Source organism: Stenotrophomonas sp. SORGH_AS_0321 (genome assembly GCF_031453215.1).
GTDB lineage: Bacteria > Pseudomonadota > Gammaproteobacteria > Xanthomonadales > Xanthomonadaceae > Stenotrophomonas > Stenotrophomonas chelatiphaga.
Genome location: NZ_JAVIZG010000001.1, coordinates 40,001 through 97,671, shown reverse-complemented (window position 1 = coordinate 97,671; position 57,671 = coordinate 40,001). Strand labels below are relative to the sequence as shown.

Genomic DNA, 57,671 nt, shown 5'->3' with positions numbered 1-57,671 from the left:
AAGCAGCGCACCGAGCACGGCAGCAGGCAGGGGGGCAAGGGCGCCCATGACCAGGGCCGTTGACCCGCCCAGTACTGCGCCGAGCACCATCGCGACGGGACGCGCCGCCGGCGCCTCCATCGGCAGGTTGCGCAGCGCCTGCAGCCGGGCCCACGGGCCGGCGCGGCTGTCGCCGAAGCCGTTGCAGGAGGCGGCCACCGCGAAAGAGGGCGCGCCAGATTGAATCGACTGCATGGAGAGGGCTCCCAGTGATGAAGGAGCCCTTTGATAACCTGCCTGCCAAGGCAACTACATGGGCAGAATCCGAAAGACGTGATGTTCGCGCTGCGTGCTCATCCGCGCAGCGTTGAATACGCTGCCAGGAACGCACGCAGCGATGCGGGCTTGATCGGCTTGGTCAGCAGGCGATAACCGCGGTCGCGGGCCATGCGTTTCAGTTCGTCGCGACCATCGGCGGTCAGCAGCGCGCCCGGCAGGTCGCTGCCGGCCGCCTCGCGCAGGGCGACCAGCGTATCCAGTCCGTCCAGCCGGTCGTGCAGGTGGTAATCCACCAGCATCACGTCCGGGTGCTCGGCCATTTTCTGCAGCGCCTGGTCGACCGTGCTGGCGGTGATCACCTGCACCTGCCAGCGCCCCAGCAGGGCGCGCATGCCATCCAGGATCTCTTCGTCGTTGTCCACGCACAGCACGCGCATGCCGGCCAGCGAGTCGGCGCGTACCGCAGCCGGGGCCGCCGCCATCAGCTCCTGCTCGCTGGCACCCGGCGTGGCCGCCACGCGTGGCAGTGCGATGGAGAACATCGACCCGCTGCCGACCCGGCTGCGGGCATTCAGGCGATGGTCGAGCAGGCGCGAGATGCGCTGGCAGATCGACAGCCCCAGCCCCAGTCCCTGTTCGCCCCAGTCGAACGGCTGCTGGTAGCGGTGGAACTCATCGAAGATCTGCTGCATGTGGTGTTCGGGAATGCCCGGCCCGGTATCCCAGACCTGCAGCTCCACTTCGTTGCCACGCAGGCGCACGGCCAGCACGATGCGGCCCTGGCGGGTGTAACGCAGCGCATTGGCCAGGAAGTTCTGCATCACCCGGCGCAGCAGGCGGCGGTCACTGCGTACCCAGGCCGGGCGTGCGAACAGGTCCAGGCGCAGGCCGCGGCCCGCGGCGACCGGCGAGTACTGCGCCGCCAGCTCGCGCATCAGGGCGCTGGCATCGAACTCGCCGATCACCGGGTGCAGTCCGCCGGCATCCAGGCGGGAGACATCCAGCAGGCCATCCAGCAGCTCTTCGGCGGCACGCAGCGAGGCGTCCACGCGCTCGGCCAGGTGGCGCTGCTCTTCATTGTTGTGGTGGCTTTCGCGCAGCGCCGAAGCGAACAAGCGGGCCGCGTTGAGCGGCTGCAGCACGTCATGGCTGATCGCCGCCAGGAAGCGCGTCTTGGACTGCTGCGCGGCCTCGGCGGCGTTGGAACGCTCGGCCACGCGCTGTTCCAGTGTTTCGTTGGCTTCCAGCAGGGCCTTTTCCGCGTGCTTGTAATCGGTGATGTCGTTGTAGCTGGTGACATAGCCACCGCCCGGCAGCGCCTGGCCGCGCATCTCGATCACCTTGCCATCGCTGCGCGTGCGTTCGAACACATGCGGCGAACCGGCGCGCATGTACCGGATGCGCCGGCTGATCTGGCGTTCGATGTCCCCTTCGCCGAGTTCACCGCGCTCGGCGTTGTAGCGGATCAGGTCGGCCACCGGCCGGCCCACGTACAGCATGCCGTCGGGATAGCCGAACATGTCCTGGTAGCGACGGTTCCACGCAGTCAGGCGCATGTCCGGGTCGACCACGCTGACCCCGGCGCTGATGTTTTCCAGCGTGGTGGACAGGATCTCGCGGTTGAATCGCAGCTCCTGGCCCGCTTCGTCGAGCACCGCCACCACTTCGCCCAGGTCCATGCCGGAACCGCGCAGCAGGCTGGTCAGCAGCAGGCGCGCCGATGCCGCGCCGATGGAGGCGGCCAGCAGGCGTTCGGTGAACTGCACCCACGGCCGGTCGGCCGGCACCTGGGTCTGCAGTTCGCGCCCCAGCGACTGTGCCTGTTCGAAGAACGAACGCCGTGCATGGCGCTCGCCCACCACCCGCGATGCCAGCGCCAGCAGGTCACCGACGTGCACGTGGCCGGGCCAGCCGCTGGCCACCGAGGGCCGCTGCGCATACGGGTCCAGGAAAGGCGCCGCGCGCAGGCGCTCGTCCACGCTGGGCCGCCAGCGCGCCGACACCAGCATCATCGTCGCCGCATTGACCAGCAGCGACCAGAACGTACCGTGGGTCAACGGGTCCCAGCCGCTCATGCCGAACAGCTGCTGCGGGCGCAGCCACGCCACCCCGAACGGCCCCTCGTTCAACCAGCCCGCATCGAGCAGCCCGGACTGGGTGAGCGCAGGCAGCAGCAGGGTGTAGATCCAGGTGGCGAAGCCGAGCACGATGCCGGTTTCCACGCCGCGACGGCTGGCGCCGCGCCAGTACAGCCCGCCGATCAGCCCGGGCGCGAACTGCGCGACCGCGGCGAAGGCCATCAGCCCGTAAGACGCCAGCGAGTTGTCGTTGCCACTGCTGCGGTAGTACGTATAGGCGATCAACGCCAGAAACAGGATCGCCAGGCGGCGGATCCACAACACCCGCGATGCCACGTCCGCGGCTTCACCGGTGCCGCCACTGCGGCGCAGCAGCACCGGCATCACCAGGTCGTTGCTGATCATGGTGGCCAGCGCGATGGACGACACGATCACCATGCCGGTGGCGGCCGAGAAGCCGCCCACGTAGGCGATCAGCGCCAGCGCATTGCGGCCTTCATGCAGCGGCAGCGCCAGCACCATGGCATCGTCGGCCACCGTGCCGCCGGTGCCGAACAGGGTGACGCCGGCGGTGGCGATGGGGATCACCATGGCCGAGATCACCACCAGGTAGCCGCCGAACATCCAGCGCGCGCGGCGCACGTCACGCACATCACCGCATTCCACCACCGCCACGTGGAACTGCCGTGGCAGGCACACGATGGCCAGGAAGCTGAGCAGCGTCTGCGAGATGAATCCCACCGGCGGCAGCGAGGTGAACAGCGTATGCGCCGACTGCACCACCGCATCGGTGCGCTCGCTCAGCCACAGGTAGGCGAACACGCCCACCGCCACCATCGCCAGCAGCTTGATCACCGACTCCAGCGCGATGGCCAGCATCATGCCGTGGTGGTGTTCGGTGGCGTCCACCTGGCGGGTACCGAACAGGGTGGCGAACAGCGCCATCAGCAGCGCCACATACAGCGCCGGATCACTGAAGTAGCCGGTCGGGCCGCTGTCGCCGGTCAGTACCTGCAGGCTCATGGCCACGGCTTTGTACTGCAGCGCCAGGTAGGGCACCACGCCGATCAGCGCGATGATCGCCACCAGCGCGGCCAGCCGCCGTGAGCGGCCGAAGCGCGAGGAAATGAAATCGGCGATGGAGACCACGTTCTGGCTGCGCGCCACCAGCGCCAGGCGCTCGATGATGCGCCAGCCGAACAGCATCATCAGCAGCGGGCCGACGTAGATCGACAGGTAGCCGATGCCGCTGCGCACGGCGGTGCCGACCGCGCCGTAGAAGGTCCACGACGAGCAGTACACCGCCAGTGCCAGGCTGTAGACCACCGGGCGCAGCCAGGGCCGGTCCGGGTACAGCGGTCGTCGGTCACCCCACCACGCCACGCCGAACAGCAGCGCAGCATAGGCAACGGACACCAGCAGCAGGATCCAGCTCGACACTCAGGCCAGTTTCCGTGATCAGCAGATGGCGACAGTGTAGAGGGTTCTGTCGCCAGCACCCCCTACCGTCGGCTTATTCGGCCGGCACGCCCATTTCCTGCAGCAGTGCGGGCGCCGGATAGACCTTGGCCAGCAGCCAGCGCAGGTAGCGCATGTCCACGTGGACGGCGCGCTTGAAGCGCGGATCGAACCACCAGCTGGCGCTGACCGACTCCCAGTTGCTGTCGAAGTTGAGGCCGATCAGCTCGCCCCTGGCATTCAGCACGGGGGAGCCGGAGTTGCCGCCGGTGGTGTCCAGGTTGGTCAGGAAGTTGACCGTCTGGGTGTTCAGCGCCGGGTCGGCGGTGCTGCCGAAGTCAGCCTTGGCGATCGCCTGCAGCAGCGGGCGTGGCGCATCGAACGGGTAGGCATTGGTGTTCTTTTCGACGATGCCGGCCACGGTGGTCACCGGATCGAAATGCACGCCATCGCGCGGGCTCAGCGCTTCCACCTTGCCATAGCTGATACGCAGGCTGCGGTTGGCATCCGGGTACACCGCACGTCCCTGCTTTGCGCGCCACGCGAACAGGGCCTGCATGTAGGCCGGCCGCAGGCGCAGGCCCTCACCGTCGCGGGTCTTCTTCTCGTCTTCGATGCGCAGCTGCGCGGCTACCAAGGGGCCGGCCAGGGCCAGCAACGGGTCCGGCGCCAGCGCCTTGCCTTCGCGTGCCGCCGCAAACCGCGACAGCCGCTGCGCTTCCTCGCCAAGCATGGTGCGCGCGTACAGCCCATCCAGTGCCGTCGCCAGCGCCTGCGGAGTGCGCCCGAAGGCAGTATCGAATTCGGGCAGGCGCTGGGCGTCGGGCAGCTGCTGGTAGCGCGCCAGCAGCGCGCTCAACAAGGCCTTCTCGACGGCCGGGTCGTAGCGACGCTGGGCCTGCTTCAACACCCCTTCGATCAGCGCCTGGTCGCGCTGCTGGAAGCCGGGTTCGCGCTGCGCGTCCGGCTTGGCCGATTCGATGCGCAGCCGCTCCAGCAGCAGCGCCGAACGCAGCAACTGGGTCTGGTTGGCGACCTGGTCCAGCAGCAGGTCACGCTCGCCCACCGCCGCGCCCTGCGACAGGGTGCCCAGCAGGGCCTGGATATCGCCGCGATAGCGCGGATCGGCATCGGCCAGCATCGCCTGCTCGTCGGCGGCGCGCCGGGTCTTCGCATCGCTGCGCAGCAGGCCCTCCAGTTCACCGGCGGCGCGCTTGCGGTTGTTCTTCAGCGACTGCAACTGCGAGGCGTAGCGCGTGCGTGCCTGCGTGTCGTCCCTGGTCGCCGCTTCGATGGTGTCGATCATCTGCTGGAACAGCGCGACGCGGCGCGGCAGCACGGCGTCGATCTGGCTGGCGAACTCGGCCGCAGTGCGATGGCGGTAAGTGATGCCGGGGTAGCCGGCGAGCATCGCGAAATCGCCCTCCTTCGGTCCCTGCAGCGACATCTGCAGGTGTGCCGGCGGCTGGTACGGCACGTTGTCGGCGCTGTAGGCAGCCGGCTTGCCGTCCTTGCCCACGTAAGCACGCAGCAGGGTGAAGTCACCGGTATGCCGCGGCCACATGAAGTTGTCGATCTCGTCGCCGTAATTGCCGATCGCCCGCGGCGGTGCGTACACCAGGCGCACGTCGCTGAGTTCCAGCTGCGAAATCCGGTAGAAATCGGTGCCGTAGTACATATCGGCCACGCTGCAGCGCACGTTGCCTGCGCGTTCGCAGTCCGCCACGATCTGCTTGCTGGCCGCATCCACCGCATCGAAGTACGCGCGGCCGGTCTTGCCCCTGGCCTGCGCCAGCACCTGATCGGTCACGTTGTCGAAGCCCACCGTGACCAGCACGCGGAAATCCGGATTCGACGGGCGCTCATCGGCCCGGTCACGGGCAATGAAGCCATCGTCGATCAGGTTGTGCCCGGCGCTGCTGTTGTACTGGATGACCCCCATCGCCACGTGATGGTTGGTCAACAGCAGGCCGTCGGGCGAAACGAATGAACCGGTGCCGCCGCCCGCGCGCACCACCGCACTGAGCGGGGGCGCGGTGACGGTCGCCAGCGCGCCCGGATCCCCTTTGAAGCCTGCCGCCTTCAGCGGCCTGGCCAGCTCGGGCAGCTGGGACGGCATCCACATGCCTTCATCGGCATGTGCGCCTGCCGCCATGGTCAGGCCCAGGGCCAGGGAAACGGGAAGGGTTCTGCGGAGGGACATGCGGGGCATCCGGCGGATCAGGTGAGCCAGTGACCTTAGCCTCTGCGTGCCCCACGCGACAACCGCCGGAGGTTGGGCCGCGGGCTGTCAGTCGGGCAGCCCGGACAGCTGCACGATGCACTCGCCATCGCCGTGGTCGGTCAGCTGCAGCGTCCACGCCGCCTCCCGCCACCAGACCAGCGCGCGCAGTCGGCGTACATCGAAGACACCGTCGCCCTCGGGACGGTCCACCTTCAGCACCACCAGGTCCGGCGCCAAGGTCTGGGCATCGGGGGCACACGGGAGCAGCGGCGGCGCCTGCGGATCGGGACCCAGGTAAAGCACCATGCCGTCAACGGCGGCGGTCAGCTGCAGCCAATTGTCGCCCCACTGGCCGCTCGGGTCGATCTGCGCTGCATCGAAGCATGCTGCCGGCGGCGCACTCGTCGAAGCCAGCAGGCCACGCAATTGCGCAATACCGCCGGCGTCGAGCAGCTGGTCGTTTTCCCATTGCGCGATGCAGCTTTCGATGGCGGCGCGATGAGCCGCCAGCGGCCCGGTTTGCATCGGGAGCCGGGCAGGAACGCGTTGCGGCGGTGACGGGGGAGGTATGGAATCGATGGAGGACATGGGATGGGCCGGATGCGGGAGGGGAGAAGCGTAAGGCCGTAGGCCGGTGCCGGAGCGTACCGCCGACGCCGATGAGCGATGCCTGTCATCGCGCAGGTTCAGGCTCATGGCAGCGGAAACAGGCGCGGCGGGTTCCGGTGCGGCCGGATCACCCCGCCATGGCCCGGCGGATCGCCATAGCCCATCTTGATGTCCACACCCGGCAATGTCTCCGCTGCCGCATGCATCAGCAACTGGCAGTTGTTCAGGCAGGGCACCCGGTCCGAGAACAGGGCAACCGTGCCGGTCACGCGATCCAGCATCTGCCTGTTCTGCCACACGCCGGGCAGCTCCGCCTCCACCGCATCGGCGACCTCGTTGAGGAACTGCGATTCGGTGCAGCGCCGCACCGATGAAAGATAGACCGGATCACCCACCTGCAGCGGCTTGCCGCCTACGTTGACGTGGGTGCGCAGCAGGCGTCGCAGTTCAGCCTCGCTGCGGATCCAGTGCAGTTCGATGTCCGGCGCGCCCCGGGGCGCGCTGTCCGGCAGCTGGACACGCGGTTCCACCACATAGCGTCCGAAGGGATGGTCGTTGGTCATGACCCGGTGCAGCAACTCCTGCGGAGCTTCGAAATCGGCCTCTCCCGGCGTGTCGACGCCTTCGTGGCCCGGTCGCCGGCGCGCGGGCACTATCACCTTCAGCACCTTCACTCCCTCCACGTTCGAAAACCCGTGCATGCCCCCCAACTGAGCGTTGGAGACGAATGCCTGCTTGTCCCAGGCAAGGGGTCGTCCGTCGATCTGCAGCGTGACCTCGGCCACCAGGATGTTGGCCGTGGGCAACGCCTCGCGGGCAGCGAATGCCTTCACGAAGTCGGAGAGTTCCTGCGGTGCGGCGGCGGCAGACTTCCAGTGTGCCTTGATGAAATTCCGCAGGCGCTCATCGTCACCGGCATGGCGGCCGGGCGGATGATTTCCCCGCCAGTAGCTGGCTACCGTGCGTGAGGTGTCCTTTGCCAACCAGTCACCCGCTGCGGCACGTGCCTGTGCGAGCGCTTGGTCCAGCGCGGTTGCGGCGTCCAGTCGCAGGCTCACGGCTGTGTCACGAAGCATCGACTGCCGCTCCAGGTCGTGCTGGTCCGGGCGGCGCGCGCTGGCCGGGCAGCTGCCCGCTGCGTTCGGGCAGGCGGGCTGGCCTGCGGCCTCGAGCAGGGCGCGGCGGTACGGTTCGATGCGTGCCGTCGGCGCGTCCGTTCCAAGCGAGCGCAGCCGCTCGGCTACCGCGCTTCCCAGTCCCTTGGCGTTGCGCAGATCCATCGCCGATTCAGTGCCGAGCACCGCACTCACCGCCTGCTGCCATTTCGCGTAGGGCTGCGCGTGACCGCTGACCTGCACGCCATCGGCATGCAGCACGAGCGTATGCGTTCGCGCCCCGTCGGTCAGCGCCATGTGCAACTGCGGGCTGCCATCGGCATGCAGGTCGCTCACCAGTTTCCACTTGGGCAACAGCGCGGCAAGCACGTCCTGCAACAGCGTCAGCGCATCGACCGACAGCACCCGCCCGTCCAGCAGCGCCTGCCGCAGCGTGCGCTCGCCCAGCCGTGCCGATGCGTCGGCGATGGCATCAACCAGCCGCTGCGGCCGTTCGTAGCGCAGGATGGCGTCGGTGAGGTCCGGCTGCCGCTGCAGCACGTCCTCGGCCAGCCCGCGATCAACGCCGAACTGCAGTTGCAGGGCAGCAACCTCCGGCCTCGCCACGTCGATATCGTCGGCCAACGTGCGCAGCGACACCTGTACATCGGCGCGATGGCCCTTCACCGTCTGCTGCAGGCGAGCGGTGACTGGGCCCACCAGGGCCGCTGCCGTGGTACCTGCAGGCAGCTTCAGCGCCGCCGCTACGACGTCCGGATTCAGCAGCACGATCACCTGCTCCAGCGTCGGCAATTCCGACTCGTACTGCAGCCGGAACAACGGCTCCTTACCCTGGCCGATCACGATGCGTCGCTGGCCGGTGACCGCCGAGCCGGTATACAGCTCGATGCGCCGACCCTGTCCCAACAGCGGGTCGCTGGTGAGTGCGCACAGCATGGCCATGCGCCCCGCCGCGCCGAAGTCGGGTCCGTCAAACGCGGCCTTGCCTGCCCCGATGCGCCCCAGCATGGTCTGCTGCGCGCTGTCACGCAGGTCGCGGCGCAGCGTGGCACGGACCTGCCCGCCAACCGGACCATGCACGCTCAGCGCGCGCTGGATGGCCGTGTCATCGAGCAGCCGCGTGGCCGATACCGCACGTTTCAGCACGTCCAGATCGGACGTGTCTGCGGGTACGGGTGCGCCGCCGCGCAATCCTCCGCGCGGCCGCTGCGTCACTTGCCACGCGTCATCCGCGCGGGCCAGCAGCAGATCACTGCGGACGCGGCCACCGGGCGCCACCAGATAACGGCCGCCGCCGAGTTCGGAGCGCACTTCGCTGCGGAACCAGTGTCCGTCGATGCGGACGAACTGCGCACCCTCCAGGTCATACACGCCATTGCCCTGGGTGCTGAGATGGCGAAGCCTGTGCTCATCGAGGTGCTCTGCCAGGTGCGCGTAGTCCGCGCGACGGCTGGGCTGTGCCGGTTCGATCCGCCACTGCAGGGTCGTTCGGTCGTAGCGCGCCACGCCCCCCGCCGGCTGCCCGCTGACGGGATCCAGCAGCACCGCCAGGCCCGACGCACGGATGTCGCCGGCCTCGGGGATGCGGTAATCGCCCTGCCTGGCCTGGATGTATCCCGGGCCGTTCACACCGGGCTGCTGGCGCAACGATCGCGGTACGCCGGCAGCCAGCAGCGGCCGTCTCGGCGCAACCGCCAGCGCCGTGCCCGTGCCGGCGTGGCTGAACACCCGCAGCAGCGCGTTTTCCGCCGCCAGCCGGCCGGCCGGCCCGGAGACGCCGCTGCGGGAAAGCAGGGGCGCCAAGGCCCGGGCCGCCATCGACAACACCTCAAGGCGCAACGGCAGCAGGTTCTCGGCGAACTCGTACACCCCGCTCAGCACGTCGAGGATGTCCTTGCCGAGTTGCTCCCGGTTTGAGACCACCAGATCGTCGGCTTGGCGCTGCAGCTGCTCGACCCAACGACGGTAGCAGGCGTCGAGGGCATCGCCCTGGTCCGGGGCTACCGACAGTTCCGACAAGGCGCCAGGGTGCTCCATGTCGTGGCGGTGGCGGGCGTCCGGCAGATGGGCTTCCAGCCAGTCGCGCATCGCGTCGCCGTCCAACAGGGCGTTGAACTCGGCGTCGTTGTCAGCGGAAAGGAACGGGGTCGGACGCAGGCCGGCCACGTAGGCCTCCACGTGGCCATCTTCGGTTCGTACGGCCAGGCTGCCAGGCAGCGCGGACGTCCTGTCGAACACGTACATGTCATCGATCAGGGCATGGGTGGTCAGCGTGAGCGGTCCGAACCGCACCTGCTGGACCCTGCCCCGGTAGTCCACTGCGCGGGATCCCGGGTGCGCCAGCATCTGCCGCAGCACGGATGGCGCTTGCAGGGTGTGATGGGCGAACGCCAGCTGTTCCTCCAGTGCGATCCGCGCCGGGAACGTGTGGCGGAACGCGCGCAACCGGAGTTCGCCGGGGCTGCCACGCCGGCTGCTGTCGAACTGCTGCTGCAGGTGCCGCCGGTAGGATCCATCCAGATCCAGTCCGCGGATCCATTCGCGCATCAGCGCAGGGGTCAGCGAGGGAAGCAGCTCTCCCTGCGCATCGAAGGCCTGCGCTCCGGCGCCGAACGGGACGTCGACGAATCCGATGTTGCGCGCGGCCAGCTCGGCGAGGCTGAGATCATGCTGGATCGGCGGCAGCTGCGTCGCCCCGGCCGAGTTGTGCGGCAAACCGACCGGCTCCGGGCGGAAGCGGACCTCGCCCCAGCGCACGCGGATATCGGCTGGCGTGGCGTCGATGCCGATGCCGTCCAGGCGTGCGCGCAGGCGTTCACCGATGTGCCGCTGCAGCTGATCGCCGGTGGCATAGTCCTGCGGTGACTGCAGGCGGGGCACCGTCGGTGCATCGACCAGGGCGTTCAGATAATCGATCCACGCCGTGGCCAGGCCGAGCGCGCGCGCGGCGTCCTGCACGGGAGCCTGCAGCAGGCCGTGGTCGCACAGTTGTGCCAGCGCCTGTTCCACTACGCCGGCCGCACCCAGGTAGGGGGCGACCAGCTCCGCCAGCGGCCGCACCGGTTGCGCCCGCCGCGCGCCCGCGCGTCGGATATCGATGCCGCCCTGCAGGACGCGCTCGAGGACCTCCTCGCCCGTCCCGTCCGCGTCCAGCGCGGTGAAGCCGAGCGTGACCTCGCCCCTGCCACCGGGTGCCGGCTGCAGGCGCTCCAGAGGGATCAATCCGTACAACGCCGCACGCAGCACGGGATGGGCGTCCATGTGGCGCACCAGGGTGTCCAGTCCGCCGGCGGCGTACTCCAGCAGGCCGATGCCCGGCAGCATCAGCACGATCGGCCCGCTGGCGCTGCGCGGGGAGGTATCGGTGGCCGAGCCGGTGATCGCCACCGCGCCGGGCACGGGCACGGCCACGCCGCTGCTGCCATCCACCTGCAGCAGCAGGCCGAAACGACCCACCGCCTGCGCTGCGGCGGGCGTGCCCTGGCGGTCCTGTTCCACCAGCTGCGTCACCAGATCGGCCGCAGCCGCGCTCAACGTCTTCCGGGCCCTCCCGGCTTCCGCTTGTTGCTGCAGCTGGTCGCCCCAGGCCCGCGTCAGCTCGGCACGCACCGTGCAGGGCTGCCCACCGCGCGTCACCGCCTGCAGGCCCAGGTAATCCGCTATCGCCGATTCCTGGCCCGCGCCCGCCACGTCCGGCATCAGGCCCAGCCACCGCCCGAGCCGGGTGCGGGGCGACGCCGGCGCCGACTCGGCGGCTGGCAGCGGCGAGAGAACCGTCGGAGGCTGCGGCCCGGCCGCAGCGTCAGCAACGGGAGCCCGGTCGACAGGGGCCAGCATCGGCATCGCGACAGCCGCCATGCCGTTGGAGGAACCGGCCTCGCCAGGGGCCGCCAGCGATGCGATGCCGGGCTCGGTGAGTGCGCCGGCGCGTGCGGTCAACGGCAGGTTGGACACAGCGGCAGCATGATCCGGTCTCACGCCACTTTCCGGATGCAGCGCCGCAGCGCGATTGAGTTCCATCGCCCGGCGCACGTCGCCTGCCCGCGCGCTGGCGATCAGCTCAGCGGGATTCAGCAGGTCGTCCAGCCGCGCACGTGCTGCAGCGATACCTTGTCGGCGCCCCGATCCCGGTGCGGCAGATCGGGCGTGATGCAGGCGCAGGTGGGCCTTGTCGATACGACGTTGCCGCGTGGTCCGTGGGTCATCCGGATCCTTGCCCAGCTGGTCGATCTGCTGCAGCACGCTGGCCTGGTAGGCCATGCGCGCCGTGTGCCCTGCAAGCTGGGCCAGCCCCGCCGAAGCAGGCCACATGGGCACCGCATCGTCAGCATTGAACACCCCGCGGGGACGCGCGAGGCCCACGGGTGCGCTGCCTGCATGCTTCCCAGCGCCCTGCGCCGAAAAGGTAATGAGAAGCCCTGCCAGCGCATCGGCGACGGCCGCCGGCCCGCCCGGGACGGGCGCGTCCATGGTCTGCCGCGAGGCCGCTCTCACCGCCGCCACGGCCGATTCGATGCAACCGTCGGCAGCGACCAGCGCATGCCCCGCCTGCGCGACGGTGGACAGCAGTGAGCGGTCATTCGGCCGTTCCGCCCAGACCGCGTACAAGGCATCGCGTTGCGCACGGTTCCACCGGGGCAGCAGGGTCTGCAACAGTTCATCAGCGCGGCTGCGCAGTGCCGTGGACTGCGCTTGGCCTGCCGGCGTGGCGAGCGCATCGCGTACGGCCACGCCGCCGGCAATACCGAGAAAGCCCGCGCTGCCGGCCAGCAAGGCTGGCACGGCGACCCCGGGCAGGAAGGTGGACGTTACCGCAGCAGCGCCAAGCGCGGCGATCGCCAGCGCGCTCTGTGCCACGCCGTTGCCCTGTACCGCACGCGGGACCAGGGCCGCGCGCAGGGCGTCCCATTGCGCGGCGTCGTCGAGCGGACGCAGGCAGATCGGGCCGTCCCGCTCACCCCGCGGCAATGCCAGGGCGCGCACCCACGTGGCAAGGGGCACCTCCTGCGCGCGCGCGCGGATATCGGCGGTCAACCGCTGGCGCTGCGCATCCTGCAGCGTGGGGAACAGCGCCACGAGCAGTTGATCAAGCACATAAGGCACCAGCACCCGCGATGCGTCACCGTAGGCCGCGGTCACCGCGTCGCCGAATGGTGTGTGCAGCCATTGCAGTGCCTCGCGCAGCTGGTGTTCGTCATGTCCAGGCTGCGCGCCATGCTGCAACCAGGCGCACAGATGCTGCCGCAAGGAGAGGCCGGAAGAGGTCAGCGGCATCGCCAACAATTCCGCCGCCAGGCGCGCGTTGTGCAACGACGTGCGACGGCTCGATTCCGGTGCCGGACCCGACTCTGCATCCCGCGACCGGTTGTTCACCCGCCGCGGCGTGAGGGGACCGCCCGCGCAACCAGGTAATGGGATCGGATCGAGTACCTCGACGCTGTGGCGGACGCTCGGCGAAGAGGAAGGGGCGGGAGGAGAAGCGACAGAGTTCATGGAACGATCCGAGGGGAAAGGCGTAAGGCCGCAGCCGGAGCGCGATTCTTGCCGTCGCCGCTTTTCTCGCCTTTCAATTCCCGCCCATCGAACACGCCGCCCTGTTTGAACCCGGCCGTCCGTTCACATTGAACGCAGCGCCGCTATTTTTCGCGGCGCCAGTTCAACGAACCGCGGTTCTCCACCGTGCTCGATTCCACTTCGATATCGAAGCCACGGCTGAGCAGATACTTCAGCGTCAGCACCGATCCGCTGCCCACCAGTGAAACGCCGTAGCCGACATACAATTTCGGCGAGATGAACTTGCCGACACCCAGTACCGACCCGCCCAGCGCGCGCGACTGGCTGACGCCGGCATCGTCCAGGCCCAGCTTCGCCCCCAACTGCGATGCCAGCAGCCCGCTGCCGGCCGACAACGCGGCGGACGCGGCGTTTACCTGCTGGGTCTGGTCGCTGGTGGCGCCGGTCAGGCTGCGGCCCAGCACCAGGTAACCGAGCGCTTCGGACTGCGACATCGACGGATCCGACCACACCTGGGCACGGGGCTGCATTGCGCGGCCGGTGACATCGATACCCGCGGTGACATCACCGATCCGGCGTTCGGCACGCAGGTTGATGCGCGGGTCGGACACCGGGTTGTAGTTCCAGGTCAGCTGGCCACGGGTGATGGTCAGGTCCTGGCCGTAGGCCTTGTAGCGACCACTCACTTCCAGCCCGCCATTGGCGGTCATTTCGCGGCCCGGCTTTGCCCACACCTGCATCTTGCCGGTCAGGGCGCCCTTCAGGCCGAAGCCGGCCATCTTGACGTTGTCACCAAGGCTCACGGTCAGGTCCATGTCCAGCGGCGAGCTGGCGGTTTCTTCCGGATCCACCGGGTCCAGCACCACCACGTCTTCGGACACCGACGTACCGCGGTCCAGCCGCTCCAGGTCGATGTCCGCCTCCGGCACCAGCACCTCGCCCTTCAGCTGCATCGTGGTGCCGGCCAGGGTGAAGTCCAGGTTCGGGTTGGCCACCACGCGCAGTTCGCTGGTGTTGGACAGCAGCACGTTCTCGCCATGGATATGCAGCTGCAGCGGCTGCGCATCACCGAACCAGGACAGCCCGCCGTCGACATACAGGGTGCCCTTGCCGGAGTTGGCCTGTGCGGTGATCTTCGCCGAGCCATCCGGCTGTGCGGTGAAGTTGCCCTTGCCCTGTTCGAAGGTCAGGCCCAGCGCAGGGAATTCGCCCTTGAAGTCGCTCAGCGTGGCCTCGCCCCCCAGCAGTGGCTGGCTGCGGGTTCCACGCAGGCTCACGTGCCCTTCGATCAGGCCGGTCGGGCGCACGATGTCCGGCGAGAACAGTTCCAGCCAGTACAACCGCGCCATGTTGAGATACAGCTCGCCGTTCAACGGGGCGCTGGCATCCCAGCCGGTCTGCACCTTGGCATTGACGAAGCCATTCCCCTTGAAGCCCATTCCAAGGAACGCCTCGATCCGTGCCGGGGTCATGTCCAGCTTGACCGAGAACTGGTCGTAGGACACCAGCTCACCGCGTGCGTTGTCGCCCAGGCGGATGCCGCCCTCGGGCGAACGCACTTCCACGTTGCCTTCCCAGGCGTTGCCACGCGGACGGATCTGCGCGTCCAGGGTGACCTCGCCGCGCAGGTAGATGCGTCGCCCGGACGTGGGCGGCAACCATGGCTGTACCAGGGTCAGCGGCAGCGCGTCACCGCGCACCACCAGCCCTTCGCGCGGCCAGTTGGCATGCACGCACAGCGCACCGCCGGTGGCCGGCGCCAGGCAGGTTTCGGTCAGGCTGTAATTGCTGCCGTTGACCGCGAAATCAGATGCCCCGCGCAACACCCAGGGATCGCCCTTCTGCGGCGCCAGGCGCAGGGATTCCAGTTTGCCGCGCCACTGCTGGCCCTGCTGGCGCACGCTTCCCTGCAGGTCCAGCGCACCCATCTCGTTGCGGCCCTGCGCGCTCAGCCGCAGGTTGCTGACGCTGCCCTGCGCATCCACGTTCAGGCTTTCCAGCAGCATCCCGGCGTTGACGTTGCGGCCCTGCAGGGCCAGCGTGCCGCTGTCGCCACTCCACGGCAGGCGACCCTTCAGGCTGATCGCTTCGGCGGCGTAATCGCCCCAGCGCAGGCTGCTGCCCACCAGGTCGGCCGTGATGTCCGGCGCATTGCGGCGCCCGGTGACCTGCACCGTGCCGCGCAGCCCGCCGTCGGCGCCGGGCAGCAGGTCGCTGAGCTGCAGGGGTTCGAAGCGTGCATCGATATCCAGGCGGTCGCCCACCTTGCCCGATGCGGTGACCCGGCTCGCGCCGATCGCCAGCTTCAGCTGGCCTTCGCCCTGGCTGCCCTGCAGCGCGAACTTGCCCTGTGCGTCCACCGCCCGCTTGCGCAGGGTGCCCTTCAGTGACGGCAGGTCCACGGTCGCTTCGATGACACCGGTGGTTCCCGGCGCGGCATTGGCCGGCACCGGCAGCTGGCGACCGGTGCTGGCGAAGTTGCCGGACAGTCGACCATCCCAGCCCGGCAGGAAGTAGCCGGGATCGAAGGCGTTGAGCGTTGCCTTCGCATCCCATTGCAGCTGCGGCGCCCACGCCACGTTGCCTTCCACGCCCAGCGTGCCGCCCGGCGTACGCGCCTGCAGCTGCTCGATGCGTGCGGCGCCCTCATTGCCACGCACATCGAACTGCAGCGCAGCCTTCTGGCCCTCGCGCTCGATGTCCGCCGTGCCGATCGCCGCCCAGGCCTGCAGGGTGCCGGCCAGGCCCATGCGGGCTTCCTTCAGGGTCACCGGCACGGCGACGCCGCCGGCGGTGTTGGGATCGGCCGCTGGCGTGTACGTCAGGTCATTGGCGACGATGGAGAAATTGAGTTTCTGCTGGTCCTGCTGGCGGAAGTCGGCGCTCCCCTTCAGCCGAACCTGGCCGCCGAAGGCCTTGACCACCAGCGGCGATACATTCAGTACCTGGTCTTCCAGCTGCACCTTGGACGGTGCCAGTTCGATCGTCTGTCCACCCAGCTGCGCGGTGCCCTGCAGGTCGGCATTGCCGCCCTTGCCGGCGGCACTGAAATCCACCGTCAGCGGTTCCACGGTGGACGCGGCCAGGGCCGGGTTCAGCAGGCGCACGTCCAGCGCGTCGGTACGCACGCTGGCCTTCCAGGTGGGATCGGTGCGCCCGTCGAACACCAGCAGCGCGCGCAGCGGGTTGGGTGCGCGCCCGGCCACCGCCACTTCCATATGGCCCAGGTCACCGCGGGCCACCAGGCCCAGGCTGGCCGGGGTGCGGCCGCGTGGCGCCGGCAGGAGGGCGGTGACACTGAGGTCGGTGTCGTAATCGTTGGCCGGGATGTAATGCCCGTTGATACGGAAATTGCCCATGTCGCTGTCGACAAGCAACTGGTTGGCCTTGAACTCGCCATTGGCGATTTCAAGGCCACCGCCGATGCGGGCGATGTCGATGGTCGGCTCACCGGCGGTGGTGACGCGCAGGCCATTGACCTGGATGAAGTCGGCCTGGATGGCCAACGGCATCTCGATCTGCGGCAACGAACCGGGCCAGGACGGCAGCTCGAACGGCTCCTCGCTCTTGGCCAGGTTCAGCGTGGCATTGTCCAGTTCCAGCCGGTCCAGCAGCAGCTTGCGGCCCAGCAGCGGGCGCAGGTCCGGCTCCAGGTGCGCGCGGTCGGCATGGAAGTGGATGTCGTTGTAGCGGAAATCGACGTTGTGCAGGGTCAGTGGCCCTGCCACCGGGCCTTCAGCCTTGTCCCAGGTGAAACTGGCGCCTGCCGGCAGGCGTGCGATCACCTGCGCCAGCAGCACGTCGCGGCCGGCCACCGTCTGCAGCAGCCAGTACACTGCCAGCAGCGCGACCAGCACCAGGCCGAGCACGCCCACGCCGGACCACGCCCAGAAACGGCGGCGGCGGTAGAAGCGCCGACGCGGCATCGGGGCCTGCGCGTTGGGTGCATTGGGCGGGGTCGGGGTCGGCGTGCTCACAGGTCGGCTCCGATGTTCAGGTAGATCTGGAACTGTGAATCCGGATCGTTCAGGCCATGGGCGATGTCCACCCGCACCGGGCCGACAGGTGACTTCCAACGCACGCCGAAACCGACACCGGTATGCAGATCGATGGTGTTGTCAAAGGCGCTGCCGGTGTCGACGAACACCGCCGCACCCCACGGTCCGTCGTTGAAATAGTGTTCGTATTCCGCCGAGCCGACCACCAGGTGCTTGGCACCCAGGGCGAACTTGTCCGGTTCGGGCGTGCGCGGGCCCACTTCACGCCAGGCATAGCCGCGGATGCTGCGGTCACCACCGGCGAAGTAGCGCAGGCTGGGCGGCATCGCCACCAGGTCGCTGGTCCAGGTGGTGCCGCCTTCACCGCGCAGGATCAGGCGGTTGGTTTCGCCCAGCGGCACGTACCAGCGCAGCACCATGTTGGCCTGCACGAAGCTGGTATCCGACCCGGCCCCTTCCACGCCGCCGCGCATCGTTGCACTGCCGCTGATGCCACTGCGCGGGAACAGGCGGTCATCCACGTTGACGTAGTCGGCCGCGATCTGGGGATAGACCAGGGTGGAATACTGATAGACCGCATCGGTGAATTCGGTACCGGACGCGTAGCCCCAGCGCTCACGCAGCGCGTTCATCGACGCGGTGGCGGTCCAGAATTCGTTGATCTGGCCACTGCGGCTGGCGATCAGCTTCAGGTTGCGCAGATCGATGTAATCGGTCTGCTCATCGTAGGCACTGGCAGCAAACGTATACCAGCCGTCGAGCCAGCGGAATGCGGGGATGCGGTAGCTGGTCGTCAGGCTTTTCCGTTTCTCGGCATAGTCCAGCTGCGTGTTCATCTTGTGGCCGCGGCTGTTGAGCCAGCGCCGCTCCAGCCCGCCGCGCACACCGGCGCCGCTTTCGCTGCCGTAGCTGAGGCCGGTGGTGTAGATGCTGCGCTTGGCCCGCGTCAGGTTGACGTCCACCGGCACATTGCCGTTTTCGTCGGCGTCTTCCGGCTTCGGCTGGATGTCGATGGTGCTGAAGTAGTCCAGCTTGGTCAGCGATTCGCGCAGCCGGTCCAGCTTGCCCTCGTGGAAATAGCTGCCCTCTTCCCAGTACACCAGCGGGTCGAACAGCTTGTCGACGAAATAGTTCTGCTTGAAGGTGATCGGGCCCATGTTGTAGCGGCGGCCGCTGTCCCACGCCAGGTCGATGTCTGCCGCGTTTTCCGCGCGCGTGACCTGCACCTGGTGCTGGGTGTAATCGGCATCGAAATAGCCGCGCTCGGCCAGCCGCCGGGTGACCGTGATCTTGCTGGCTTCATAACGCGTGTGCTCGAAAGGCTGGCCTTTGCGCGGGGTGAACGCGTCAAGGTCGTCCTGCAGGTAGCGGTCGTACATCGCCGGGCCGGTGATCTCGATGTGCTCCTTGCGGACGCGCACCGGCTCGCCTTTCACGACATTGATGACCACGCGCAGGGTATCGCCGTTACGGGGCGCATCGACGGTGATGGTCGGGTTGTAGAAGCCGAAAGGCTCCAGCGCCTCGCGGGTCTGGCGCTCGGCCTGCGACAGCAGATACTCCAGCCGCGATTCGCCCTGCACTTTTCCGATCGTGTCATAAAGTGACAGCGAGACCTCGATGTTCTCGATGATCTCGGCGTCGTCACCTTTATCCAGGCCGTGGATGTCCACCTTTTCAATCGTGCCGCGCGCATGGGCCAGCGGGCTGGCCAGCAGGGCAAGGCAGATCAGCGGAAGGGCGATTTTCGGTAGCTGCATTGCTACAGCATAGCGGGGGGCGATGACATCGGGAATGAAGGAAGCTCGATATCGCCCGATGCCTCCTGGTCTGGTCAGATCAGATCTCGATGCTCAGCACGGGGATCCCGGTTGCTTCCTCGTCTTCGGTCATCATGGTTTCGGTGAACATCTGTCGTGCCCACTCGCTGATCGCGGTCTCCATGTCCGGAACCGGTTGCGGCAGCGGCGTCAGCTCACCGTCCCCCGCTCCGGTGTCGTCAGCGTCGCCGCTGACGGCGGCGTCCCCGCCCTGGGCCAGTACGCGGTCGGCCAGCGACCGCGGGCGCCCCGCGTCCTGCCATGGCGTCGAAGCGGGGGAGACTGCAGCAGTGATGGGGTTCATGGCGATTCCTTGAAGTGAGTGAAACGGCGTGTCTGGTTGGCGGCGTCCAGCGCCAGCAGCACATCGGCGCTGTAGCGGCTGGCGAGGGTGTTCAGGCGGTCCTGCACGCCGGGCAGCGCCTGGCCCAGGGCAAGCTCCACGTCTTCCAGAAGGCTGCCCTGCAGGTCCAGCTCCCAGGCCAGCGCCCCCAGCTCCAGCAGCGGCAGCTGACGGTCGGCCGGGCGGACATCCAGCGCACGCAGGCGCGGGTCGTCGCACAGTGCCTGCAACAGCGCTTCGTGCTGCCGCGGAACATGCAATACGGCCGGAGTGGCGGCCTCGGCCTGCGCCAACCGATGGGTGAACGCAGCGCAGATCGGCTCAATGACGACATCGGGTGCAGCGTTCATCGCCTGCAGGGTGGCGTGGACCTGGTTACGGACGGCCGCAGCGAGCGTCAGCTGTGCCTGCTGCAGTCCCTCGATCACGTGCTGCAGGGCGCCCAGTGCGTGCAGCACACCGTCCCGGTAGCCTTCGAAGGCAGCGGCTGCACGCAGTTCGCGCGCTTCCAGCCGGGCCTGTTCCTGCTCGCGCGTGACCCGCCGACGGGAAAACGCCTGGACGCGGGCAAGATCGATGCCCTGCTGGACGCTGGCGGCCTGGATGACATGGTCGACAGCGCGTTCCAGCAGGTTTTCAGGATAGGTCTTCAGCATGGTTCCAGGCACTCAGAAAGCAGGTCATGTCGAACGGGTGGACGCCGGCGAGGACTTCTTCCGGCAGCGCCGGCAGGCCTTTGAACCACAGGGCGATCCGCGCGTGCAGCCAGTCCGGGAGCTGGCCGCGCAGCCCCCCCTGCAGCTGCTGCCCGCCCCAGGCCAGCAGCATCGCCGGCGGCGGCGGCTGCGACCAACGGACACAGGCCTCGGGAAACCCGAGCCGCAGGAAGGCGTGCAGGGCAGGCGGCTGGGTTGCCAGCCAGCGTGCGCCCAGCACGTGTCGCCGATGACCGGCGCAGGCCAGCAGCCAGGCCGCCGTCGGGATACGCCCCCAGCCGCGTACCAAGCGCTCTACCAGCGGGGCCGGCGTACCGTCGTCGGCGGGCGCGGACGGCAGGCGATGGGCGTGGCACAGCCAGCGGTTCAACGCACTGCGCTGTGATGCCGACAACGCCGCAGGTGCGGCCTGCCACGGCCGGTAGTAGGCGACCGGATCATGCAGGATGCGCAGGCGCTCATGCATGGGGGGCACCGGACGCCTCCTGGCCACGGCGTCGGAGGCGATCGACCACGCCACGGGCACGCGGGTCGCCACGCTTCCACAGCCATCCGCCTGCGGCAGCCACCAGCAGCAGCGCGATCAACGGCACCAGCAACCACGCCCATGTCGGACGTTGCGGTTCGGCCGGCGTCACTGCCAGGCTGCGCGGTTCGGCCGCCGGCGTCAGCACCACCGATACGTTGTCGTAGGCCACATCGACGAAGGCATTGCGCAGGAAGCGCTTGGCCGTGGCCAGCAGCACCGCCTGGTCCATGTCCGCCGAATGCGCCAGCACCGCAGCGACATGCATCGCCGGCGGCCGGCGCTGTTGCAGGCTGCCCTCGACCGGGCCGGCGTCGTAGCTCACGTGCACGCGCGCCCTCTTCACCCCCACCAGCGTGGTCAGCGATTCCTCCAGGCGTTGTTCAATGGCCGACAGCAGCCGTGCGCGCTCGGCCAGCGGCGTGCTGACCATCGCATCGGCAGGAAACAACGCGGCGATCTGGGTGCGCGGCGCGGAAGGCAGGCCCTTCAGCTGGACGAGGTCGATCGCCTCGGCCAGGTCATCCGCACCCACCCGCACCACGAAGCCGGCCTTCCCCTGCAGGCGCTTTTCGGCGGGGATGTTGTGGTGGAGCAGCGCCGCCACCACTTCATTGGCCTGGCGCTCGTCCAGTGCCTGCAGCAGTTCGGAGCGCGCGCAGCCGACCAGCAGCAGGCACAGTAGCAGGCACAGCAGCGGTGGCGCTACGCGACGCGTCGGGAAAGCGGTCATGGCTCAGCTCTTCACCAGCGTTTCAATGCCCTTGGTCGCGTGGCTGACCAGCGATGAACTCAAGGCGATCTGCTTGGTGTACGCATCCAGCTGCAGTTGCAGCGCATGGATCCGGGCCGGGTCGCTGGCGATCGCCGGGTCATTGGCGGCGACCAGGATGGCGTCGCGTTCCCGGCCTGCCCAAACATAGCTTTCGGCAAGGGCCTGGTTGAAGCGGCTGGAAAGCGGAACGGGCACGCCTTCCGCTGCAGCAAGCGGAGAAACCGCCGCCGATACCGGGGCAATACTGATCATGGAAAACTCCTTGTCGCGAAGGACGGCCCACGCAGCGCGCGGGCCGCGGGGCTCAAGCCAGGTTGCGGATGACCGACTTGCTCTGGTCGGACAGGCTCTTGGTCGAATTCGACTGCAGCATCCGGTACATGTTGTATTCGGACAGCGCGGCCTGGTACTTGGCCAGCATGTCCGGTTTGCTGGCATTGCCGTCTTCGCCCAGTTCTCTCAACAGGTCCGACATCCTGGCTTTCAGGTCGTTGACGCCCAGATCGAACATGCCGGAATGATTGGACATCCATCCCTTCCAGTTGTCCGCGTCGCCACCGTCGCCGGGGTCTTCCCATCCCAGCGTGGTGGGGGGAGGGGCAGTGATAGTGCTCATGGGGTTCTCCAATCAGAGGTACAGGATAATCAAGGCGCCGCTTGGGATACGGCAGCGCGGGCGTAGTCCCAGCGACCGCCGCCGACCGACAGCAGCTGGCCCGGGGAATAGCGGTAGGAACGGCCCTGCAGCAGGTCGTCCCACAGCTGGGGCGCCACGCGGATGCGGCGTGCTCCCCAATGCTGGTGGAAGGCATGCGCGGCACCGGCCATGGCATTCAGGCCCGCATCGTCGAGGAACACGTCGTTGACGATGCTGACGCGCTCGCCGCGCGGTTCGGTGCGGGTGCTGATGCCCAGTACGCGCATCTGCTGCCGCGCCAGCGCGATCAGCTGCTGGTCGCTGACGGCCGACACCCGCGCCTGCTTGAGATACGGCGCGAGGGGCGACAGCACGGCACCGACCTGTCGGATGCGTGCGTCGGTCAAGCGACCACTCAGCACCACCTCCGGCCGTGCCGGGTCATCCAGTCGCACCACCACCAGGTCCATGCCGGCGGCGATCAGTGCCTGCTCCAGGCGCAGGGCTTCTTCGCGGCGCAGTAGATGGATGTCGTTGCGCCGCTGCGCGCGGCGACTGGCGCGCTCGCCCCAGCTGCGCGCCGAAGCGCTGTCACTGAAGGCATACAGGTGGCCGTCGTTACCGGCGGCAATCGCATACTCCGCTGGTGCATGGGACAGCACGCTGGCCAGGCCGCGCACACGGGCTTCCGGCTGGTGTTGCCAGTAAAACCAGTTGCCGCCAGCCGCTGCGGCCAGCAGCACGGCGATCCCCAGCAGCAATGCCGGACGCCCGCGTCGCCTGCGCATTCCATCACCTGACGCTGCGGCGACCGGCACCTCCATCGGCAGCACCGGTGGCACGAACGCAAGCACCTGCGCCGACCATTCCGCGTGCTGTTCGCGCACGGCGAAGTGGATGCCGGCCGCCTGGACAGGTTGCTGCAGCGGCAGTGTCCGCCACGTCCATGCCCCGTGTTCGTCGGAGCGCTCACCCAACTGCAGCGTGCCCTCTACATCGGCCGCCTGCAGCGCAAACGCGGCCGCCGGACCGTCCGCCGGGATGTAATAGGCACGATCATCAGCCGCGAGCAGCTGTGCGGCACGGCCATTGGCCAGGTCTTCCTGCGGTCCCACATGAAACACGGTTACCCCGGCGGCGACGGAATATTCGACGCCGCTCAGGCTGCCCGCAAGGATTCTCAGTACATGCAACATGGGATGATCAAAGAGGGTGGCGTGCCGTCGTTGGCGCTGGCTATGCTGCAGGCGCAGGTGCGACAGGGCTATACGCCGAGTTGTAAATGATGATCCTGGTGAGGCGTCGATTCAGCGCGCGTAGTGCTGCCGGACGGCGCGCACATAGGCCTGCGTTTCCGCGAAGGGCGGAACCCGGTTGCCATGCCGGCGCACGCTGCCCTCGCCAGCGTTGTAACCGGCCAGGGCCAGGTCGAGATCCTGGTCGAAGTGCTGCAGCAACCACGCCAGGTAACGTGCCCCGCCGCGCAGGTTCTGCGCGGGATCGAAGCGGTCACGCACGCCAAAACGCCGGGCGGTGGCCGGCATCAGCTGCATCAGGCCCGCCGCGCCGGCAGGCGAGACGGCCAGCGGGTTGAAGCCGGATTCCTGTTGGACTACAGCCTGCAACAGCGCTGATTCGATCCCAACCTCGTCGGCGATCTGACGCAGCAGCGGATGCCAGCGTGATGCGTCCGCGCTGTGCGGCTGCGGACGCCCCCGCGCCTCGCGCAGGGTGGAAGGCTGAAAGGCGAGCAGCCCGCGCGCGGGTTCCTCAGCCACCAGCAGGCGGCCATCGGCGGATACCCCCGCGTAGAAGGCTGCCGCCTGCACGGACGCGGTGCTGGCAGCGAGCACGATGCCCGCTGCCAGCGCCCGTTTGCGGTTCAGCCGGTGACGCATTGCAGCCGGCTCAGGGTCGCTTCCAGTTCCGCCACCGTGCGGGCACCAGCCAGCGTATCGGCGCTGATGACCACCTCGAACTGCTCTTCGATCGCCACCAGCAGATCGGCGATTTCCAGCGAGTCCATGCCCAGGTCCTCCACCAGCCTGTCGCCGCCGCGGATATCCGCCGCGGCGATCGAGCCGGTGACCCGCGCGATCAACGGCCGCAGGTCGTTGGCGGGTGTATCAGACCCGCTCATCGCGCTGCAGCTCAGGCATGTCACGTACGTGCAGCCCCGGCGGAATGGGCCGTCTCAGGTAGTCGTCCGATACGCGTCCTGCCGACGTGGCCGTACGTTCCCGGTGCGTGTGTGTTGTTGCGTCCTCCTCTTCTTCAGTGCGGTCCGGGTGAACCGCGAGGAGATGCCCCAGGTTCGGGTGAGCACCACCCTCGGCGACGCGCTGGTAACGTGCGTTATTGATGAGGTCGCTCATCAAGCTGCCGTGCAGCGGATGGACAGGGGCACCGAAACGCCCGGGGGTGCGAAGTGGCGGATCGTCACGTTCCTGGTCGGGCGGCACTTCCCGGGTCTCGACGTCTTCCTCATTCAACGAGACATTGTCGACCTCGACCTCGACCTCGGCGTCGTCATCGGCGCTCATGTCAATACCCTCGTCAATCGATTCCGCATCCGTATCGTCCACCTCGGACAGTGTCTTGATCGGCAGTGGCATTGTGTCCACGGCCCGCTCCGGGCGCGGATCCCGGTTGCCCTGGAAGTTCCACCCATCCTGGTTGACGACCTGTCGGGCGTTGTTCTCGATGTGGATCGTGGGCGGTTTGATCGCGCCCAGCACGCTGACCAGATGTTTGACGAAATCGTTGACCGGGTCGGCTGCCTTGGCCGCCGGCGGAGGCTTCGCTTCTTCGGCGCTCTCCACGAACTGGGGCAGCAGCGGCGCGTCCTGCAACAGGCCACTCGGCGAGCTGTTGTTCATCCGCTGGCGCAGTGCCGAAAACGCCTGGGTGTTGATGAGGTTCGGCAACTGGCCCCGCAGCGCTTCGGACGACATCCCGGGATTCTTCCGTGCCAGGGCGTGCACCAGCGCGGGGGCCAGGTCGGCCAACAGGCGGTCCTTGACGACGGAATACCCAATGGTGTCGTAGACCGTGTTGTCGATCCCTTTCTTCAGCTTGTCCAACTCCTTGTGCGAATCATAAGAAAATGCCCTATATACGCCGGTGTAGTCGCCGCGTGCCGCACGCAGGTAGACCTTCAGCTGCTTTTCCAGTTTTGCGTGCGCCTTCGGGTCTGCCAACAGTTCCGGCATGCTCAGCAGGCGGCAGGCATCGAGGATGGCCGTGGCGCCTTCGGTGCGGGCGTGGCGCCTCAGCAGGGTTTCCACCACGGCCTCCCCGACACCCAGCCGGGCAAGCACGGTCCGCGCACAGTGTTCACGCGAGTTGGTCGAGGCCTCTGTCTGCTGCCTGCTGAACAGCGCGTCGGGCGGCGTTGGCCCGCGAGGCGCGCCGAGCCCACTGATCGCGGCAGCCTGCTGGTCCCACGCCTGTAACAACGTTGGAAGTTCGTGCGCGAGATCCTGGCCATGTTGACACTGGTAGGTGGGCGACTGGTTTCCCGGATCAAGCGGATGACTTCGGGCGATCTGGTTCGGATAGTCCGCACGCTGCACGCCATCGCCGCCCGCACCGTCGTCCAGGCCCAGGCCGCCGCCTAGGCCCGTATCGTCATGCGTCGGCCCGAATTGGAGACTGTCCAGCGTGTCGACCGAGGGGCTGCGCCGCAGCGCGAAGCCTGCCACGCCCCCTTGGGACTGCGGCGAGCGTGCTGCGGCAGACGCCACGGGCAGCGCGCCATTTCCAATGCTGACGTTGTCGAACCCCTCCGCAGAGTTGCGGCGCGTGTGAGGAGCAACACGGGCCGGCGGCACCGAATTCGAAACGGGACTGAAATTTGGCATATCGAATCTCCTGTCAGCCTGCCAGTGCCTGGATGGAGGCGCGGTCCGCCTCGGTGATCGTGTCGATGCTGCTGCTGAGGATCTTCACCAACGAGTCCCACATCTGCAGCTGCCGCTGGTATTTTTCCGGGATCGCTCGATTGATGAAGTTGAAGCGCTCCATCATCACTTCCTTCTGGGCCATCAACTCATTCAGCGCGCTTGCGCTGATCGGACCGACATCGGCAGGAAACACATGCTGCAGCGAATTGATCAGGTCCGGATCGATACTGACCTGCCAGCCGCCGTCAGGCTTCCGCTCAACCACGGTCAGTCCCTCGATACCCAGCTCCGCGAGATACTGCCTGGCTGCTGCTTCGGTGCCGAACACTTCACCGAATCCCTGGCTCCCCCACTTGGTCCTCAAGTCGTCGAGCTGCGCGCGCAGCGCCGTGAAATCGACGGCGACCATGCCGTCTTTATCCGGCTTTCCCAGCTGGTCTTTGATGGCCGCCAGGATATTGGTCAGTTCCTTGTAGAAAGCCACATACCCCGCCAGCAGCCCGCTGTATTTCTTGATCCAACCTGTCTCCAGCCGGGCGATCATATCGGCGATCTCCTTGAAGAAATCGCTGTGCGAGCCACCTGTGCGCTGTTCGGCGGCCCGCGCCTGTTGCTGCGGAATCAACGCCTGCAGGTCCCGGCGTGCCTGGTGCATCACCTGCTGTGCCTGCTCATCGTCCGGTTCGGCGTCGGCCAGGGCCGGCCAGGGCGAATGGCGCAGCGCATCGCTGATCAGCGCCTGCTTCTTGTCCAGGAACAGGGGCTCCTGGTGGATCGCCAGCTGAAACATGGCCTCGACATCGGCTGCCGGCAAGGGGCTGCCATCGGCGAAGTGGGCGATGTGCGCCAGTAGCGGTGAGGTGGGAATCCGTCGCGTGGGAACAGGCTGTTCGGCGACTGTCGCGGCCATCGCCCCACGCTCGGGACGGATCGGTAGCGGCATCGTACTGCGGGTGAGCGGAAGGCTGGGTTCAATGGACATGGAATGCTCCGTGGCATGCGGGCGTACGGGACGCGGTGCGCCCCGGGCCCGGAAAGGTGGGGGGGATGCGGTCAGCGGCGCATGTTGCCGACAACGTGCTTCACTGCGTCCTGACGGTCCTGTTCCAAGGTGACCAGGGTGTTGAACAAGGCCTGCTGGCTTTCGCTGCTCTTGTTGGCGTCCTGGTTGATCTTGCTGCCAAGCTCGACTTCAATGTCCTTGTTGATACGGTCACGCTCGGAATCAACGGTATGCGCGGTTGCTTCCACCTCCAGCGGGGAGCCCGCCACGGTGCCGACGCTGACGCCAGTCTGGGTTACGGCCTGGCCCGCGTTGGCGAGCACGCCGTACTTGGTGTTGTTGGCGGCGACTTCCGTTTCGCGCACCGCGGACGCCTCCTGATGGGTCTGCGGACGCTGCCGCATCGTCTCCACCTGCGGTGGACGCGCGCTGTGGCCCGCTGGCGCGCTGTTCATGCCTACTACGGTCTGATTGTTGGAATGGTTGCCATCGCCTGCAGCCATTTCGGCCGGTATCTTGTTGTCGCGAAGGTTCTTCACTCCCTTGTAGGCTGCCGCCGCCCCCAGGGCGACACCACCGGCGGCCACCATGCCACCCACCACAGCGGTCACGATCTTCGCGGACTGCGTCGATTTTGCCGATGACACCATGCTGTCGGTCATCGCAGCCAGCGACTGCACGGCCAGTTCGACCATCGCCACCGCCTGTTCGCGCTGACTGGCGCTCATCTTCATCAACAACGCCACCAGCAGCAGTACGTAATCGGTGCGCGCATTGGCGCCCCCCAGTTTCAGTTCCTCGTCGGGACGCTGGGCCAGTTCGTCCAGCACCTCGCGTGCGGCTGGTGCATCGCTCAGCAGGGCGTGCAGCGCTTCGCTGCCCGGCGGCACGCCGTCGGCGGTACCGGCCAGTGCGCGCAGCTCGGCAGACGTTGGCAGCACCAGTTGTCCATCGCCGGCGGCCAGGGTGACAAGCGTCCTCGCCTGTGCGACCAGCAGCGCGGACGGGGTAGTGGCGTTGCCGGCAACCGCGACCGCTGCACTCCTGTGCAGCACGGCAAACGCTTCGGCGGTCGCGCCGGGCACCATCGCCGGATGCTGGCCGGCGATCATCGGCAGCAGCGCACCCAATCCGGCAAACCCGGCCACCGACACCGCCGGCGCGGCAAGTTCGGGGCCGGCGCGGCGTGCAGGATCCTGCCGCGACCGTTCGCTCTTCTGGACGATGCTGTCGGCAGCGCGCCTGGCCTGCGCCTCGTCCTGCGATGCCGGTGCAGGAGTGGTGTTCTGCGCGGGGACGAATCGCTGCAGCACGGGCTGCAGAACAGTGGAAATCTGTGACATGGAAGATAGTCCTGTAGACAGTGAAGGAAAGGGCGCGCTCAGGCGCGATGGCGCATATGGCCGATGACGTGGGCGACGGAGTCCGCGCGGTCCTGTTGGACCTCGCTCATCTGCGCCACCAGTTCAAGCGCGAGACGATGGGTCTCGCTGCCTGCCTCGGCGATCATCCGCATCATGTCCTGCAGCAGCTGATTGTCGAACTGACTCTCCTGGATCTTTTTCAGGAGCTTTTTTACGTCGATCATGATGCCGGCGACATGCACCTGGCCGACGTTGTGCACGGTCTGGCCGATGGCGCCCGCCGCCTGTGCCACGAACTGCATCACCTTTGACGCCTGTTCGACGATCCGCGCCACCGTCATCGCGGTGGTCTCCACGGCGCCCTTGGCGGCGAGCGCTGCCGTCCTGCTTGCGGCGGCCAGGTTGCCGGTGAACACCATCGCCGCAATGATCGCCACCATCACCACCACGGTGGCGAGGATCGACCCGATCTGCCGGGCCAGTGCCTCGGCAACGCCGAATGCGATCAATGCACTGGCTATCACCTTGCCCAGCTGTTCCACCACCTTGCCGACGACGGAGAACCCCGTGGTCATGCCCACGATGCTGTCAATGGTGAGCATCATGCCCATCACGCCGCCCGCGATCAGCGCCACGTTGCCGTGCAACGCACCCACCACGATGGCGCCGATGCTGGCGATCACGCCGACAGCGGCGCCAATCCAGCCAAATATCTTGCCGGCACAGCCGGTCTTCTTCTCGGCATCGCGAGCCCGCTGCAGTTCTTCTTCATGCTGTCGGATGCGTTCCTGCTCTTTGGCCTGTCGCGCCTTGATGGTCTGGATGGTGAACTCACTCATGTTCTTCATGGTGTTGTCGGCGTGCTTGCCCATCAGCTGGCTGATGACCGCCATCAGCATGGCCAGCGTGTCGCTCGCGTTCAGTTTCCGCTCGCTGTCGCCGGCCACCATCGGCTGGTTGTGATTGAACGCACGCAGCGTTGTCTCCAGCGCGTCCAGTTCGCCCAGCGTTGCATCGAGCACTTCAACGGCCTCGTAGAGCGCCCTGGATGCCGCGTCAAAACGCGCCTGCGCCTGCTGCAGCACCTCACGCGCAGCCGCAAGTTCAGCCCGCTTTGCTGCAGCGGCCGGGTCGGACGGATCCAGTGCGTCCAGCTCGCTCTGCAGCCGCTGGACGTGCTCGCGCGCCGCTTGCAGTGCGCCTTCTGCGGCGCCCGCTTCACCCGCTGCCGTATCCGCTGCCTCCTGTGCCGCCATCGCAGCGTCGAGCGCGGCCTGCATCTCGGCCGACAGGTGTTCGGCGCGCTGCGCACGCGCCTGCAACTGGCTCCGGTAGGCCTGCAGCCGCTGCTCGACCCGATCAAGTCGCTGGTCGCCAAGGACCGCCTGCAGCTTGCCCAGCCACAGGGTCAGCAGGCTCTCAGGAGGCATGCGCCGGCCCTCGTCGCCGGCGGCGCGGTACAGACGGGCCAGGTCGGGGCTGCGCAGGGCCACCGCGTCATTGTTGGGTTGGGAAGCACCCGCGTCGCGCGGCGTGCTGGCGGCGAAGGTGGCGAATATCTCGGCGTTGATCCGTTCCAGCTGGGCGGCCGGCAGGCTGGCGCTGAACCCCTGCGCGGCCTGGATGGCGGACTCGTGGCCGCTGCGACGCAGCACCAACGGAAGGTGTGCTGCGGGTACGGGTGACAGGGATAGGGGCATGGGTGATCCTTCTGCGATGACGGCCGGCCAGGCCGGGTTGGGCCGACGCCGTGCAGGACTGCACGGTAGCGGCGGGCAACGGACTCAGTGCGGTGAGTATCCCGATGCGAAAGCGCCACGGCTTTCAGTTTCCGCCCGTGTACGGGCACGCTCCGAGGCGCTGTGACGCCTGTCTGTCAGCCGCCGCTCATGCATCCTCGGTGGCGTCGGTATCGGTGCTGTCAGCGGTGTCCGGGGCCTCCTTCAACACCTTCAGATAGGCCGCCGAGCGCGTCCCCAGGTCGTTGCCCACGGCACGGGCGGCCACCGCTTCAAAGCATTCCCGGGCCTTGCGGGCCCGCCCCAGGGCGAGGTGGCACTGGCCGACATGGAACATCGGACGGTCATCGCTCAGGTTCAGCGCCTGCGCCACCGCGTACATGCCGATGGCCTTCTCGTACTCGCGCTTGAGGTGCAGCACCGCGCCCATGCCCAGCGCATAGTCGGCGTTGTAGAAGTCATACAGGCACAGGAAGCGGAAGAACGCTTCGGCCTCGTCCAGTTGTCCGTTTTCGTAGTAGCGGTGGGCGATGGCATACACCCCTTCCAGGGTGTCGCGGCTCACGCCCTTCAGATCAGCAACCGTGGCGCCCTCGCGCAGCCCTTCCAGGATCAGCCGGGTGATGTCCTGGTCCTCGGCAGGGGACTCCGGGGAGCGGGTCGGATCGATGTCAATGGTCATGCAGTGCTCCAGTGATGGGACAGGGGGTGGTTCAATCGGACGGATCGGGCGGCGCGGCGTCAGAGTCCCCGTCCGGCTTTCCGGCGCGCTCCACGTCGCGCAGCCAGCGGACGATCTGCATCACCGGATCGATGCTGCGGTCGTGCACGAACTGATAGCGGCGGGTGCTGAAGTAGATGTCGCGCGCCAGCTTGATATCGCGTACCACCGGGACCCCGTTGGCTTCGGCCAGCGCGATCACCTTGCGGGCGCGCGCGCCCCGCTCACGCACCGCCACGAACGGCAGAGGCGTGTCATCGTCCATCAGGAAAATGCCGATGGCGATATGGGTGGGATTGGCCAGCACCACGGTGGAGCCGCGGGTGTCGGCCTGGACCTGCGCCGACAACTCTTCGCTGACCTCCTGCCGGCGCTGCTTGATCTCCGGTTTGATTTCGTTGTCCTTGCGCTCGCGCTTGACCTCGTGCTTTTCCATCTTCATCTCCCGGATGAACAGGAAGTGGTCCAGCCAGCCGGCGAGCAGGTAGACCGGCGCCATCGCCAGCAGCAGGCCCAGGCCGAACATCAGCGCCACGTGCCGCCAGACACCGGCCAGCTGCGCGTTGCTGGCCTGGACCTGGCTGAACAGATCACTGCCCCAGATGCCCAGCGCCAGCCAGCCAAACAGGCCGCAGCACACCATGTACAGCACCGTGCGCAGCAGGTCCTTCAGCACGCGGGCGGAGAACAGGTTCTTGAAGCCGTTGATGGGATTGAGCTTGTTCAGGTCAAAGCGGATCGCCTCGGTCGCGATGCGTCCCCTGCTCATCGCCAGCGAACAGAGCACCACGCCCACCCCGGCCGCCAGCAGCACCGGTGCCAACGCCAGCAGCACCCCCTTCAACGCGGCCAATGCCGCAGCGGTGGGCGTCATGGCGAACCCGCCGCGCACGATATCCACGTACAGCTGCGCCAATGGCGCCAGTGAACCGAGCAGCGCGATCGCCGGCAGTCCCAGCCACAACACGCCAGCGGCCACCAGGTCACGGCTGTTGAACGACTTGCCCTTCCTGCCCTCTTTTTCCAGCCGCTGCGCGGTCGGCTTCTCGGTTTTCTCGCTGGCGCCCGAACTCATCCCGGTATCCCGGGAAGCAGGCCGCGCAACGCCGGATACTGCCGCCACAGGGCGGGTACCTGATCGGTCATGACCGCCATGAAATAGACCACCATCGCGGCGAAGGCCAGCATCGACTTGACCGCCAGCGAGACCGAAAATGCGTTGAGCTGCTGCGCGAAACGGGAGATCACGCCCAGCAGGATTTCCACCAGCAGCAACAGCAGCAGCACGGGCGCGGCCATGCGCATCGCGGCCGACAGCACGATATCCACGAACGAATGGATGCTGGACAGCTCCGGCAGGAAGCTGCCCCCCATCGGCACCAGCACATAGCTGCCCTGGATGGCCTCCAGCAACGGCACCAGACCGCCCGCCACCAGGAACACCACCGCGCTCATCATCTGCAGCAGGTTGGCCATCTCGGTGGCCTCCACCCCGGTGAGTGGGTCGAGCATCGCGCCGACGCCGGCACCGCGCTGGGTGTCGATCACCGAACCGATGGCGTGGAAGACGTGGTAAGGCAGCGCGAGCAGCAGCCCCAGCACGGTACCGGCCATGGCCTCACGCAGTGCGGCCAGCGCCAGCGACGGCATGTCCACCGGGCGCTGCAGGGACTCGGTGACCGGCCATAGACCGATCAGCACCGCCAGCGCCAGCACCGTCCTGACCATGCGCGAGGGAACCGCGCCGCTGGACAGGTACGGCAGCCAGGCAAAGCACGCCATCAGCCGGGCCAGGCCCAGCGTCGCAGGCACGGCGTACTCGCCGAGCGCCTGCAGCAACGCACCATCCAGCGGGCTCAGGCCGATCTGCATTACACCCCCAGCGCGCGGCCGAACACCAGGCTGCCGAAGTCGATCAGCGTGCGCGCCATCCACCCCAGCATCACCAGCACGGTCACCACCACGGCCAGCATCTTCGCCCCGAACGGGAGGGTCTGTTCCTGCAGCTGGGTCACGGTCTGGAACAGGCCGATCAGCAGGCCCACCACGGTCGCCACGATCACCGGGCCCGCCGACAGCATCAACACCAGCATCAGGGTCTTGTTGCCGATCGCCATCAGTTCGTTCATGGCCGTGCGCCCTGCCCGCGGGGCACCGATGGGCGATCCCGGTTCATGCGGGCACATCCAGGTACTGCAGCACCAGCCCCTGCGACAGCAGGCTCCACCCGTCCAGCACCACGAACAGGATCAGTTTGATCGGCGCGGAGATGGTGACCGGGCTCATCATCATCATGCCCAGCGCCAGCAGGACGCTGGACACCACCAGATCGACCACGACAAACGGCAGGTAGAGGTAGAACCCCATCAGGAACGCGTCTTTCAGCTCGCTCAACGCATAGGCGGGCAACAGCGCGAACAGCGAGCGATCTTCGGCGGCGAGATCGGCCGGCGGAACGTCCGCTCCGTCGGTGACCTGCGCCCGCTCGAAGAAACGCAGCAGTTCGGGATCGGCATGCCGGGCGAGGTAGGCACGGTATTCGCCCAGGCTGCCGTCCAGGAAATCCGCGGTTTCCTGCACCGTGGTCAGCGGCTGGCCGAGCTCCTGATAGGTCGTGTACATCGAATTGACGATCGGGTGCATGACATAGAAGGCAAGGATCAGCGACAGTGCATTGATGACCATGTTGGACGGCACCTGCTGCAGGCCCAGTGCGTTGCGGATCAGGGTGAACACCACGCTGAACTTGATGTAGCAGGTACCCACCGCGATCAGGAAGGGCAGCAGCGAGGCCGCCGCCAACATCGCGATCAGCGACACATCGTTGTTGATGTGCACGACGCTCATGTCAGCCTCGGGGCCCGTGCAAGCTTCACGGCAAGGCGGTCGCCTACCTGCACCAGTTCACCGGTCACCACGGGGCGGCCATTGTGCAGAAGCTGGACACGCTCGATCGCCTTTTCAGGCAAGGGCACCACGCTGCCTTCCTGCAGGCCGGCCAGGTCGCCCAGCGACAGGTCGATGCGGCACAACAGGACGTGCAGTTCCAATGGCAGATCCTGCAGGTCGGCGGCCTCCAGCATGGGTTCGTCTTCCGGCAGGGGGAGCCGGGGCGCATCGAGTCCGGCAGGGGCAGGGGAATGGACAGTCGTCACGATCAGGGAATCCGGTTGAAGGTGGAAATCGAACAACGGGCGGGGGCCACGCCACGCGCGCGCCATCGGCGCGGCGATCAGCACCATGTCGCCGCCACGCAGGCGCCGCAGCTGCCGCTGCGTCAGCGCAGTCGCGCCCAATTGCAGGCGGATGGGTAACGCCAGCGCGGCGGGCAAGCGCGGCGCCTGCGTCGCCCGCGGAAGCGGTGCAGTCCACGATTCGATCCACACCGCGCCTTCCGCCGCAGGCACGGTCGTCAGGCCAAGGGCTTCGGGCGCTGCGGTAGACGCCGGCAGCCCATGGGCGTGGTCATAGCGAAGCGCGTCATGCGCGAACTGCAGCGGGTGCTGCACGTCGGTCAGGCCCGCCAGGACCAGCGGATCCATCGCGGTCCAGTCCAGCCCGACCAGGCCCGGCAGATGCACGGCCGCCCAGGCGTTTGCATCGACACGGCAGACCATCGCCCCGCCCCCCGATGCCAACTGGAAGCGCAGGCAGGGAGACGGCGGCGGCGTGCTTGTGCGCGCGTCCACACCACAGCCGCGCAACGCCTGCTGCAGCTGCTGCATGTGCAGCGTGTGCGGATCGATGCGGGCCAGCAGGGCAAGTGGCCGGCTCATTCTTCGTCTTCCGGTACATCAGGGGCCTGGCGGCGGCCCGAGGTGCCGTCGTCGGCGCTGTGTGCCATGGTGAGCTGCAGGCCGCCCGCTGCCAGCGGGTCACTGGCGGCCAGCGCGCTGCCGATGGCGCGTTGCGCGGACTCACTGGTGCTGCGCAGGGTCATCGGCTGCAGTAGGCCGGAGACCGCGACCGGCACCCAGCTGGCCGTGACCTGGTGGCCCGGTCCCCAACTGCTGAACGGAACGCTGACCGTGGCGATGCGCGGTGCAGGGACCGCTGCGGGCAGCTCGGCCCGCCCAAGGTCGGGTTTCGCCGTGGGCAAGCTGCCGTCCGGGCGGCGGGCCCCGTCCGCGTGGAGCGGGACGGGCGCGTGACCTGCAGCGTGCAGCGGCGGCGTCTGTTTTTCCGATGCAGCCTGCAGCGTTTGATGCTGCGGCGAAGTGGCGGGTTCTGCGACGCGGTCGTCGGAGAGGGTGCCGAGCGCGGTCGCCGGCAACGGCGTCGCGGCCGCAGGTCCGCGTGCGGGAAGATGGGGGTCCACCCGCGCGGCAAGCGGGTACCTGGCAACCGGTACGAAGGCCGGGGCCACGTCGGGCGACAGCGGTGCCGGTGTCGGTGTCGGTGTCGGGGTGCGCAACGGTGATCCCTGCGCGTGACCCGGGGCGTCGCCGCCGCCAGGCACACCGGTATCCGGCTGCAGCGCCGGGTGTGTCAGCCGCGCGGCCGACGGCAGACGGCGTTGCGCCTGCACCGCCGGCGTGTCCTTCGCGGCCGGCGGCTCTGCCGGCGCCCGCATCGGTAGCACGTACCGACCCGATACGGTACGGCCGGGGCCGCGCGTGTCGGCGGGCAGGAGCAGCGCATTGCCGAGGGGCATCGCCCGCGGCGCGACCACGACACTGCCGGCTACGAACAGATTACCGTCCGCAGCCGGGAGGTCGTCCGGCAGCTCATGTGCCGGGTCGGCGCCCTCCTCCGGCAGCGCCACGCTTTCGAGCGATTCTTCGGCCGGTGCGTCGGTGGACTGTTGCGCACGGCGCGACAACGGCACCACCGCGTCGACCGCGGTGGAATGATCGGGGGAACGCGCCGGGTTCAGCGCAGGGATCGGCGACGACATGTGAGCTCATCCAGTTGTTGGGTGTAAAGACGCAGCTCGCGACGCCGGCTGGCCTCGCGACGCTGGCGGTGGTGCCAGTGCTCGAGCTTCTTCTGCTTGCGGAACTGAAGCGCGGCACGCTGGCGTTGTTCGGCTTCTGCGGTCTCGCACTGCGCAGCGTCAGCGTCCAGGTCGCCGGCGGCGTGTCCGGCTTCCAGCGCATGTGCACGCGCTACCGCCAGGGCGCGCAGGCGATCAAACAGCAGGCTGCGGCTCAGGCCTGTTTCCGGTTGCAGCACCGCGCAGTCCAGGGTCCGCCTGGCCGACGCACGAAGTCCTTCCGCTTCTTCGCGCCGGGCGGCGGCGGCCTGCTGCTGTGCCTGCGCCGACAGCAACGACAACTGCCGTTGCGCCTGCTTCAACTTCACCAGATGCCGTCCACGCAGTTCAGCGGGCGAGTTCATGCAGTGCCTCCAACGTTCCCGGCAACGCGCTGCGTTCCTGCTGCCCCTGGCGCAGGAAGGCCATCAACGCCGCTTCGCTGGCTACCGCCTTGTCATAGACCGCGCTGACCCCCGGGGTGTACTCGCCCAGGTCGCGCATCAGCTGCAGGTCCTCCAGGGTACCCAGCAGGCCACGTACCCGGGCGGCGGCCTGCTGCTGGTCCGGCGCTGCCAGGCTGGCGAACAGCCGGCTTCCGCTGCGCAGCACGTCCAGGGCGGGCAGGTGCCCGCGACCGGCCAGGCGGCTGCTCAAGTAAAAGTGGCCATCCAGCAACGACTTCACCTCTTCGCCGATGGGGTCGGCATCCTGTTCGTCCTCCAGCAGCACGGTGTAGAAGGCGGTGATGCATCCGGTCTCGGTGCGCCCGCTGCGTTCCAGCAGCCGCGGCAGCGCTTCGAATACCGATGCCGGGAAGCCACGGCGGGCGGGGGGCTCGCCTGCGCCGAGCGCCAGTTCGCGCAGCGCGCGCGCGTAGCGGGTCACCGAGTCCATCACCAGCAGCACCCGCAGGCCCTGGTCGCGGAAGTGTTCGGCAATGGTGGTGGCGATCAGCGGTGCCTGGCTGCGCAGCGCGGGCGCGGTATCCGAGGTGGCCTGCACGATCACCGTCCGTGCGGCGCGCGGGGAATGTCGAAGCCGCTCCACCAGCGCGGCCACTTCCCGACCACGCTCGCCGACCAGCGCTACCACGCTGACATCGACGTCGGCGTTTTCCAGCAGCATCTCGGCCAGCGTGGTCTTGCCCGCGCCAGCGCCCGCGAAGATGCCCACCCGCTGCCCTTCGCCGCAGGTGAGCAGGCTGTCCACGGCACGGATGCCGGTACACAACGGCGCGTCGATCGGCCGCCGGCGCCGGTAGTCCACCCCGCGCGCATCGATGCGTCGCGTCACCGCCTGCGATGCAACGGCCGCCGACAACCGCTCGACCTCCGCGCCCTGGCCGTCCAGCACACTGCCCAGCAGCGCGTCGGAAGCGGTGATGGTCGGTCCGTTTCCGGTCGGGATCACCAGGCACTGCGATGACAGGCCCGCGCTGTCACGCAGCAGGCCGATCGACGCAATACCGTGCTCCATCGCCACGACGGTGCCCGAGCCAACAGGCGCATCGTCATGAGCCGCCTGCTGCAGCCGGCATACATCGCCTATCGCCACCTGCGGCAACGGCGCGCGCAGCATCGAGCCGATGATCGCGGCGGGATGCGCGGCAGGTCGCCAGAGAGAGCGCAGCAGGGTCATCGCAGCGCCTGCAGCCGCGCAAGACACTGGTGGAAATCCTGCAGCGCCTCGGCAAGCCGGGCTGGCTGCTGCACGTAGTCCGGGTGCAGCAGTCCGCCGACCCTGCCGTCTTCGCGCAGCACCATCGCACCGGCATCCCAATGCGCTACCGGACGCATGACTTCAGCGAGCAAGGGTTCGGCCAGCACGCCACTGGCACGCGCGCCGATTTCCTCGATCGCGCCCCACAGCCAGACCTGCTCACCTTCCCGTGGGTCGAGATAAATATCTCCCACGTCGTCGAAGGACATGACGATGGTGGAATGATCATCGAACTGATAATCGCCGGAATTCGCACCCAGCTGGTCGAGGGCCTCGCAGAGGGTTTCTTTGAGCGTCATAGGGATCTCACTACATCAAGGGATACGGCATCGGATATTTCCGAAAAGGAGAGCACCGCAAGACCTGGCAATCGGGTTTCGATGAAACGCTTGACGAAGCGGCGGACGTCCGGTGCCACCAGCAGCAGCGCCTCCGGTCGGCTTGCGAGCAGCGGCTCGAAGACGATCACGATGCGATCCAGCAGCTGTTCGGATTGAGCGGGGTCCAGGTTGAGGAACGCGGCCCCTTGGCTCTGGCGTATGCCGGACCGCACCAGCTGCTCGGTGTCCGGCGCCAGCAGCACGGCCGCGATACGATCGTTGCGGGCGTGCTGGGCAGAGATGTAGCGCGCCAGCCCACCACGCACGTGTTCCACCAGCAGGATCACGTCCTTTTCGCGCTGGCCCCACTGCGCCAGCGTTTCAAGGATGATCTTCATGTTGCGGATGGAAACCCCTTCACGCTGCAGGCGCTGCAGCACTTCCGATACGCGTTGTACCGGGATGTGCCGATGGACTTCCTTCAGCAGCTCCGGGAAGCGTTTTTCGGTATCGTCGAGCAGGTGCTTGGTTTCCTGGATGCCGAACAGCTCGCCGATGTTGCGCATCAGCGCTTCGTGCACCAGCTGCCGCAGCTCCTGCTGGTCGCTGCGGGTGCCCATGCCCATCGCATGCAGCTGATCCTGCATGGCGGCGGGCATCCAGTACCGTGATGGCCCGCCATTGACGCCGGGCAGCTTGAGGGCGCCGTCCAGCATGGCCAGCTCGTCGCTGTCAGCGAGCACGCGCACGTGGTCCAGCACGATGTCCGCGTTGGCGGCGTTGATCTCATTGATCATCACCACCACGCGATGCTGGTCGTCGTCATGTTCACGCGTCAGCATGTAAGGCAGCTGCATGCCCATGCGCAGGTGCAGATCTTCACGCAGCTGCCGCTCCAGCCCTGCGTTGCGCCACTTCGCGTAGTGGGCCGGGGGCAGCAGCAACAGCAACGGGACCGTCTCGTTGACCTGCTTGCTTTCATTGCCCAGCTGCCCGGCAGGACCCGGCGGCAGCGGCTTGCCATCATGGGCGATCGCGCGTCCGGCGCTGTCGGTAGCCTGCTGTGATGGCGCATCGTCCGCACGCACGCGCCAGGCCGCCAGCGCGAACAGCGCGGCCGCCAGGGCAAGGAAGATCGGCAGCGGGAAGCCCGGCAGCAGGCCCAGCAGCAGCAGCAGGATGCCGGTGATGAACAGCACTTTCTGGCTGCTGAAGAGTTCCTTGATGATGCTGGAACCCAGGTTGCCTTCTTCGCCGCCTACCCGGGTCACCACGAAGCCTGCGCTGATGCAGATCAGCAGCGCGGGAATCTGCGCCACCAGGCCATCGCCGATGGTGAGCAGGGTAAAGACCCGCATGGCCTCCTGGAAGGACATGCCATGCTGCAGCATGCCCACCGCGATGCCACCAAACAGGTTGACGAAGACAATCACGATGCCGGCGATGGCATCGCCCTTGACGAACTTCATCGCACCGTCATACGAGCCGTACAACTGGCTTTCCTTCTCCACCTCGCGTCGCCGCAGCTTGGCACCGGCGGCGTCGATGGATTCGGCGCGCAGGTCTGCATCGATGCCCATCTGCTTGCCCGGCATGCCGTCCAGCGAGAAGCGTGCCACCACTTCGCCGATGCGTTCGGAACCCTTGGTGATGACGATGAACTGCACGATGGTGACGATCGCGAAGATCACGAACCCGACCACCAGGTTGTCCGCCACGACGAACTCGCCGAACGCCGACACGATATGCCCCGCATCGGCATCCACCAGGATCAACCGGCTGGTGCTCACCGACAACGCAAGCCGCATCAGCGTGGTGAACAGCAGCACCGAAGGGAACGTGGAGAAGTTGAGGATCCGTTCGACGTAGAACGAGCTGAGGAAGATCACGATGGCGATCAGCAGGTTGACGCCGATCAACAGATCCACCAGGAAGGTAGGCAGCGGCACGATCAGCATGCCGATGATCACTGCCATCAGCACCACCAGCGCCAGCTCCGGACGCAGCAGGGTCCGCGCCACCTGGCCGAGGTTGTGTGCGGGCCGGGGCATCGTGGCCATCAGACCGCCGTCCAGTGGCGTGCGCCGGCCTGCTGGCGCTCCACGTCCAAGGCTGCCGAAAGCAGGGCTTCCAGCTCCTGCTGTGCCTCCACCTGCTGTTCAACGGTCTGCCACAGGCCATGGGGCACCGCTTTCAGGAACCGCCGCAGGTTCTGTGCGAAGCGCACTTTGTCGGCCGCATCCAGTGCATAGGTGACCTGCTGGAAGACTGAATCAAACAGGCTCCGCAGGCCGCCGCCTTGCCGTACCAGCGCGAACAGGGCCGACAGCAGGGCCGGCTGGGTGACGCCGATGCGCGGCATCATCACTGCGTCCCAGCAGCAGGCCAGCAGCAGGTGGTCGGCCGAACGGATCGTGGTGAGTTGCCGCACGCGCTGCAGCAGCTGGCCGAACTCGATGCGGCTGCAGGACGGGTCCAGCGCATACATGTCGGCGGCCATGGCATGTTCGATGAAATCGACGACCCGGCTGCGCCGCTCGAAACCATACAGGGCGATCCATTCCTCGTAACTTTCCAGCGGTTCGCCAACATCCAGGAACTCCCGGTAGGACTGCCGCAGCTGGGCTGGACTGGCGGCCAGCCGGTTGGCGTGCAGCCGCGCCTTCAGCGCGACGTTGAGCCCCGCCCGCACCGCCATGCCCTGTGCAGGGCCGCCGTCCATCAGCTCCTGTTCCAGCGCGTCCAGGACCTCGGCAAGTTCTTCCAGTTCGGCACCGGAGCGCAGCGTGCGCAGCACGGCCACCGCATCGCTGGGATCGGGGAACAGCGCACTCAACAGGCCACGCAGGGTGGCCAGGTCGACCGAAGGCAGCTGGTCGAGCTGCAGCCGCAGCGCCGCCAGCTTTTCCGGTCCCTTCGGGTCCAGTACGTGCTCGTGCCAGGCCTGGGTGACAGGGCTGCCTTCGTCCGCACCACGTGCACGGTTACGCCGCATGCTCGACACCAGCCCAGCGAGGTCATCACTCATCGCCAGCGCCTGATGCAGCACGCTCGGCTGATGCAGCCCGGTGCGGCGCATGGCCGCCGTGGACGAGGCGGGCTCGTCTTCCGTGAGCGCGATGCTGGTGGCCGGCGGTGCGGTCCGCTGTGGCGGTAGCGCGGGACGGGCGTGGCTTGGCTCAATGCTTGCCATCGAGCGCCTCCCGGATGCTGTCGCTGACGCGCTGGTACTGTGCCGGCAGCGGCAGCTCCAGGTCGTCGATTGTGTCGAAGCCATCCCGCGGCGACAGCTCTGCCCCGGTGCGTACCCGCGGTTGGATCAGGAACACGCGGACCGTTTCCTTGTGCCGGCCACTGCGGTGGCGAAACGCGTTGCCCAGCAGCGGGATCCTGGCCAGGCCGGGAATGGTGGCGCGGTCGCGTCCTTCTTCGTGTCGGGTGTAGCCGCCCACCAGCAGGCTGAGGCGGTGCGGCACGCGCGCCACGGTATCGATGGTGGTGCGGTTGATCACCGGCAGCCCCTCCACCTCCGCGCCGCTGGTGGTACCGTCTTCGATCTTCAGCTGCATCTCCACTTCTTCGTCCACGGAGACGCGTGGCAGCACGCTGATCATGGTCCCGTAGGTCACTGCCTCCAGCGAGGTGGCACGCTCGGCCTGCAGGCGCGCGTAGAACGTGCTGTTGCTGTCGAAGTGGGCAAGCACGTTTTCCTGGGTCAGCAGCACCGGCCGCGATACCACGCTGGCGTGGCCCTGTTCGGCCAGCGCCGAGATCGAGGCCAGGAAGCGCTCGCCATCCAGGGTGGAGGTCGGCGCGTTCAATCCGATCGCCAGGCGGCCGCTGATGCCGACCTGCCCACTCCATTTGACCCCGAGGCTGTCCAGCTGCTCCTTGTGGACATCGATGATCCACAGTGACAGTTCAACCTGCTTGCGCGGCAGGTCGAGTTCGGCCACCAGCTGCTTCACCTTCTGGATACCCGCCAGCGTGCCGCGCACGATCAGGCTGTTGGTCTCCGGATAGGACACCACGATGGTCGGTGTCTGGGCCTCCGCGGACGCAGCACGGGCCGCGCTGCGCACGTCCTGGCGTTCCACCGCGGTGCCCTGGCGCGCGGCTGCGGCGGTTTCCGAGGCGGGATCTTCGGCGACGGTGTCGGACGCCGGCCGGCGCACGACGATGTCGGTCACGCCGGAGTCCGCCAGCACCCGGGCCAGGATGTCGGCCATGCCGGGCAGAGTGCTGTCCTGCCCACGCATGCCATAGCGCCGTCCCTGCGCGAAACTGTTGCGCAGGGCGATCACTTCCACGTGTTCGGCGCGTGCGTCGGCGTGGCGGTAAAGCTCGTCCAGGTAGCGGGCGGCATCCAGCACGATGCCCACGTAGACCGGCGAACCCGACACGTAGAACGTGCCATCACTGCCGGCACCCCGCAGGGCATGGCGCGCGTCGGCCAGCCGGGTGCGGCGCAGGAAGTCTTCCAGCACCGCGAGCGACGCATGCTGCATGTGCCCGATCGCGCTGCGTGTCTCGCTGGCGTCGTGCACGTACAGCGTCTGCCCGTCGCTGTACCAGATCAGGCCGACATCCCGCGCGACCTGGTCCAGCACCGCGCGCGGATCGCGCAGTGGGAAGCTGCCCTGTACGCGCTTCTTCTGCGCCTTGGTGCTGACGATGACCGGCTGGCCCATCTGTGCGGCAACCGACTGCAGCAGCAGCGACACCCCATCGCCGCGCGACACGAAGGCCGCCTCCGCAGAGACCTCACTGCGGTGACGGATCGCGGTGTTTTCAAGCGGTACGTCATCATTGCTGGCCGACTGGGCGAGCGTCGGCAGGGGTAAAGAGCCGGCGAGCAGCAGTGCGAGCAGGCAGAGAAAAGAGCGCATGGATTTCACAGGGAGTGGACTGATTGATAGATGGAACTGGGCGACCTGCCCAACAGCGATTTGATCTCGCTGCAGAAGTGCGACGGCGACGAGAATCCAAAATCCGACGACAGGCGGGTGAAGGTGTGTCCGGTGTCGGCGTAGCGATGCAGTACACGGCCAGCGCGCAGCAACCTGAGCTGTTCTTTCAGCGAGCGGCCAAAGGCGCGCCGGCCGATACGCCGGAACTGCGCGACGGAAAGGCCGTAGCGATCAGCGAGTTGCTGCACCCCGTGATCGGGGTTTTCCAGTACGAAGCGCACCAGCTGGTAGACCTCGCGCCGCGCCCAGCGTGCGGCGATGGCCTGGAACGCCGGCGTGTCGCCCAGCAGTTCGCCCAGCAGCCAGTGCTGCGGCGCGTGTGGAGCGTCCAGCGCGCCGCGCACCGGCAGCAGGGCGGCACTGCGACGGTCGCCTTCAAGCGTGCGCTGCAGGCCCTTGGCATGGTCGTGGAAGGCAAGCAGGCGCGTGGCGCTGTCCGGCAACGGCAGCACCTGCAGGTTGCGGCCCTGCAGCATCAGCGGACGTTCGCCGGTGGCCAGCAGCAGGCTGCCGCCGGTTTCGATCACCATGCGATGGTGACCATCGGCCGAACCGCGCAGTGCACCGAGTTCGACGTCCGCGGCCTCGCATCCAGCGACCAGCAGCACGGATTCAGCGCGTGGCACCACGTACGAAACGGTGGACGCCTGCGCCTGCGAAAGTGGGGAGAGGCTGGAGTACGACATGACGCACATGGTGTTGCGTCATGCCGCAGACGGCTATGAGCCGAATTGCGATTTTAGCTGGGGGCTGCATGGCGGCCCCCACGTTGGCCCGGATCCGGTTTGTTCCCGGGTTACAGCTGGGCCAGCGATGCCACCGCATCGAAGCGGTCGGCCAGCCGCTTCAGCAGCGCGAGGCGATTGCCGCGCACGGCCAGGTCGTCGGCATTGACCATCACCTGGTCGAAGAACGCGTCCACCTGCGGGCGCAGGCGTGCCAGCCGTTCCAGCACGCTGACGTAGTCCTTCTGCTGCAGGCTGGCACCGGTATCGTCGATGGCCGCGGCGACCGCTTCGGCCAGCGCGCGTTCGGCGTCTTCCTGCAGCAGGGCCGGATCGATCTGCCCGGGGATCTCGATGTCGGCCTTGCGCAGGATGTTGCCGATGCGCTTGTTCGCTGCCGCCAGTGCCGGCGCCTCCGGCAAGGCTGCAAACGTGCCGATTGCGTCAATACGTCGGTCGAAGTCATACAGCGATGCGGGCTTCAGTTCGGCCACCGCGTTGAACTGCGACGCCGGCACGCCCTTGTCGGCGTAATAGCCACGCAGGCGTTCGATGATGAAGTCGTACAGTTCGGCCACCTCGGCCTGCACGCTGCGCGGCGCAAGCGCCGTGTTGGCCTGCGCCAGCAGCGCGCGCAGGTCCAGCTCGAAGCCGCTTTCGATTATCGTGCGGGCCAGGCCCAGCGCATTGCGGCGCAGGGCGAAGGGGTCCTTGTTGCCGGTCGGCTTCAGGCCTGCGGCGAAACCACCGGCCAAGGTATCCAGGCGCTCGGCGATCGCCAGCACCTTGCCCAGCGGCGACAGCGCGATGTCGTCACCGCCGAAACGCGGCTGATAGGACTCATCGATGGCCAGCGCGACGTCCGGCGACTCGCCACCGCTCACCGCGTAATGGCGACCGGCGATCCCCTGCAGTTCGGGGAACTCATTGACCATGCGGGACTGCAGGTCGTTCTTGGCCAGCTGCGCGGCACGCCGGGCCAGCACGGGGTCGGCACCGACCTGCGGGGCGATGGCATCGGCCAGCGCAACCACGCGCGCGACCTTGTCGGCCACGCTGCCCAGCTTGGCCTGGTAGGTCACCGTCTTCAGGCCATCGCCCATCGACTCCAGCCCCTGCTTGAGGTCTTCGTCGAAGAAGAATTTGGCATCGGCGAAGCGCGGACGGATCACCCGCTCGTAGCCCTTGGCGACCTCGGCCACGTCCTTGGATTCGATGTTGGCGATGCCGATGAATTTCTCGGTCAGCTTGCCGGCGTCATCCAGCACCGGGAAGAATTTCTGGTTGATCTCCATCGTCTCGATCAACGCTTCCTGCGGCACCGCCAGGAACGCGCGTTCGAAGCTGCACAGCACTGCCGACGGCCACTCCACCAGGTTGACCACCTGGCCAAGATTGTCCTCGGTGATGCGCGCACTGCCACCGGCGGTGGCGGCAGCGGCTTCCACTTCTGCGACGATACGCTGGCGACGCTCGGCCGGGTCGACCAGCACGAAGGCCGAGCGCAGCGACTCGACGTAATCCAGCGGCTGGGTCAGCCACACGGTCTTGTCGTGGTGGAAACGATGGCCGCGGCTCATGCGGTCGGCCTTCAGGCCGAACAGTTCGGCATCGACGATGTCCGGGCCGTGCAGCAGCACCAGCCAGTGCACCGGGCGCGCGAAGCCCCAGCTGTGGTCGCCCCAGCGCATCGGCTTGGGGATCGGCATCGCCGCGATCGCCTCGCGCAGCACGTCCGGCAGCAGGTCGGCGGTGCGCGCACCCGGCTTCACCGCACGGTGCACGAAGCGCTCGCCCTTGGCGTCGCTGGTCTTTTCCAGCGCGCTCCAGTCGATCCCGGCCTTGGCCGCGAAGCCCTGCAGCGCCTTGGTCGGCTGGCCGTCGGCATCCAGTGCGATGTTCAGGTACGGGCCCAGCACTTCGCTGTGCTGTTCGGGTTGTTCGGTGCCCACGCCCGGCAGCAGCACGGCAAGCCGCCGCGGCGTGGACAGCGGACGCGCATCGCCCAGGTCGACCTCGACGCCGCGCTTGCGCAGGCCGTCGACGATGCCGTCGAAGAAGGCCTGGGACAGGCCCGGCAGGGCCTTGACCGGCAACTCTTCGGTGCCCAGTTCGATCAGCAGGGGAGACAGGTGGCTCATCGGTTCAATCCAGTTGGGGGCGCAGCGCGCGACGCGGCCGGCGCCCGGGTGTTCGGGAAGGTGCGGAACTCAGGCCTGCGTTCTGGCGCCGGGGAAACCCAGCTTCTCGCGCTGTTCGTAATACGCCTGGGCCACGCCCTGGGCCAGCGCGCGCACGCGCAGGATGTAACGCTGGCGCTCGGTCACGCTGATCGCACGGCGCGCATCGAGCAGGTTGAAGGCATGGCTGGCCTTGGTCACCTGCTCATACGCCGGCAGCGGCAGGCCGAGTTCGACCAGCTTCTTCGCTTCGCGTTCGCAGGCATCGAACCGGTGGAACATTTCTTCCACGTCGGCGTGTTCGAAGTTGTAGGTGCTCTGCTCCACTTCGTTCTGGTGGTAGACATCGCCGTAGGTCACCGGCGTGCCGTCCGGACCATAGGTCCACACCAGGTCGTAGACGTTGTCGCAGTTCTGCAGGTACATGCACAGGCGTTCGAGACCGTAGGTGATCTCGCCCAGCACCGGGCGGCACTCCAGGCCACCGGCCTGCTGGAAGTAGGTGAACTGGGTCACTTCCATGCCGTTGAGCCAGACTTCCCAGCCCAGGCCCCAGGCGCCCAGGGTCGGCGATTCCCAGTTGTCTTCGACGAACCGCAGGTCATGCACCAGCGGATCGATGCCCAGCGCCTTCAGCGAATCCAGGTACAGCTGCTGGATGTTGTCCGGCGCCGGCTTCATCGCCACCTGGTACTGGTAATAGCGCTGCAGGCGGTTCGGGTTGTCGCCGTAGCGGCCATCGGTGGGACGCCGGGAAGGCTGCACGTAGGCGGCATTCCAGGTCTCCGGGCCGATCGCGCGCAGGAAGGTCGCCGGGTGGAACGTGCCGGCGCCCACTTCCAGGTCGAGCGGCTGGATCAGCACGCAGCCCTGCTGCGCCCAGAACTGGTTCAGGGTCTGGATCAGGCCCTGGAAGGTGATCGGAACGGTCGGGGTCGCGGACATGCGGTCGTTTCTTGGCCGGGCAGAGGGGTGCGCTAGTATAACGAGCGACCACCGCCGGGCGCTGGGCGCGATCCGGCCGGCGCGGCGGCGGCCTTCAACGCACCATGTGGCAACCAAGGACACAGGACGATGGAGCAGCACCCGATGGCGTCGTCCCCGTATCCGGCAGCGGTGTTGCCGCCCGGCCGGCTGCTGTTCGAACAGGTCGCCACCGCCCTGGTGGCCGATGGCCTGGTCGCCGACAGCGACCTGGAACGCGTGCGCTTTTCCGCACAGGGCGCGAAGAACGCCAGCGAAGTGCATCCGCTGGTGTTGCTGGCCAACCTGAAACTGGCCGCCAGCGGCGGCGGCGAACTGGGGCTGGAGCGGCTCACCGACTGGCTGGCCAAGCGCACCGGCACCCGCTACCTGCGCATCGACCCGACCCGGGTGGACGTGGCCAGCGTGACCGCGCTGGTGTCCCACGCCTACGCGCGCCGGCATCGCTTCCTGCCGCTGGCGGTAGACAGCGAACGCGTGCTGGTGGCCACCAGCGAACCGCTGGCGCAGGAGTGGCGGCGCGACCTGCAGCACCTCACCCGGCGTCCCATCGAACTGGCCCTGGTCAACCCGCTGGACCTGCACCGCTACACCATGGAGTTCTACGGGGTCACCCGTTCGGTGCGTGGTGCGCGCGGCGATGCCCGTTCGGAAACCAGCAGCACCCTGCCCAGCTTCGAGCAATTGGTGGAACTGGGCCGTGCCGGCGACGTCAATGCCGACGACCAGCACATCGTGCACATCGTCGACTGGCTGCTGCAGTACGCCTACGAACAGCGCGCCTCGGACATCCACCTGGAGCCACGGCGCGACATGGGCCGCATGCGTTTCCGCATCGATGGCGTGCTGCACAAGGTGTTCGAAGTGCCGCCGGCGGTGATGACCGCCGTGGTCAGCCGGATCAAGGTGCTCGGCCGGATGGACCTGGGCGAACGGCGACGCCCGCAGGACGGCCGCATCAAGACCCGCTCGCCGGGGGGCCGCGAAGTGGAAATGCGCATTTCCACCATGCCCACCGCGTTCGGCGAAAAATGCGTGATGCGCATCTTCGATCCCGATGCAGCTTTCAAGAGCATCGACCAGCTGGGTTTCAGCGCGCAGGAGGCGGCCGGCTGGAACACGCTGGTCGAACAGCCGCACGGCATCGTGCTGGTCACCGGTCCCACCGGCTCGGGCAAGACCACCACGCTGTATTCCACCCTGAAACGGCTGGCCACCCCGGACGTGAACGTGTGCACGGTGGAAGACCCGATCGAAATGATTGCCCCGGAATTCAACCAGATGCAGGTGCAGACCAACATCGACCTGGATTTCGCCAGCGGTGTGCGCACCCTGCTGCGGCAGGACCCGGACATCATCATGATCGGTGAGATCCGCGACCTGGAAACCGCGCAGATGGCGGTGCAGGCCTCGCTCACCGGCCATCTGGTGCTGTCCACCCTGCACACCAATGATGCGCCTTCGGCGATCACCCGCCTGCTCGACCTGGGCGTGCCGCACTACCTGCTGGCCTCCACCCTCAACGGCATCCTGGCCCAGCGGCTGGTGCGCACCCTGTGCACGCACTGCAAGGTGCCGCACGTGCTGGAAGCGGCCGACTGGGCGGTATTGGCTGATGGCCAGATGGCATATCCAGATGCCGCCACGGCGTACCGCCCGGTCGGTTGCCTGGAGTGCCGGCGCACCGGATTCATGGGGCGGATCGGGCTGTATGAGCTGCTGCCATTGGGCTCGCGGCTGCGCGGGCGGATCCGCGCCGACATGGACCTGGGGGCATTCTCGCGTGAAGCACGCGGTGCAGGACTGCGCACCCTGCGCCAGGCAGGGCTTGAAAAGGTGGCCCTTGGGCTGACTACAATCGAGGAAGTCCTGTCAGTCGTGCCCGCTGCCGATGAACCGCCTGCCCTTCCTGATCGTTGAAACCGGCCGACCGCTCGCCTCGCTGCGGCGCTACGGCCGTTTTCCGCATTGGATCCGGGTAGCGGCGGGGCTGGAAGTACAGGAAACCGTGGTGGTCGACGCCGAACACGGTGACACGCTGCCCGATGTCCGCGGTTATGCCGGCGTGCTGGTCACCGGCTCGGCCGCCTATGTAACCGACCGTGCCGACTGGAGCGAACGCAGCGCGGCTTGGCTGCGCGAGGCGGTGCACGGCGGCAGTCCGGTATTCGGCATCTGCTACGGCCACCAGCTGCTGGCGCACGCGCTGGGCGGGCAGGTGGACTACAACCCGGCCGGCCGTGAATCGGGCACGATCGAACTGTCACTGGATCCGGCTGCCGACCAGGACCCATTGTTCAGCGGCCTGCCCTCGCGTTTCCCGGCCCATGCCACGCACATGCAGACGGTGCTGCGCGCACCGGAAGGTGCCTCGGTGCTGGCCCGTTCCACGCTGGATGGCTGCCACGCTTTCCGCTGGGGTGACCGCGCCTGGGGGGTGCAGTTCCATCCGGAATTCGCCACCCACCACATGCGCGGCTACGTGCGCGCCCGTGCCCAGTGCATCCGCCAGCACGGCGGCTGCGCGCGCAGCATCGAACGCGCCATCACTGCTGCCCCGCTGGCCCGCCAGCTGCTGCGCCGTTTCGTGCGCCAGGCCCGCCACGCTTCAGGTCACGGCGTCGTAAAACAGGGATAATCACCGGATGCGGGGCATGCGCCCTGCCCCTCCCCTGTTCTTCGGATTCGTATGAGCGAGATGCGCAAGCTACCGGCTTCGGCTGGTGCGGAATGGCTGGTGTCCGGCTTCACCCTGCTGCGCAAGGCGCCGCTGGGCCTGGGCATCCTCGGCATGATCTGGGCGTTGGCGGCACTGCTGGTGACGGCGCTGGCGACGATGGTGCCGGTGCTGGCGCTGCCGGCGCAGCTGGTGATGGCGCTGGCCGGCCCGCTGATCTTCGGTGGGCTGGTATGGGCGGTGCGCGAGGTCGACCACGGTCGTCCGGCACAGCCGGCGCACCTGCTGCAGGGCCTGCACGACGGCCGCGCGCCGCACCTGCTGGTATCGCTGCTGCCGCAGCTGGTGGCCGGCCTGGTACTGGGCATCCTGCTGCTGCTGCTGATCGGCAGCTCCGGCCTGGGCCAGCTCAGCGAGGTGATGACCAAGCTCAACGAACTGAGCCAGTCCGGCGCCCAGCCGAGCCCGGCGGAGATGGAAGCGCTGGCCGCCAGCCTGCCCGCCGGCCGCATCCTGCTGTGGCTGCTGTGCGTGCTGGTGGTGTTCATCGCGGTGGCGCTGGCGCTGTTCACGCTGTCGCCGCAGGTGATGTTCGAACAGCGCAACGGGCTGCAGGCACTGCGCCTGAGCCTGCGCGCCTGCGTGCACAACCTGCTGCCGATGCTGGTGTTCTTCCTGCTCGCCTTCGTGGCGGTGTTTGCCGTCTACTTCCTGGTGATGATCGTGGCGATGGTGGCCCAGCTGGTCGGCGGGGCGATGCTGGCCCTGTTCGCCGCGCAGCTGCTGCTGATGGGCGTGATCATGCCGGTGTTCGCCGGCGCGGTGTACAGCGCCTGGAAGCAGATGTTCGGCGAAGTGGGCGCGCCGCCGGCATTGCCGGACAGCGGACCGTCGAACGTGTTCCACGCCTGATCGGAGACGGGGGCCGCGCGCCCTCCGCTGCGCTCGCCGGGCATGGCCCGGCGCTACCGGGTCAGGGTTCGGTCTGGCGGGCGCTGGAGGGCACCAGCCACTTCGAAGCGTGGATGCCGAGCTCGTAGAGCAGGCACATCGGGATGGCCAGCATCAGCTGCGACACCACGTCCGGGGGCGTCAACACCGCGGCCAGCACGAAGATGCCGACCACCGCATAACCGCGACCTTCCTTGAACTGTTGCGGCGTGACCCAGCCGAGCAGCGTCAGGATGACCATCGCCACCGGCAGTTCGAAGCTGCCACCGAAGGCGAAGAAGATCGCCAGCACGAAGTCGAGATAGGCGTTCGCATCCGGCGTGATCGCGATCACGTCCGGTCGGAACGTGGTCAGGAAGTGGAAGACCGCCGGCAGTACCAGGAAATAGGCGAACGCGCAGCCGATGTAGAACAGCAGCACCGACGAGCCAAGAATCGGCACGGCCAGTCGTTTTTCACGCGCGTAGAGGCCGGGCGCGACAAAGGCCCACAGCTGGTACAACAACCACGGCATCGCCACGAACAGGGCGACGAAGAAGGTCAGCTTCAGCGGTGCGAAGAAGGCGCCGGCCGGATTGATCGCGATCATCGACTGCCCATTGGGCAGCTGCGAGATCAGCGGCTCGGCGACGACGGTGTACAGGGTGCGCGAAAAGGGCAGCAGGCCCAACAGGACCACACCCAGGCCCAGCAGCGCGCGTACCAGGCGTGCGCGCAGTTCGACCAGATGCTCCACCAGCGAACTTTCACCGAACTCGTGCTCGCTCATGGGGTGTTCTCCTTCGCATTGGCGGGCGCAGGCGCATCGGCCGGCAGCTCAGCCGTTGCAGGTGCCGCACTGGAGCCGGGCGGCACGGTCGATGCGGACGACGGAGGATCCGACGCAACGGGTTCAGAGGCAGGCCGGACATCACCGACCGAGGCGGTAGCGCGGGGCGTGCCGCGCACTTCATCGGCGATCCCACGGCCCTGGTCGTCAACCTCCTGCATCTGCCGGCGCGCCGCTTCGCCGCTGGCGCGCAGCTCGCTTTCGGTGTCCTGCATGGACTGGCGCACGTCCTGCATCTGCCGCTTGATGTCCTCGGCCTGCAGTTCGCGCTCCAGTTCCTGCTTCACCGAATCCCACTGGTTGCGCGCACGGCGCACCCATAGGCCGGCAAAGCGCGCCGCTTTCGGCAGCCGTTCCGGGCCAAGCACCACCAATGCCACGATCGCAATGACCAGCAGCTCACTGAAGCCGATATCAAACACCGCTACCCCTCCGGATCAACGCGGGTCGCGGTCGCGCTCGTCCTGCACCGTGCTGCTGCGCGAGGCATCGTGACGCGATTCGTCACCGAGCTGTGCACCCGGCTTGTCTTCGTCACGCATGCCTTTCTTGAATTCCTTCACGGCCGAGCCGAGGTCCTTGGCGCCGCTGGTCAACCGCTTGGTGCCGAACACCAGCAGGACCACGGCCAGCACGATCAACCAGTGCCAGATGCTGAAACTGCCCATAAAGACGCTCGCAAATATATTCAGGGATCAGGACCTCGAGCATAGCGCACCGGCAGGGGGCCGGCGCGCATGCTGGAAGTCAGTTGCCGTCCAGTGACTCGGTACGGATTTCACCTTCGGTGACCGGCTGGAAGCCCTGTTGCGGCGGGGGCGTGGCAGGTCCGTTCTGCAGTGGCGTGGTGGTCGCTTCGGCGGCCGGCGGCGGAGCCACCTGCGGCGCCGGGGCGGCCGGAGCGGCCGCTGCCGCACGCGGGGCGGGCGCGGCACCTGCGGAACCGCGATTGTTGCGGGCGGCGTAGGTCGCCTCTTCCAGGCGATCGCGGAAGGCGACCACGTCCATCGACGGGGCACCTGCGGCACGCCCTTCGAAAATCATCCGCGGCGTGGTGCCACTGCCATAGGCATCCAGGTTGGCCGCGTCATCGATCTGCAGCACCGCGCCGTCCAGCGCCACGCCGGCGAACAGCCCGCGCGCGCGCGACCACGACCAGATTTCCGCCTTCAACTGGCCATCCGTTGCGGCGGCCGCATTGCGCCCGACCGGGCCGGCCGCCACGCCGGCATCCGCGCCGAGGGTGAACTTGCCATTGACCAGGTTGTCCAAGCTGCGTTCGTTGCGGAACACCAGCACCACGTCGGAGGACTGCACGCCGGCCTGGAAGCCGATGCTGCCACCGGTTAGCTTCATGAATACCGGATTGGACCAGCTGCCGTCGGGCATCTTCACCGACATCAGACCGTGGCCGCGACGCCCGCCGATGACCAGACCGGCCTTGATGGTGTCGGGGATGACGACGACCGCATGGCCCTCATCGAGCAGCTTGTCCGGGATGCCCTGTTCGGGAATGCCCTGGATCTCAGCCAGCACGCGGACCGCATTGCGCGCACGCTGGTCTTCCAAGGGGCCGGCGAGCGCAGCCTGGCTGCTCAACATCAGGCCAGCGGTGATCAGCAGGGTAAGGCGAAGGCGACGCATGACGGACTCCGTATCTGTTCACGAAGAAGATATAGCAAGTAGCTGAAAGTAGGGCCGTTCAGATGAATCAGCTATGAGTGTTTTAGAGGTCCATTCACTCTTTCGATAACTCACATTGATCGAACTCATCCCCCCTCCGGACTCCATCGGCGACAATGACCCATGCTCGACGCACCCGAATCCGCCGTGCTGGCGGTAAACCTAGGCACGCCCGAAGCCCCGACTGCCCCCGCAGTGCGGCGCTATCTTGCTGAATTTCTTTCAGATCCGCGCGTCGTCGCAATCCCGGCGCTGTTCTGGAAGCCCTTGCTGTACGGCATCATCCTGCCGCTGCGCAGCGGACGTTCGGCGGAAAAATACGCGCAGGTGTGGCTGACGGGCGGCTCCCCGCTGATGGTGCACACACGCAACCTGGCCGAGGCGATGCAGCGCGTGATGCCCGGGCGTCGGGTCCGCCATGCGATGCGTTACGGCGCTCCCGCGCTGGGCAGCGAGCTGGATGCGGCCAAGGCCGCCGGTATCCGCCGGATCGTGGTGCTGCCGCTGTATCCGCAGTATTCAACCACCACGACCGCATCGGTGCAGGATCTGGTGGAGCGCTGGCGGCAGAAGAATGCCGACGTGCAGGTCACGCTGATCCGCGATTATCCGGTGGACCCGGCCTGGGTCGAGGCGGTTGCCGGGTCGATCCGCCGGTGGTGGGAGCAGAACGGCCGGGGCGAGATCCTGTTTTTCTCGTTCCATGGCATCCCACAGCGTGTCGCTGATGCCGGTGATCCCTATCCCCAGCAGTGCGAGGCAAGTGCTGCGGCGATCGCAGCGGCGCTGGGCTTGTCAGCCAGTGAATGGCAGATGGGCTATCAGTCGCGGTTCGGCCGTGAGAAGTGGCTGCAGCCCTACGCCGAACCCAGCCTGTGGGCGCTGGCCGAGCGCGGCGTGAAGCAGATCGACGTGGTCTGCCCCGGGTTTGCCACCGATTGCCTGGAAACACTGGAAGAGGTCGCATTGGGCTTCACCCATACCCTGGCTGAGCGCGGCGCGCAGATGCGCTATATCCCCTGTCTGAACGATGATGCCGCGCACGCGGCCGCATTGGCGCAGCTGGCGGAGGACGCATTGAAGTGAGCCTGCAGCCGTTTTCGCTGCAGCTCGCTGGGCAGGTCGCGAGTGGTCTGCGGCGACCGGGCCCAGGGCCCCGGGTGTTGGCCCTGCATGGCTGGCTGGACAACGCCGCCAGCTTCGTCCCGCTGCTGGACCACCTGCCTGGGCTGGACATGGTCATGCTGGACCTGCCCGGGCATGGCTTCAGCTCCCACCTGCCCTGCGGTGCCAGCTACACCACGCCGGCGGCGATCTGCCATGTGCTGGATGTGGCCGATGCGCTGGGCTGGGAGCGCTTCACGCTGCTGGGCCACTCGATGGGCGCCGGCATAGCCAGCCTGACCGCCTCGGTGTCCGAGCGGGTCGAGCGCCTGGTCGCCATCGAGGCACTGGGCGGCCTGCGCGGACCCGAATCGGAATCGGCACAGCGGCTACGCGAGCACGTCGATGCCAGCCGCAGGACCGCCGTTCGACCGCTGCGGGTGTTCCCTACGCTGGCGGCCCCGATCCGCGCCCGGATGATGGCCAACCAGTTGAGCGAAGCCAACGCACGGCTGCTGGTGGAGCGCGGCGTGCAGGAAGTGCCGGGCGGCTACCGCTGGCGCACCGATCAACGGCTGATGCTGCCGACCGCGATCCGGCTGACCGAGGGCCAGATCGACAACCTGCTGCAGGCAATTGCTTGTCCTGTGCAGGTGATCTATGCCACGCCGGCCCAGTCCTACTATCCCGAGCCCCTGCGCAGCGATCGCCTCGCGCATCTGCGCCACGGCCAGCTGGCTGTGTTGCCCGGTACCCATCATGTGCACATGGAACGACCGGCCGACATAGCCGGAATCATCCTGCGATTCCTGGGCTGAGCGGTTTTTGAAGCGCGTGCGTGCGGTGCAGGTGATCTGATGGGGAGACCGATGACCTGCATCATCTCCCAGGATCCAGCATGCCCCAGCCCCCTCCCGCCGTGACCGCCGCCCTGTCCGTGCTGAGCATCCAGCGCGTGGCACCCGCCGTGCCTGCCGCGTCGACGACGCAGCCCATGCACCAGGCACTTTCCCTACGCGCTCTTGGCAACCGCCCGCATCCGCAGACGTGGGAGCCAAGTAACGGTGCTGCCCGGACCACGCCCCAGCAGGCCTCGCAATGTCGTTCGGGCTACGTGCGCGTCGTGCCTTCCGAGCTGGTATGGACGCAGAGGGAATGCGTCGGTGCGACCCCGACGCGTATTGCGGTGGATGCCACCAGCAGCCCGACGCTGACGGCGCAGGAACACGCGGCCCTTGAAGCCTGTTCCTGGCAACTCCGCGATGGCTGGCGGATGTTCCAGAATGACCTGGTGGCGCATGCTTTGTCGGATATTGATGCATCCTGGCCGCCGGCGGCGCGTCGGGTGTTTGAGCTGTCGGCACGCCAGTTGCTGCTGGACAAGGCGCCGTCGGAGCTGCTGGTGCAACCGGTATTCGCGGCGTATCTGGGCAGGCCGGGCTGCCTGCGGCGACTGCTGCCAGCGGCGATCAAGTGGCTGGAAGCCCATACCGCCGTGCTGGAACGGTGGGATATCGAACGTACCGGTGCCAGCGACGTTTCCACAGGCAAACACGCTTACCTGGCCGAAATGGCAACGCTGCTCGGTGGTCGCTATGACCAGGTACTGGGCAATACCACGCTGCTGAAGATGTTCAACGCGCTGCATGAAGAAGGACCCGCGCTGCGCGAACTCGTAGCCATGTACCCCGCCTCGGGTCCACACTGGGAAGCGTGGATCCATGGGCTGTCGCAGAGAGCGCCATAATGCGCACAAAGAAAAACCCCGCTGCGCAAGCAACGGGGTTTTTGGGTATAAACCCTGGCGATGACCTACTCTCGCATGGCTTGAGCCACACTACCATCGGCGCAGCTGCGTTTCACTTCCGAGTTCGGGATGGGATCGGGTGGTTCCACAGCGCTAATTTCACCAGGGAGGCTTTTGGAGTGTCGCCGCAGGACGTGCCTTTGCAGGGAGCTGGCATGGATATGCCGGCTTTACAAAGAGACGCGCCTGGGCGCCTGCCTCTCGTTTGGTCTTGTGACGTAGCGTGCACTTGGATCTATCGACATGTCATGTCGGCCAAGGCAACTTGAGGTTATATGGTCAAGCCGCACGGATCATTAGTATCAGTTAGCTCAATACATTGCTGTACTTACACACCTGACCTATCAACCACATAGTCTATATGGTTCCTTCAGGGGGCTTGTGCCCCGGGAGATCTCATCTTGAGGCGCGCTTCCCGCTTAGATGCTTTCAGCGGTTATCGCTTCCGAACATAGCTACCCGGCAATGCCACTGGCGTGACAACCGGAACACCAGAGGTTCGTCCACTCCGGTCCTCTCGTACTAGGAGCAGCCCCTCTCAAATCTCCAACGCCCATGGCAGATAGGGACCGAACTGTCTCACGACGTTCTGAACCCAGCTCGCGTACCACTTTAAATGGCGAACAGCCATACCCTTGGGACCGACTACAGCCCCAGGATGTGATGAGCCGACATCGAGGTGCCAAACACCGCCGTCGATATGAACTCTTGGGCGGTATCAGCCTGTTATCCCCGGAGTACCTTTTATCCGTTGAGCGATGGCCCTTCCATACAGAACCACCGGATCACTAAGTCCTAGTTTCCTACCTGCTTGATCCGTCGATCTTGCAGTCAAGCACGCTTATGCCTTTGCACACAGTGCGCGATGTCCGACCGCGCTGAGCGTACCTTCGAGCTCCTCCGTTACTCTTTAGGAGGAGACCGCCCCAGTCAAACTACCCACCATACACGGTCCCCGATCCGGATTACGGACCTAGGTTAGAACGTCAAGCACGACAGGGTGGTATTTCAAGGTTGGCTCCGCCACAGCTAGCGCCATGGTTTCATAGCCTCCCACCTATCCTACACAGACGAACTCAACGTTCAGTGTAAAGCTATAGTAAAGGTTCACGGGGTCTTTCCGTCTTGCCACGGGAACGCTGCATCTTCACAGCGATTTCAATTTCACTGAGTCTCGGGTGGAGACAGCGCCGCTGTCGTTACGCCATTCGTGCAGGTCGGAACTTACCCGACAAGGAATTTCGCTACCTTAGGACCGTTATAGTTACGGCCGCCGTTTACTGGGGCTTCGATCAAGAGCTTCGCCTTGCGGCTGACCCCATCAATTAACCTTCCAGCACCGGGCAGGCGTCACACCCTATACGTCCACTTTCGTGTTTGCAGAGTGCTGTGTTTTTGATAAACAGTCGCAGCGGCCTGGTTACTGCGACCCTCTTCAGCTATAGCTCGCATGAGCCACCAAAAAGGGTGCACCTTCTCCCGAAGTTACGGTGCCATGTTGCCTAGTTCCTTCACCCGAGTTCTCTCAAGCGCCTGAGAATTCTCATCCTACCCACCTGTGTCGGTTTACGGTACGGTCTGCGTAAGCTGAAGCTTAGGAGCTTTTCCTGGAAGCGTGGTATCAGCGACTTCGTCTTAAAGACTCGTCTCGGTGCTCGGTCTTGAAGGATCCCGGATTTGCCAAAGATCCAAACCTACCGCCTTTCCCCAGGACAACCAACGCCTGGTACGCCTAACCTTCTCCGTCCCTCCATCGCACTTACGCGAGGTGCAGGAATATTAACCTGCTTCCCATCGACTACGACTTTCGTCCTCGCCTTAGGGGCCGACTCACCCTGCGCCGATTAACGTTGCGCAAGGAAACCTTGGGCTTTCGGCGTGCGGGTTTTTCACCCGCATTATCGTTACTCATGTCAGCATTCGCACTTCCGATACCTCCAG

46 protein-coding genes, 2 rRNA genes and 1 pseudogene (2 of these 49 running past the window's edge) are annotated in these 57,671 nt (G+C 67.0%); 7 read left to right on the top strand and 42 right to left on the bottom strand.

The window, feature by feature from the left end; translation table 11 throughout:
• The 20 genes and pseudogenes from QE373_RS00400 to sctE all read right to left on the bottom strand — a co-directional run.
• Positions 1 to 234: the beginning of a hypothetical protein gene (locus QE373_RS00400; RefSeq protein WP_309682245.1), read on the bottom strand. It extends 969 nt beyond the left edge of the window; 234 of the gene's 1,203 nt are visible here — the first part of the coding sequence; its start codon is at positions 232 to 234; its stop codon lies beyond the left edge, outside the window.
• 98 nt (positions 235 to 332) lie between these two features.
• Positions 333 to 3,776, bottom strand: coding sequence for a PAS domain-containing hybrid sensor histidine kinase/response regulator (locus QE373_RS00395; protein ID WP_309682242.1), 3,444 nt, complete (start codon positions 3,774 to 3,776; stop codon positions 333 to 335).
• 73 nt (positions 3,777 to 3,849) lie between these two features.
• Positions 3,850 to 5,997 carry a S46 family peptidase gene (locus QE373_RS00390; protein WP_309682239.1) on the bottom strand — a complete coding sequence of 716 codons (2,148 nt, stop codon included), beginning with the start codon at positions 5,995 to 5,997 and terminating at the stop codon, positions 3,850 to 3,852.
• A gap of 87 nt (positions 5,998 to 6,084) precedes the next feature.
• Entirely contained in the window at positions 6,085 to 6,543 is a 459-nt protein-coding gene (locus QE373_RS00385) for a hypothetical protein (RefSeq protein WP_309682236.1), read from the bottom strand.
• Positions 6,544 to 6,710: 167 nt separating this feature from the next.
• Entirely contained in the window at positions 6,711 to 13,016 is a 6,306-nt protein-coding gene (locus tag QE373_RS00380; protein WP_309682234.1) for a hypothetical protein, read from the bottom strand.
• Between the two features lie 362 nt (positions 13,017 to 13,378).
• Complete coding sequence (locus QE373_RS00375) at positions 13,379 to 17,182, bottom strand: translocation/assembly module TamB domain-containing protein (RefSeq protein ID WP_309689473.1); 3,804 nt, start codon at positions 17,180 to 17,182, stop codon at positions 13,379 to 13,381.
• Positions 17,183 to 17,229: 47 nt separating this feature from the next.
• Positions 17,230 to 19,014 (bottom strand): autotransporter assembly complex family protein, encoded by a 1,785-nt coding sequence (locus QE373_RS00370; RefSeq protein WP_309682231.1) that lies wholly within the window; start codon positions 19,012 to 19,014, stop codon positions 17,230 to 17,232.
• Positions 19,015 to 19,093: 79 nt separating this feature from the next.
• Positions 19,094 to 19,378 (bottom strand): hypothetical protein, encoded by a 285-nt coding sequence (locus QE373_RS00365; RefSeq protein WP_309682228.1) that lies wholly within the window; start codon positions 19,376 to 19,378, stop codon positions 19,094 to 19,096.
• Positions 19,375 to 20,073, bottom strand: coding sequence for a hypothetical protein (locus QE373_RS00360; protein ID WP_309682221.1), 699 nt, complete (start codon positions 20,071 to 20,073; stop codon positions 19,375 to 19,377). The genes QE373_RS00365 and QE373_RS00360 overlap by 4 nt, the downstream gene beginning before the upstream one ends.
• Complete coding sequence (locus tag QE373_RS00355) at positions 20,054 to 20,599, bottom strand: hypothetical protein (protein WP_309689470.1); 546 nt, start codon at positions 20,597 to 20,599, stop codon at positions 20,054 to 20,056. The genes QE373_RS00360 and QE373_RS00355 overlap by 20 nt, the downstream gene beginning before the upstream one ends.
• Positions 20,592 to 21,392: a type III secretion inner membrane ring lipoprotein SctJ gene (gene sctJ / locus QE373_RS00350; protein ID WP_309682219.1), complete on the bottom strand. Its 801-nt coding sequence runs from the start codon at positions 21,390 to 21,392 to the stop codon at positions 20,592 to 20,594. Before sctJ ends, QE373_RS00355 begins: the two co-directional genes overlap by 8 nt.
• Positions 21,393 to 21,395: 3 nt before the next feature.
• Positions 21,396 to 21,686 (bottom strand): type III secretion system inner rod subunit SctI, encoded by a 291-nt coding sequence (gene sctI, locus QE373_RS00345; RefSeq protein ID WP_309682217.1) that lies wholly within the window; start codon positions 21,684 to 21,686, stop codon positions 21,396 to 21,398.
• Between the two features lie 52 nt (positions 21,687 to 21,738).
• Positions 21,739 to 22,050: an EscF/YscF/HrpA family type III secretion system needle major subunit gene (locus QE373_RS00340; RefSeq protein WP_309682214.1), complete on the bottom strand. Its 312-nt coding sequence runs from the start codon at positions 22,048 to 22,050 to the stop codon at positions 21,739 to 21,741.
• Between the two features lie 29 nt (positions 22,051 to 22,079).
• Entirely contained in the window at positions 22,080 to 23,267 is a 1,188-nt protein-coding gene (locus QE373_RS00335; protein ID WP_309682211.1) for a PrgH/EprH family type III secretion apparatus protein, read from the bottom strand.
• 111 nt (positions 23,268 to 23,378) lie between these two features.
• Positions 23,379 to 23,726, bottom strand: a pseudogene (locus QE373_RS00330) (lytic transglycosylase domain-containing protein); the annotation flags it as partial.
• Between the two features lie 227 nt (positions 23,727 to 23,953).
• The gene (locus QE373_RS00325) at positions 23,954 to 24,211 is read right to left on the bottom strand and encodes an acyl carrier protein (protein WP_309682208.1); all 258 of its coding nucleotides are present in this window, start codon (positions 24,209 to 24,211) and stop codon (positions 23,954 to 23,956) included.
• Complete coding sequence (locus tag QE373_RS00320; RefSeq protein WP_309682205.1) at positions 24,198 to 25,934, bottom strand: hypothetical protein; 1,737 nt, start codon at positions 25,932 to 25,934, stop codon at positions 24,198 to 24,200. Before QE373_RS00320 ends, QE373_RS00325 begins: the two co-directional genes overlap by 14 nt.
• Before the next feature lie 13 nt (positions 25,935 to 25,947).
• Positions 25,948 to 26,958 (bottom strand): IpaD/SipD/SspD family type III secretion system needle tip protein, encoded by a 1,011-nt coding sequence (locus tag QE373_RS00315; protein ID WP_309682202.1) that lies wholly within the window; start codon positions 26,956 to 26,958, stop codon positions 25,948 to 25,950.
• A 71-nt stretch (positions 26,959 to 27,029) separates the two neighbouring features.
• The gene (gene sctB, locus QE373_RS00310; protein WP_309682198.1) at positions 27,030 to 28,322 is read right to left on the bottom strand and encodes a type III secretion system translocon subunit SctB; all 1,293 of its coding nucleotides are present in this window, start codon (positions 28,320 to 28,322) and stop codon (positions 27,030 to 27,032) included.
• Between the two features lie 38 nt (positions 28,323 to 28,360).
• Complete coding sequence (gene sctE, locus QE373_RS00305; protein WP_309689468.1) at positions 28,361 to 29,734, bottom strand: type III secretion system translocon subunit SctE; 1,374 nt, start codon at positions 29,732 to 29,734, stop codon at positions 28,361 to 28,363.
• Between sctE and QE373_RS00300 the strand changes: the two genes are divergently transcribed.
• On the top strand, positions 29,636 to 30,028 hold the full coding sequence (locus QE373_RS00300; protein ID WP_309689920.1) for a hypothetical protein: 393 nt from the start codon (positions 29,636 to 29,638) through the stop codon (positions 30,026 to 30,028). The genes sctE and QE373_RS00300 overlap by 99 nt on opposite strands.
• Before the next feature lie 202 nt (positions 30,029 to 30,230).
• Here QE373_RS00300 and QE373_RS00295 read toward each other — a convergent pair whose 3' ends face one another.
• The 16 genes from QE373_RS00295 to glyQ all read right to left on the bottom strand — a co-directional run bounded on the left by QE373_RS00295 (position 30,231) and on the right by glyQ (position 46,640).
• Positions 30,231 to 30,764, bottom strand: coding sequence for a SycD/LcrH family type III secretion system chaperone (locus tag QE373_RS00295; RefSeq protein ID WP_309682196.1), 534 nt, complete (start codon positions 30,762 to 30,764; stop codon positions 30,231 to 30,233).
• A 31-nt stretch (positions 30,765 to 30,795) separates the two neighbouring features.
• Positions 30,796 to 31,878 (bottom strand): EscU/YscU/HrcU family type III secretion system export apparatus switch protein, encoded by a 1,083-nt coding sequence (locus QE373_RS00290; RefSeq protein ID WP_309682192.1) that lies wholly within the window; start codon positions 31,876 to 31,878, stop codon positions 30,796 to 30,798.
• Positions 31,875 to 32,675, bottom strand: coding sequence for a type III secretion system export apparatus subunit SctT (gene sctT / locus QE373_RS00285; protein ID WP_309682190.1), 801 nt, complete (start codon positions 32,673 to 32,675; stop codon positions 31,875 to 31,877). Before sctT ends, QE373_RS00290 begins: the two co-directional genes overlap by 4 nt.
• On the bottom strand, positions 32,675 to 32,932 hold the full coding sequence (gene sctS, locus QE373_RS00280; protein WP_309682186.1) for a type III secretion system export apparatus subunit SctS: 258 nt from the start codon (positions 32,930 to 32,932) through the stop codon (positions 32,675 to 32,677). The genes sctT and sctS overlap by 1 nt, the downstream gene beginning before the upstream one ends.
• A 43-nt stretch (positions 32,933 to 32,975) precedes the next feature.
• Positions 32,976 to 33,650, bottom strand: coding sequence for an EscR/YscR/HrcR family type III secretion system export apparatus protein (locus QE373_RS00275; RefSeq protein WP_309682182.1), 675 nt, complete (start codon positions 33,648 to 33,650; stop codon positions 32,976 to 32,978).
• Complete coding sequence (locus QE373_RS00270) at positions 33,647 to 34,528, bottom strand: FliM/FliN family flagellar motor switch protein (protein ID WP_309682179.1); 882 nt, start codon at positions 34,526 to 34,528, stop codon at positions 33,647 to 33,649. The genes QE373_RS00275 and QE373_RS00270 overlap by 4 nt, the downstream gene beginning before the upstream one ends.
• Positions 34,529 to 34,575: 47 nt before the next feature.
• The gene (locus tag QE373_RS00265; protein ID WP_309682177.1) at positions 34,576 to 35,700 is read right to left on the bottom strand and encodes a hypothetical protein; all 1,125 of its coding nucleotides are present in this window, start codon (positions 35,698 to 35,700) and stop codon (positions 34,576 to 34,578) included.
• Positions 35,676 to 36,143, bottom strand: coding sequence for a hypothetical protein (locus tag QE373_RS00260; RefSeq protein WP_309682174.1), 468 nt, complete (start codon positions 36,141 to 36,143; stop codon positions 35,676 to 35,678). The genes QE373_RS00265 and QE373_RS00260 overlap by 25 nt, the downstream gene beginning before the upstream one ends.
• Positions 36,127 to 37,419 (bottom strand): FliI/YscN family ATPase, encoded by a 1,293-nt coding sequence (locus tag QE373_RS00255; protein ID WP_309682170.1) that lies wholly within the window; start codon positions 37,417 to 37,419, stop codon positions 36,127 to 36,129. Before QE373_RS00255 ends, QE373_RS00260 begins: the two co-directional genes overlap by 17 nt.
• The gene (locus tag QE373_RS00250; protein WP_057507056.1) at positions 37,416 to 37,799 is read right to left on the bottom strand and encodes a hypothetical protein; all 384 of its coding nucleotides are present in this window, start codon (positions 37,797 to 37,799) and stop codon (positions 37,416 to 37,418) included. The genes QE373_RS00255 and QE373_RS00250 overlap by 4 nt, the downstream gene beginning before the upstream one ends.
• Positions 37,796 to 39,880, bottom strand: coding sequence for an EscV/YscV/HrcV family type III secretion system export apparatus protein (locus tag QE373_RS00245; RefSeq protein ID WP_309682164.1), 2,085 nt, complete (start codon positions 39,878 to 39,880; stop codon positions 37,796 to 37,798). Before QE373_RS00245 ends, QE373_RS00250 begins: the two co-directional genes overlap by 4 nt.
• The gene (gene sctW, locus QE373_RS00240) at positions 39,880 to 41,013 is read right to left on the bottom strand and encodes a type III secretion system gatekeeper subunit SctW (protein ID WP_309682160.1); all 1,134 of its coding nucleotides are present in this window, start codon (positions 41,011 to 41,013) and stop codon (positions 39,880 to 39,882) included. The genes QE373_RS00245 and sctW overlap by 1 nt, the downstream gene beginning before the upstream one ends.
• On the bottom strand, positions 41,000 to 42,709 hold the full coding sequence (gene sctC, locus QE373_RS00235; RefSeq protein WP_309682157.1) for a type III secretion system outer membrane ring subunit SctC: 1,710 nt from the start codon (positions 42,707 to 42,709) through the stop codon (positions 41,000 to 41,002). The genes sctW and sctC overlap by 14 nt, the downstream gene beginning before the upstream one ends.
• A 5-nt stretch (positions 42,710 to 42,714) precedes the next feature.
• Entirely contained in the window at positions 42,715 to 43,476 is a 762-nt protein-coding gene (locus QE373_RS00230) for a helix-turn-helix domain-containing protein (RefSeq protein ID WP_309682154.1), read from the bottom strand.
• A gap of 110 nt (positions 43,477 to 43,586) precedes the next feature.
• Positions 43,587 to 45,656 (bottom strand): glycine--tRNA ligase subunit beta, encoded by a 2,070-nt coding sequence (gene glyS, locus QE373_RS00225; RefSeq protein ID WP_309682148.1) that lies wholly within the window; start codon positions 45,654 to 45,656, stop codon positions 43,587 to 43,589.
• A gap of 69 nt (positions 45,657 to 45,725) precedes the next feature.
• Positions 45,726 to 46,640: a glycine--tRNA ligase subunit alpha gene (gene glyQ, locus QE373_RS00220; RefSeq protein ID WP_057507053.1), complete on the bottom strand. Its 915-nt coding sequence runs from the start codon at positions 46,638 to 46,640 to the stop codon at positions 45,726 to 45,728.
• A gap of 129 nt (positions 46,641 to 46,769) precedes the next feature.
• Between glyQ and QE373_RS00215 the strand changes: the two genes are divergently transcribed.
• The 3 genes from QE373_RS00215 to QE373_RS00205 are packed head-to-tail and all read left to right on the top strand — an operon-like array spanning position 46,770 to position 50,268.
• A complete protein-coding gene (locus QE373_RS00215; RefSeq protein WP_309682144.1) occupies positions 46,770 to 48,599 on the top strand; it encodes an ATPase, T2SS/T4P/T4SS family in 1,830 nt (609 codons plus the stop codon).
• Positions 48,571 to 49,317, top strand: a complete 747-nt coding sequence (locus QE373_RS00210) for a glutamine amidotransferase (protein ID WP_309682141.1) — start codon at positions 48,571 to 48,573, stop codon at positions 49,315 to 49,317. The genes QE373_RS00215 and QE373_RS00210 overlap by 29 nt, the downstream gene beginning before the upstream one ends.
• Positions 49,318 to 49,368: 51 nt before the next feature.
• Positions 49,369 to 50,268, top strand: coding sequence for a BPSS1780 family membrane protein (locus QE373_RS00205; RefSeq protein WP_057507050.1), 900 nt, complete (start codon positions 49,369 to 49,371; stop codon positions 50,266 to 50,268).
• A gap of 61 nt (positions 50,269 to 50,329) precedes the next feature.
• Here the strand turns inward: QE373_RS00205 and tatC are convergent, their stop codons facing one another.
• From tatC to QE373_RS00185, 4 genes are all read right to left on the bottom strand, one after another.
• Positions 50,330 to 51,076 carry a twin-arginine translocase subunit TatC gene (gene tatC / locus QE373_RS00200; protein ID WP_123700033.1) on the bottom strand — a complete coding sequence of 249 codons (747 nt, stop codon included), beginning with the start codon at positions 51,074 to 51,076 and terminating at the stop codon, positions 50,330 to 50,332.
• Positions 51,073 to 51,558 (bottom strand): Sec-independent protein translocase protein TatB, encoded by a 486-nt coding sequence (gene tatB / locus QE373_RS00195; protein ID WP_309682134.1) that lies wholly within the window; start codon positions 51,556 to 51,558, stop codon positions 51,073 to 51,075. The genes tatC and tatB overlap by 4 nt, the downstream gene beginning before the upstream one ends.
• A 15-nt stretch (positions 51,559 to 51,573) precedes the next feature.
• Positions 51,574 to 51,804 carry a Sec-independent protein translocase subunit TatA gene (gene tatA, locus QE373_RS00190; protein ID WP_309682131.1) on the bottom strand — a complete coding sequence of 77 codons (231 nt, stop codon included), beginning with the start codon at positions 51,802 to 51,804 and terminating at the stop codon, positions 51,574 to 51,576.
• Positions 51,805 to 51,883: 79 nt separating this feature from the next.
• Entirely contained in the window at positions 51,884 to 52,780 is an 897-nt protein-coding gene (locus QE373_RS00185) for a YSC84-related protein (protein WP_123700031.1), read from the bottom strand.
• A 162-nt stretch (positions 52,781 to 52,942) separates the two neighbouring features.
• On the opposite strand from QE373_RS00185, the gene hemH reads away from it, so the two are divergent.
• The 3 genes from hemH to QE373_RS00170 all read left to right on the top strand — a co-directional run bounded on the left by hemH (position 52,943) and on the right by QE373_RS00170 (position 55,670).
• On the top strand, positions 52,943 to 53,905 hold the full coding sequence (gene hemH, locus QE373_RS00180) for a ferrochelatase (RefSeq protein ID WP_309682125.1): 963 nt from the start codon (positions 52,943 to 52,945) through the stop codon (positions 53,903 to 53,905).
• Positions 53,902 to 54,741, top strand: coding sequence for an alpha/beta hydrolase (locus QE373_RS00175; protein ID WP_309682122.1), 840 nt, complete (start codon positions 53,902 to 53,904; stop codon positions 54,739 to 54,741). The genes hemH and QE373_RS00175 overlap by 4 nt, the downstream gene beginning before the upstream one ends.
• A 101-nt stretch (positions 54,742 to 54,842) precedes the next feature.
• A complete protein-coding gene (locus QE373_RS00170; RefSeq protein WP_309682120.1) occupies positions 54,843 to 55,670 on the top strand; it encodes a hypothetical protein in 828 nt (275 codons plus the stop codon).
• 52 nt (positions 55,671 to 55,722) lie between these two features.
• Here the strand turns inward: QE373_RS00170 and rrf are convergent.
• A 5S ribosomal RNA gene (rrf, locus tag QE373_RS00165) occupies positions 55,723 to 55,837 on the bottom strand.
• A gap of 168 nt (positions 55,838 to 56,005) precedes the next feature.
• Positions 56,006 to 57,671 (bottom strand): 23S ribosomal RNA (locus QE373_RS00160); it runs 1,215 nt beyond the window's last position.

Bases quoted from the DNA above. Each gene is read 5' to 3' on its own strand.
- QE373_RS00390 (WP_309682239.1), bottom strand. From the start codon at position 5,997: ATGTCCCTCCGCAGAACCCTTCCCGTTTCCCTGGCCCTGGGCCTGACC.
- QE373_RS00385 (WP_309682236.1), bottom strand. From the start codon at position 6,543: ATGCAAACCGGGCCGCTGGCGGCTCATCGCGCCGCCATCGAAAGCTGC.
- QE373_RS00380 (WP_309682234.1), bottom strand. From the start codon at position 13,016: ATGCCGCTGACCTCTTCCGGCCTCTCCTTGCGGCAGCATCTGTGCGCC.
- QE373_RS00375 (WP_309689473.1), bottom strand. From the start codon at position 17,182: ATGCCGCGTCGGCGCTTCTACCGCCGCCGCCGTTTCTGGGCGTGGTCC.
- QE373_RS00370 (WP_309682231.1), bottom strand. From the start codon at position 19,014: ATGCAGCTACCGAAAATCGCCCTTCCGCTGATCTGCCTTGCCCTGCTG.
- QE373_RS00365 (WP_309682228.1), bottom strand. From the start codon at position 19,378: ATGAACCCCATCACTGCTGCAGTCTCCCCCGCTTCGACGCCATGGCAG.
- QE373_RS00360 (WP_309682221.1), bottom strand. From the start codon at position 20,073: ATGCTGAAGACCTATCCTGAAAACCTGCTGGAACGCGCTGTCGACCAT.
- QE373_RS00355 (WP_309689470.1), bottom strand. From the start codon at position 20,599: ATGCATGAGCGCCTGCGCATCCTGCATGATCCGGTCGCCTACTACCGG.
- sctJ (WP_309682219.1), bottom strand. From the start codon at position 21,392: ATGACCGCTTTCCCGACGCGTCGCGTAGCGCCACCGCTGCTGTGCCTG.
- sctI (WP_309682217.1), bottom strand. From the start codon at position 21,686: ATGATCAGTATTGCCCCGGTATCGGCGGCGGTTTCTCCGCTTGCTGCA.
- QE373_RS00340 (WP_309682214.1), bottom strand. From the start codon at position 22,050: ATGAGCACTATCACTGCCCCTCCCCCCACCACGCTGGGATGGGAAGAC.
- QE373_RS00335 (WP_309682211.1), bottom strand. From the start codon at position 23,267: ATGTTGCATGTACTGAGAATCCTTGCGGGCAGCCTGAGCGGCGTCGAA.
- QE373_RS00325 (WP_309682208.1), bottom strand. From the start codon at position 24,211: ATGAGCGGGTCTGATACACCCGCCAACGACCTGCGGCCGTTGATCGCG.
- QE373_RS00320 (WP_309682205.1), bottom strand. From the start codon at position 25,934: ATGCCAAATTTCAGTCCCGTTTCGAATTCGGTGCCGCCGGCCCGTGTT.
- QE373_RS00315 (WP_309682202.1), bottom strand. From the start codon at position 26,958: ATGTCCATTGAACCCAGCCTTCCGCTCACCCGCAGTACGATGCCGCTA.
- sctB (WP_309682198.1), bottom strand. From the start codon at position 28,322: ATGTCACAGATTTCCACTGTTCTGCAGCCCGTGCTGCAGCGATTCGTC.
- QE373_RS00295 (WP_309682196.1), bottom strand. From the start codon at position 30,764: ATGACCATTGACATCGATCCGACCCGCTCCCCGGAGTCCCCTGCCGAG.
- QE373_RS00290 (WP_309682192.1), bottom strand. From the start codon at position 31,878: ATGAGTTCGGGCGCCAGCGAGAAAACCGAGAAGCCGACCGCGCAGCGG.
- sctT (WP_309682190.1), bottom strand. From the start codon at position 32,675: ATGCAGATCGGCCTGAGCCCGCTGGATGGTGCGTTGCTGCAGGCGCTC.
- sctS (WP_309682186.1), bottom strand. From the start codon at position 32,932: ATGAACGAACTGATGGCGATCGGCAACAAGACCCTGATGCTGGTGTTG.
- QE373_RS00275 (WP_309682182.1), bottom strand. From the start codon at position 33,650: ATGAGCGTCGTGCACATCAACAACGATGTGTCGCTGATCGCGATGTTG.
- QE373_RS00270 (WP_309682179.1), bottom strand. From the start codon at position 34,528: ATGCAGCAGCTGCAGCAGGCGTTGCGCGGCTGTGGTGTGGACGCGCGC.
- QE373_RS00265 (WP_309682177.1), bottom strand. From the start codon at position 35,700: ATGTCGTCGCCGATCCCTGCGCTGAACCCGGCGCGTTCCCCCGATCAT.
- QE373_RS00260 (WP_309682174.1), bottom strand. From the start codon at position 36,143: ATGAACTCGCCCGCTGAACTGCGTGGACGGCATCTGGTGAAGTTGAAG.
- QE373_RS00255 (WP_309682170.1), bottom strand. From the start codon at position 37,419: ATGACCCTGCTGCGCTCTCTCTGGCGACCTGCCGCGCATCCCGCCGCG.
- QE373_RS00250 (WP_057507056.1), bottom strand. From the start codon at position 37,799: ATGACGCTCAAAGAAACCCTCTGCGAGGCCCTCGACCAGCTGGGTGCG.
- QE373_RS00245 (WP_309682164.1), bottom strand. From the start codon at position 39,880: ATGGCCACGATGCCCCGGCCCGCACACAACCTCGGCCAGGTGGCGCGG.
- sctW (WP_309682160.1), bottom strand. From the start codon at position 41,013: ATGGCAAGCATTGAGCCAAGCCACGCCCGTCCCGCGCTACCGCCACAG.
- sctC (WP_309682157.1), bottom strand. From the start codon at position 42,709: ATGCGCTCTTTTCTCTGCCTGCTCGCACTGCTGCTCGCCGGCTCTTTA.
- QE373_RS00230 (WP_309682154.1), bottom strand. From the start codon at position 43,476: ATGTCGTACTCCAGCCTCTCCCCACTTTCGCAGGCGCAGGCGTCCACC.
- glyS (WP_309682148.1), bottom strand. From the start codon at position 45,656: ATGAGCCACCTGTCTCCCCTGCTGATCGAACTGGGCACCGAAGAGTTG.
- glyQ (WP_057507053.1), bottom strand. From the start codon at position 46,640: ATGTCCGCGACCCCGACCGTTCCGATCACCTTCCAGGGCCTGATCCAG.
- QE373_RS00215 (WP_309682144.1), top strand. From the start codon at position 46,770: ATGGAGCAGCACCCGATGGCGTCGTCCCCGTATCCGGCAGCGGTGTTG.
- QE373_RS00210 (WP_309682141.1), top strand. From the start codon at position 48,571: ATGAACCGCCTGCCCTTCCTGATCGTTGAAACCGGCCGACCGCTCGCC.
- QE373_RS00205 (WP_057507050.1), top strand. From the start codon at position 49,369: ATGAGCGAGATGCGCAAGCTACCGGCTTCGGCTGGTGCGGAATGGCTG.
- tatC (WP_123700033.1), bottom strand. From the start codon at position 51,076: ATGAGCGAGCACGAGTTCGGTGAAAGTTCGCTGGTGGAGCATCTGGTC.
- tatA (WP_309682131.1), bottom strand. From the start codon at position 51,804: ATGGGCAGTTTCAGCATCTGGCACTGGTTGATCGTGCTGGCCGTGGTC.
- QE373_RS00185 (WP_123700031.1), bottom strand. From the start codon at position 52,780: ATGCGTCGCCTTCGCCTTACCCTGCTGATCACCGCTGGCCTGATGTTG.
- hemH (WP_309682125.1), top strand. From the start codon at position 52,943: ATGCTCGACGCACCCGAATCCGCCGTGCTGGCGGTAAACCTAGGCACG.